Origin of the sequence: Candidatus Binatus sp. (genome assembly GCF_036567905.1) — a bacterium.
Taxonomy (GTDB): domain Bacteria; phylum Desulfobacterota; class Binatia; order Binatales; family Binataceae; genus Binatus.
Genome location: NZ_DATCTO010000008.1, coordinates 1 through 57,671, shown reverse-complemented (window position 1 = coordinate 57,671; position 57,671 = coordinate 1). Strand labels below are relative to the sequence as shown.

The following is a 57,671-nucleotide window of genomic DNA, read 5'->3' as shown; positions in this document are numbered from 1 at the left end:
GGCGCATTTCCTTTAGTTCGGTGTAGAGGCCGCCGGACAAGCGCGCGATCACGACGAAACAAATCCACGGGACGACGACCAGTCCCACAATTGTAATCGCAATCATGGTGCGGGCCTGTGATTCGGCGCCGGCCGCCACTGCGACCAAAGCCGCGTCATCAAGGCTCATCAGATCCGCCACCGTCCCTTCCAGATCGCGCAGCCGCGGCTCGAGGCTGTCGTCGCCCGGCGCCGCCGCGCGCAGCGCGTCGAACAGCGGGCGCGCGTCGTTGGCGATTTTCTCGATCCGTTCGGCCTGCTCGCGGGTTTCGATATGCGATCGTGCAATCTCGATTTCAGAAATGAATCCACGCTGCTGATCCATGACGATTTGCGATGCGTCGGATTGCGTGCGTCCCCAATCCATCTTGTAAAGCGCGTTTTCCATCCCCTGGGCCGCGCGCGCCGCCGCATATTCGTTGTCGTAGATTTGCCGCGGCGCCGTCCCGAAGACGTGAAACGCGCCTGCAATCAGCGCGGCCGCCAGCAACAGAATCGCCGGCGCCAGCGCGGCCATAAAACGGAGCTTGGTAACAATAGTCAGGTTGTTCATGCCGGTTTTTTTCCTGTCGTTGCCTCCCAAAAGGATGCCCGCGATGGACGCGAAAACGCAACGACCCGATATGACGCGCGGGCCGCAGTATGCGATAATCGCCGCGATGAATTTTGCCGATCGCCTTGCACAAGCGTCGCGTCTCAAGCAGAGCGTCGTGGTGCTTGGCATCGATCCCCAGCTCGATGCGCCGGACGCGCCCGCAATCCCGCGCGGTTACACTCTGGCGCGCTTCTGTTGCGAAATCGTCGAGGCGTGCGCGCGCTCTGCGGTCGCGGTCAAGCCACAACTGGCGTTTTACGAAGCGCGCGGGCTGGAGGGGATGCGCGCGTTTTGCGAGGTCGTCAAGCTGGCCCGGCGCCTCGGCTTGATTACGATCGCGGATGCAAAGCGCGGCGATATCGGCACGACCTCGGCCGCCTATGCCGAGGCTTTTCTGGGCGATGGCGATTTCAGTTGCGACGCCGTGACCGTCAACCCGTACCAGGGAATTGACGCGGTGATGCCGTTTGTCGCGAAGGCGAGAGACGGCCGCGGGGTATTCGTGCTGGTGAAGACTTCGAATCCCTCGTCGGGGGAATTCCAGGATCTGAGCGCATCGGGCCGCCCGCTATGGGAGTCGGTTGCGGCGCGCGTGAACGAATGGGGCGGCGACTGCGTGGGCGCCAGCGGTCTCAGCTCCGTCGGCGCGGTGGTCGGCGCGACTTATCCCGAGCATGCGCGGCGAGCGCGTGAATTGATGCCGGCCGCGACGATCCTGGCGCCGGGATACGGCGCGCAAGGCGGGTCGGCGCCGGACGCGGTCGCATCGGCGCGCGCGGACGGCGCCGGATTCATCGTCAATGCGAGCCGAAGCCTGATGTACGCGTATCGGAAAAAGGACGGCGCCAAGCCCGTCGAGGCGGCCGCCGAGTACGCCGAGGCGATGCGCCTGGAATTGAATGCCGCGCTCGCCGCACGCCGCGCGCAAGGATTGGCGCGCACCGCGTGACGAACGCACAATGATCGGGTTGGCCGCGCACGCGCCTATGCGCGCAGCAGTTCGGCTTCGTCCGCGGCCAGCGTGGCGTAAACTTCGCGATCGATCGCCCGGTAGCGAGCGAGCGCCTTGTCCGCCTGCTCTTCGTTGCCCTGCTCCCGGGCGATTTCGTGCATCTCCTTTTCGATCCAGGACAGATGCCACGGTTCGTCTTTCATGACGGACTTCAGCACTTCCATCGTCTCCGGATCGACGTTGGGCAGCGCGATATGCGCGTTGTAACGGCTTTGCGCGCGCTCTTCGACCACGACCGTCAATGCGAGCAGATCGATAATCGTTTTGGGCACGCCGGTGCGAAGTCCGAGCCGGCGCTGGTAGCCGTCGTCGATAAGGACCGGAGCGCCGCCCAGATCCGCGATTCGCTTGGTCCATAGATAAGCATGGCGCGTTTCGTCGGCGAGATGAGCCGTCATCTTGAGCAGCGACTCGCCGTCCTTCATGTGTCCCAGGAGATTGAAGAGTAACCGCGCCCCCCGCAATTCGGCGTCGCGATAGAAGCTAAAGATAAGAATCTGCTTCTCAGTCGCAGACATTGTGGTGAAATCCCTCGTTGCAAGTGCTGTAGCGCCCAATACTTCGTCCTCCGTCAACCGTCAAAAAACGACGGCCGGTGTGTAATAATATCAGATGAGACGGTTGTGCGTAACTTATGCGATTGCTTTCGCACGATCAATAAAACGCGGCCGCGGCGACGCCTCCGGCGGCCCGTCGCGCGAATCCGCCGCTTTGATGATCAGGTTGCGAATCTTCGGCGTTAAGAACAACTTACTTATATCACCGCGCGAAATCGCGGGCGGTCCATCGAAGGGAAGCCGCGCGATTGTCGCGGGTGGTGCGCGATGCCGTCACCAGACGCATATTGGCTCGCATTGAGACGCGCTCGCGGAGTCGGTCCGCGAACCTGCAAGCTGCTGATCGAAAAGTTCGGCTCGCCCGAAAAAATATTCCAGCTCAATTCCGGCGAGATCGCAGCCGCCGGCGTGCCGCGCAACACCGCGCGCAGTATCGCCGAGTTTCGCGACTTCGAACCGCTCGAGAAAGAGCTGTGCGAGCTGCCCAACATCGGCGCGCGCCTGGTCAAATGGACTGACGCCGACTATCCGCCAAATTTGCGCCAAATCGCCGACCCGCCGCCGTTCCTGTTCGTGCGCGGCCCAGCCCAGCTCAGCGATCCCGCCTGCATCGCAATCGTCGGCGCTCGCGCGGCCAGCGATATCGGCCGGCGGATGGCGCAGAGGCTCGGCCTCGAGCTCGCGGCCAAGGGCTTCACTATAGTCAGCGGCCTGGCGCGTGGAATCGACGGCGAGGCGCACCAGGGAGCGCTCGACGCGCACGGCAAAACGCTCGCCGTGCTGGGATGCGGCGTTGACGTCATCTATCCCGCCGAGCATCGCAAGCTGGCCGACGCGATCCTCGCCGGCGGCGGCGCTCTCATCAGTGAACTCCCGATTGGAACGCCGCCGCTGGCGGAGAACTTCCCAACTCGCAACCGCATCCTGTCGGGCCTATGCCTTGGCGTCGTAATCGTCGAGGCGGCTGAAAAGAGCGGCTCGCTGATCACGGCACGGATGGCGCTCGAACAAGATCGCCAGGTGTTCGCCGTTCCCGGCAGCCCGCTTTCCGGCAAAACGCGAGGCAGCAATCGCCTGCTGAAGGATGGCGCGAAGCTGGTCGAATGCGTCGAGGACGTGATCGAGGAGTTGGCGCCTCAGATGGCCAGCAGACCGGTGGCGACCCGGAGCCTGCCCAACGAGCCGGCAGAACGGGCTCCGACGCCTGTAGCGTCCGACACGAGAGCTGAAGTCGCTCACATTGCCGAGTCGGCCAAAGGCGCCAAGACTCTCCAAATAGTAGCTGATGAAGCTACAGCAATCTTAGGTAATCTAAAAGAATCCGAAAGGCTCCACGTTGATTCGATCATCGAGTCCTCCGGGCTAAATGCCCAAACCGTGCTTAGGTTATTGCTGGAACTGGAACTCGAGGGTCGCGTTACCCAGCATCCGGGCAAGCTTTTCTCGCTTGCATAAGTCTGGCAGGCTGTAGCTCTTGCCTCACTGGGAATGGGTGGGGAATGGGAGCTGGAGGCGCCTAAATCGGTGGCTAAAAATCTTGTAATCGTCGAATCGCCCGCAAAGGCGAAAACCATCAAGCGTTACCTCGGTAGCGATTACCAGGTCATGCCCTCGGTCGGGCATGTGGTGGACCTGCCCAAAAGCAAGCTGGGCGTCGATGTCGAGCACGATTTCGCTCCCGACTACGTGGTAATCAAGGGCAAAGAGAAGGTAATCGGCGAGATCAAGAGCGCCGCCAAGGGCAAGGAGAATATCTACCTCGCCAGCGACCCCGACCGCGAAGGCGAGGCGATTGCGTGGCACATCGCCGAACACCTCGGCAAGACCAAGTCCAACGTCCGCCGCGTACTGCTCCATGAAATCACCGCCGCCGCCGTCAAGCAGGCGGTCGCCAATCCTTCGGACCTCGATCATCACCTGTTCGACGCGTACCAAGCGCGCCGTGTGCTCGATCGGCTGGTTGGGTACAAGATAAGTCCGCTGCTGTGGGACAAGGTCAAGCGCGGGATCAGCGCCGGGCGCGTGCAATCGGTTGCGTTGCGGATAATCGTCGATCGCGAACGCGAGCGCGAGGCATTCCGCGCCGAAGAGTACTGGACGCTCGACGCCCGCCTTTCCGGCAAGAATCCGCCGCCGTTCAAGGCGCGGCTCTTCAGCTACAAGGACGACCGCATCGACAACAAATCCCGCAAGCTGGCCGAGGCCGAGGCGCGCGCGATCATGGCGGCCGTCGAGGCGGCGCCGTTCAAAGTCAAAAGCGTCGAGCGCAAGGAAGTCCGCCGCAGTCCGACGCCCCCGTTCATCACCTCGCGGCTTCAGCAGGAGGCCTCGCGCAAGCTCTTCTTTCAGCCGCGGCGCACGATGCAGATCGCGCAGAAGCTGTACGAGGGCGTCGAGCTTGGCGAGCAGGGCGCGGTCGGGCTTATCACTTATATGCGCACCGACTCGCCGCGCGTTTCCGAGCAGGCGCTCGACTCCGTCCGCAACCATATCGGCTCGCGCTATGGCAAGGAGTACGTTCCCGACAAGCCAAACTTTTATCGATCCGGCAAGCAGGCGCAGGGCGCGCACGAAGCTATTCGCCCGACCGCCGTCGAGCGCGACCCCGAGTCGATCGCCCGCTACCTCGACCGGGATGCGCTCGCGCTCTACACGCTGATTTACAATCGCTTCGTCTCAAGCCAGATGACCCCGGCGGTGTACGACCGCACGACCGTGGACATCGAATCGGCCCACGCGATCTTCCGCGCGACCGGGCAAGTGATGAAGTTCGACGGCTTCATGCGCGTGTATATCGAAGGCCAGGACGATGCCTCGGGCGATGACGAAGAAGGCGCCTTGCCGCTGCTCAGCGAAGGCGAGACGCTCAAATTGCTCGGGCTGGAACCCGAGCAGCATTTCACCCAGCCGCCGCCGCGCTTCACCCAGGCCACGCTCATCAAGGAGCTCGAAGAGCAGGGCATAGGGCGTCCCTCGACCTACGCCGCAATCATGACGAGCATCCTGAAGGTCGAGTACGTCGAAGAAGACGAGAGCAAGCGGATGCGTCCGACCTCGCTTGGACGGGTCGTCAACGACATGCTGGTCAAGGCGTTTCCCGACATTTTGGAATCCGGCTTCACCGCGCAGTTCGAAGAGGATCTCGACAAGGTCGAAGCAGGCGCCGAGAACTGGGTCAAGACGCTCGGGCGCTTTTACGGCCCGTTCGCGAAGGACCTTGCCGAGGCCAAGGATAAAATGCCCGAGGTCAAGCGCAAGGGTTTGCCCACCGGGCTTAAATGCGAGCTCGACGGCGGCGACATGGTGATCAAATGGGGGCGCAACGGCGAGTTCGTCGCCTGCTCGAACTACCCCAAATGCACCAACACCGGAGAGATCGCGCGCGACGACCAGGGTACTATCACGCTCAAAGCTCCGTCGGCGCCGGTGCCTACCGATGAAGTCTGCGAGAAGTGCGGCAAGCCGATGGTCAAGCGGCGCTCACGCTTTGGCGAATTCCTGGGATGCTCGGGGTATCCGGAGTGCGACGGAATCAAGCGCCTGCAGTCGGCGCCGTCGAAGACCGGGGTCGCGTGTCCGGAATGCAAGGAAGGCGAAATCCTCGAGCGTCGCAGCCGCCGCGGAAAAATTTTCTTCGGATGCGGCCGCTATCCGAAATGTAAATTCGCAGCCTGGGACAAAGTCGTCCCGCATCCATGCCCGTCTTGCGGCGCAACCTACATGGTCGAGAAGAACTTGAAGCGCACCGGCATCACCTGGCAATGCGCCAACAAGGAATGCGGCTACAAAGCTCCCGCGCCCGCCGCCGAGCAGGCCGCGCCTGCGCCAGCCTCGACGCTTCCCGCGTAGCGCCTCCATTTCGCTTTTTCACTGTTTCACTGCGTCGGATTCGCGCGGATGTGTCGATCCGCGCTGGTTCACACCACCGTCGAAAAGCCGGCACCGCCCTGGCCGTGGCGACGGCAGCGCAGTATTAAAGCCGTTGGCAGGGGCCGCGCGCGACAACGGAGCGCGGCCTTAACATTGGGTGCAGGGGTCACCCCTGCGGATGAACTATTCAGCCTGCCCCCCAGCGGATTTGATGTGCTATGCGTACGCTATGGTCAACCGCCAGGATGTCCCGTACTCGCTCGGCTCGCCCAAAATCGGGCGAGGTCTGTTTCCGGCAGAAATAATTTTTGACGGAACAAAGCTAGCCCTGGAGGGCAGCCGTCCCAAAACCACAACTAATGGTATAAATTGCTCTCCCCGGCCCTATTCGACCAGTCAAAAAAACACCACGATCGCGGCTCACCGCATCCAGACTCCTGTTCAGGCGGCAATTCCCGATGAGTGAAAGCCAGGTAACCGTTGTCGGAGCGGGACTCGCGGGCAGCGAGGCCGCCTACCAGCTCGCGCGCAGGGGTATTGCCGTGCGGCTGGTCGAGATGCGGCCGGTCAAAATGACCGAAGCGCATCGGACGGCGGATTTCGCGGAGCTGGTGTGCTCGAACTCGCTGCGCAACGATTCGATGGAGACCGCCGTGGGCGTGCTCAAAGAAGAGATGCGCCGGCTTGGCTCGCTGGTGATTGCGGCCGCCGATCGCGCGCGGGTGCCGGCGGGTTCCGCACTCGCCGTCGATCGCAATGACTTCTCGCGCGCCATCACCGTGGCGCTCCAGGATCATCCGATGGTGGAGATTTCACGCGTCGAGGCGTCGGAGATACCCGCCGGGCTGACCATTCTCGCCACCGGTCCTCTGACCAGTCCGGCGCTGGGCGAGTCGCTCAACCGCCTGATCGGTGCGCGCAACTTGTATTTCTACGACGCGATCGCGCCAATCGTCGCCGCCGATTCGATCGACATGGCCGTGGCGTTCAAAGCCTCGCGCTACGGCAAGGGCGGCGATGATTACATCAACTGCCCGATGACCGATGTTCAGTACCACGCCTTCGTCGCGGCGGTTGTGGCGGCTGAAAAAATCGAACTGCACCCATTCGAGAAGCCGGTTTATTTCGAAGGATGCATGCCGATTGAGGAAATGGCGCGCCGCGGCCCGATGACGCTCGCATTCGGTCCGATGCGTCCGGTCGGGCTCTCAGAGCCGCACAGCGGGCGCCGGCCGTTTGCGGTCGTGCAGCTGCGGCAGGACGACGCCGCCGGCCGGCTGTACAATATGGTCGGATTCCAGACCAAGATGACGTATCCGGAGCAGCTCCGCGTGCTGCGAATGATCCCCGCACTGGGCAAGGCGCAGTTCGTGCGCCTCGGCTCGATCCATCGCAACACGTTTATCGACTCGCCACGCCTGATCCGTCCCACACTTCAGCTCAAGGCGCGCGACGATTTGTTTTTGGCCGGCCAGATGGTCGGGGTCGAAGGCTACGTCGAGTCCGCCGCCGCGGGATTGCTGGCGGGAATCAACGCCGCCAACCTGGTTATGAGTCGCGAACTGATCGTTGCGCCGCCCGAGACCGCGCTCGGATCGATTATCGCCTATATCACCGATCCCGCGCGGCGCGACTTCCAGCCTATGAACGCGAACTACGGCCTGATGCCTGATTTGAAGATCCGTGCGCGAGGCCGTCAGAAGAAAATCGAGATGGGTACGCGTGCGCTGGCGGCGATCGACGGGTGGATCGAGCGCAATCAAATCGAACCGCCTGCGGCTATGGCTCCGCGCGCACTTCGGCTATAGGAATTTGTGGAGGTCCTTGTCGATGACCAAAGCCGAACTGATTGACACGATCGCCCGGTCCACCGATCAGCCCAAAAAACTGGTCGCCACTACCCTGGACCTCGCATTCGAACAAATTGCGCGTTCGATTCGCAAGGACAAGCGCTTCTGGGTGCCCGGCTTCGGCACTTTTTCCGTGCGCCGGCGCCGCGCACGCGCCGGCTTCAATCCACGCACGAACGCGCCAATGACCATTCCGGCGGCTCGCACGGTGGGCTTTCGTCCGGCGCCGCAGCTAAGGAAAGGTCTCTGACGGCCGCTCCCAAAGCCGGTGAGCGCGATCAACTACGCGATCATCCGCACGCTCAAACGACACCCCGCCCGATCGTTTCGGCCCGTGCGCTGAGTCTCACCCTGCTCCTCGTCGCTCTCGCCGCGGGCGGTGCCCTGCGCTTTTACAATCTCGGCGCGCTCGAGATGTCGGCGGACGAGGGCGCATCATGGGCCGCCGCCTCCGCGCCGACCGCCGCCGAAGTGATCGCACGCCAGCCGGCGCTCAATCCCGGCGAGCTGCCGATACATGACTTGATGCTGCATGGATGGATCGCGCTTTTCGGATCGAGCCTGGTCGCGATGCGCGCGATGTCGGCGGCCTTCGGCGTCGTGTCGATACTGTTGGTTTATCTTGTCAGTTGCGAACTGTTCGCGCCCGGGTCTGAAAGAGAATCGGCGTTGACCAGCGACGACGTCAGGATAATTGCCGGGCTTGCCGCACTGGTCTTTGCCGTGAACCTCGTCACGATCAAGTACTCGCGCGAGGCGCGGATGTATCCGCTGATGCTCGCGGCGGTTCTCGCGCAAGTAGCGATGTTCCTCCGCGCGCTTCGCGTCGGCGGTCTCGCGAATTACGCGGCACTCTTGGTTCTGACGGCAATTGCGATCGCCTCGAACTTCGCCGCATTGCTGGTGCCCGCGAGCGAAGGCTTGTGGCTGCTGAATGTAGTAGCGCGCGCGCGATGGCGCCCGGATAATGCGAAGGCGCGGCGCGGGTGGGCGATCGCGATTGCGCTCGCGGCGGCAGGATTGATTCTCGTACCGAGGCTTTTTTCTTCTCTGCGCGCGGCCTCGGCCGGGAGCGTCGGCGGATGGCGCAGGCCGCCGGCATTATACGCGCCCTTCGCGCTATTCAATAAAGCAACCGGCAGCTTCGCGTTCCCGATCCTCGCGGCGCTTGCGATTTGGGGTGCGGTCCGCGGATGGCGCCGCGGCGCGCACGACGCCGTCGGCTTCGCGCTCCTCTGGATGTGGGCGCCGCCGGTGGTGATGGTTGCCGCGTCATACACGATCGCGCCGGTGTTCGTCGAGCGTTACGCGCTGTCGTGCTTCGTTCCGTTTTTCATTTTCGTCGCGCTGGGGATATTCGAGCTGCCCGGCGATCTCGTCCGCATCGGCGCGCTCGCGCTCGCAGTCGCATTCTCCGCCGGCCATATCGTTTCGTACGATCGCAAGCCGCACGACGCGCAGTATCGCGAAGCAATTGCGGCCGCCTCCTCCGCGCTCAAACCCGGCGAGGTCATGACCGTCGTTCCGGCGTATGCGATCGAAGTCGTCCGATATTATCTCCCCGCCGATCAACTCGATCGCGCGGTTCGTTACGGCGCGTCAGCATCGGCGCCTGCCGTGTTGATTCTTGGGCGTCAGAACCTCGCGCCGGATGCCGCCCGGTCATATAGAAAGGAATATCCGGAGGTCGTCGCGCGGCTGCGCGGCGTAACGGTTCTGCGAAGGTGAACTTGCGATGAGCCTTCAGAATCCCGGCGATTTGAAAAATGAAAAGCCGGCGGAAGGCCGGCCCGCGCGGGAATATGCGGCAGCGGACGGCGTCGTGCGGCTCAGCAACGAGACGATCTGCTTCGGCGCGCGCGCCTAGCCCGATACCATGATGGCCGCCAATCCCGCTCGCGTCTCGCTGTTGCGCTACTCCCCGGCACTGATCCTGCTCGCGATTGTGATCGCAGACGCACTCCAGCACACCGGTGCCGATCTCTGGGGACACGTTCTCTGGGGCCGCGAGCTTCTCGCTCATGGCTCGCTGCCGCGCGTCAATCCTTATTCGTATTCGGCGCCGGGCTACCCGTGGCTGCGTCATGAATGGTTGAGCGAAGTCCTGATGGCCGCGATGTTCGACAAGTTCGGCCCGTTCGGCCTCAAGCTGCTCAAGTTCACCTGCGCGGCCGGCACTATCTGCTTTATTGCTCTCGCTGAGTCCGAAACCGCGGCGCCGGCGTTCGTGCAGGCGGCAATCCTGCTGGTGGTGGCGATGATCCTGGCGCCGATGGTGCAGTTTCGGCCGCAGCTGTTAGATTTCGTCGCGCTGTCGGCGATTGTCGCGCTGCTTGCCCGTCACAACTGGCGCGGTTCGGCGCCGCTATGGATTGCGATCCCGATCGTCGCGATTTGGAGCAATTTTCACGCCGGATTTTTTATAGGCCTCGTCGCAATCGGCGTGTATGGAGCAACCACCCTCCTGTCCGACATCCTTGCGGGCCTCGGTCCGCGCCGCGGGCTTGGCATTGTCGCGATTACCGCCGCCGCTGCCGCATCCACTTTGTGCACGTTTCTGATCCCGCCCGCGCGCGACACCTGGTACTCGCTAATAAGCGAGCTCCGGAACCCGATGACGCGCAGTCAGGTTGCGGATTGGAGACCGCTGATAGCTGCTCTGACGACTGCGGATAGCGGGAGCATCGCGAAGAAATATTTCGTCCTGGTGTTTTTCTTTTTTGCCGCCGCCGCCGTATCGGTAGTTCTTAAGCCGAAAGCTGCGGACGCGCCGCTGGTCGCAGTCGCCGCCGTAATGCTCGCGGCAGCCTTCGCGGCCGTCCGCAACATCCCGATTGCGGCGATTGCGATCGCGCCGGTGTTTGCGAACCACCTGGGCTTGCTCGTGCGGCCGCGCGAGGTCACCGCCGCCGCACCGGCTTCGAGCGGTCGAGCGATGCCGCGTGCGGGCCGATTGGTCATTGAAATCTTGGTCGCGGTCGCCGCCATCGGGCTCGCGCGGTATAGCGGAATTCTGTCGCCCGGAATAGACGCAACCGACAATCCCGCCGATGCCATCAACTTCATGAACAGCCACCGGCTCACCGGAAACGTGCTGACTACCTTTGAATGGGGCCAGTACGTCATTTGGCATGGCGCGCCAGGCACTAAAGTCTTCATCGACAGCCGCTACGACGAGGGCTATCCCGCCGCGGTGATCCGCGACTACCTTGAGCTCGCCAACAACATGGCCGGCGGATCGCATACGCTGGCGGCGTATCCGCATGATTTCGTGTTGGTCCAGAGAGGTTCGCCGGCCGCGAAGCTGATGGCTTCCCGGCACGACTGGCGGCTCATTTACTCAGATCCGGTCGCCGTGCTGTACGCCCGCGCGAACTCACCTGCTGCCCGGCTCGATGGCGTTCCGTTCGCGGGCACAGCCGGGCCGGCGATGTTTCCGTAGTCCGCGGGGCGCGGCTCGGCAGCGATACGATCTGCTTCGGCGCGCGTGTATAACGGGATACCATGGTGGCCGCCAATCCCGCTCGCGTCTCGCTGCTGCGCTACTCCCCGGCACTGATCCTGTTCGCGATCGTGATTGCGGACGCACGCCAGCTCAGCGATCCCGATCTGTGGGGACACGTTCTGTGGGGCCGCGAGCTCCTTGCTCATGGCTCGCTGCCGCGCGGCAATCCCTATTCGTATTCGGCGCCGGGCTACTCGTGGCTGCGTCATGAATGGTTGAGCGAAGTCCTGATGGCCGCGATGTTCGACAAGTTCGGCCCGTTCGGCCTGAAGCTGCTCAAGTTCGTGTGCGCGGTTGGCACTATCTGCTTTATTGTTCTCGCTGAGTCCGAAACCGCGGCGCCAGCGTTCGTGCAGGCGGCAATCCTGCTGGTCGTGGCGCTGATCCTGGCGCCGGTGATGCAGTTTCGGCCGCAGCTATTCGACTTCTTCGCGCTGTCAGCGATTATCGCGCTGCTTGCCCGTCACAACTGGCGCGGTTCCGCGAGGCTCTGGATTGCGATTCCGATCGTCGCGATTTGGAGCAATTTTCACGGCGGATTTTTTATAGGCTTCGTTGCGATCGGCGTGTATGGAGCAACTATCCTCCTGTCCGACATCCTTGCGGGCCACGGTCCGCGTCGCGGGCTTGGCATTGTTGCGATTACCGCCGCCGCTGCCGCATCTACTTTGTGCACGTTTCTAATCCCGCCCGCGCGCGACACCTGGTACACGCTGATCCACTCGATCCTGAACCCGATGACGCATTACGCGATTATGGATTGGAAACCGCTGATGGTTGATCTGACGACCGCGCACAGCGGGAGCGTCGAGAAGAGGTATTTCGTCCTGGTGTTTTTCTTTTTTGCCGCCGCTGCCGTATCAGTAGTTCTTAAGCCGAAAGCTGCGGACGCGCCGCTGGTCGCGGTCGCCGCCGTAATGCTCGCGGCAGCCTTCGCGGCCGTCCGCAACATTCCGATCGCGGCGATTGCGATCGCGCCTGTGTTTGCGAACCACCTGGGCTTGCTCGTGCGGCCGCGCGAGGTCACCGCCGCCGCTCACGCTCCCGGCGCTCGAGCGATGCCGCGTGCAGGTCGACTGGTCATTGAAATCCTCGCCGCGGTCGCCGCCATCGGGCTCGCGCGGTACAGCGGAATTCTGTCGCCCGGCATCGACGCATCCGACAATCCGGTTGATGCCGTCAACTTCATGAACAGCCACCGGCTCACCGGGAACGTGCTGGCGCAGTACGCATGGGGTCAGTACGTCATTTGGCATGGCGCGCCAGGCATGAAAGTCTTCATCGACAGCCGCTACGACCTGGCCTATCCTCCCGCAGTGTTCCAGGACTATCTGGAGTTCGCCAACAACCTGACCGGTGGATCGCATACGCTGGCGGCGTATCCGAATGATTTCGTTTTGGTCCAGAGAGGTTTGCCGGCCGTAAAGCTGATGGCTTCCCAGCGCGATTGGCGGCTCATTTACTCAGATCCGGTCGCCGTGTTGTACGCGCGCAAGGGTTCCGACGCCGCGAATATTCCAGCAGTTTCCGAGTCGGGACCGATCCATCACCGGCAATTTCCTTGAAGCCTGACGCCGGAGCCATCGTGACGCCTGAATCCTCCCCTCCTTCCGAATTGTCGCAGCCCGCACGGCCCGCCGTCGCGTCGCTGTTTCGCTACTCTCCGGCGCTGATCCTGGTCGCGATTGCCATCGCCGACTTGAACCGCCTCGCCGACCCGGATCTGTGGGGTCACGTCCGCTTCGGGCAAGCCGTGCTCAACGCGGGACACATCGTGTGGCGCGATCCGTATTCATATTCCGCACCGGGCCATCTGTGGCTCAATCACGAATGGTCGAGCGAGTTGATAATGGGGACGCTCTACAATCATCTGGGAGTCTTCGGCCTCAAGCTGATGAAACTTGGGTGTGCGGCCCTGATCGTTGTCTTCCTCGCCGCTTCGGAAAGCGAGACCGGCGCGCCGCCGCTGATCCAGTTCGCAATCCTGCTGGTTTCTGCCCTGGCGATCGCGTCGTATGTGCAATTCCGGCCGCAGATCTTCAGTTTCGTCCTGCTGAGCGCGCTCATCTATATGCTCACGCGCGAGGTTTATGGCCGCCGCGCCGCGCCGCTATGGCTGGCGGTTCCGATGCTCGCAGTGTCGGCCAATCTGCACGGCGGATTCATCCTCGGAATCGCGACGCTCGCAATCTATAGCGCCGTGTCCGGCGTGCAGGATGTCGTCAATCACCGCGGCCTCGCACGCGCACTTCGGCTCGGTGCGATTACGGCGTTATCGACGCTCGCGACGCTGGCGAATCCATACGGAGTCGGCGCATGGCATGCGGTACTTCATGCGCTGTTCAATCCGTACACGCGGATCGTAATGGTCGATTGGCAGCCGCTTTTGAAGGCAATCGTCGCGAGTTGGCATTCCCAGGCGGTCGGCCCGATCTACCTGGTGCTCGGGATTGTCCCGATGGCGGCGTTGGCCGTTTCGTTCATCTTGAGCCCATCGAAGGACGATCTCCCGCTGATCGCGATAGCAGCCGTGATGTCCGCGGCGGCGTTCGTTTCGGTGCGCAACTTACCAGTTGCGGTTATCGCGATTGCCGCGCCACTCGCGCGTCATCTGCCGCGAGCGCTCGAGCGCCGATGGCCTGCGATTCGCGACGATCCTCGAGCAGCGCGGCCCTCGTCGCGGCTTAACCAGGCGATACTTGCGATGCTCGCGCTGGCAATCCTGTGGACCAGCGGTCTCTTCTCGAATCGGCTCACGTCCTTCGATCCTTATCCCGTCAGTGCCTGCGCGTTCATGAAGGATCGCGATCTCAAGGGCAACGTGCTTGGGCTGTTTTCATGGGGCGAGTACCTGATTTGGCACTTGGGGCCGGACTCGAAAGTATTCATGGACGGGCGCTACGACACGGTCTATCCGCAAGCTGTGCTGAAAAAGTTTTTCGTGTTCACCTACAACCAGGCGGGCGCCGATGCGGCCTTGACCAAATTTCCGACCGACTTCGTGCTGATTCCGCCGGACATCGGGGCGCGCAAGCTGATGGACTCGCGCGAGGACTGGCGGCTCATCTATAGCGACGACACGGCCCGGCTGTACGCGCGCGCGAACTCACCTGCCGCCCGGCTCGTGGGCGTTCCGTTCGCGGGCGCAGCCCGGCCGGCGATGTTTCCGTAGTTCCGTCCATCGGCGCCTGGAAGTCCCGCACTGGAAATGCGCCGCCAGTGTGGTAGTAAGGTAATTATCACGGCGCTCGCGCGGTGCAGGACGTTTTTGGTTTCTCGTTTTTCGTTTTTCGTGTTTCGTTTTTCGTTGCCCGCGCGTGCAGCCAATACTATCGCCACACTCAAGGAGCACTCAGAATGAAAGCCGCCGTTTTCCACGGGCCCAATTTGCCGCTCAGCATCGAGGACGTCGAACTCGACAAGCCGCAGGACCGCGAAGTCCTGATCAAAACCGTCGCCAGCGGCGTATGCCATAGCGATCTGCATTTCGTTGACGGCTTATACCCGTACCCTGCGCCCGCGGTGCTCGGCCACGAGGCCGCCGGAATCATCGAAGAAGTCGGCAAACAGGTAACCTACGTGAAGCCCGGCGATCACGTGATCTGCTGCCTGTCGGTGTTCTGCGGCAACTGCGAGCAATGCATGTCAGGCCATCCGAATCGATGCTCGAACAAGGCCGCCACGCAGCGCAACCCCCAGGACAAACCGCGCATCTCGCAGAAGGGCAAGCCGGTCTTTCAGTTCCTGGACATCTCGTCTTACTGCGAGAAGATGCTGCTGCATGAGAATGCAGTGGTGAAGATTCGCGAGGACCTGCCGCTGGATCGCGCGGCGTTGATCGGATGCGGCGTCACCACCGGCGTCGGCGCGGTGCTCAATACCGCGAAGATCGAAGCCGGCTCGACGGTCGCGGTCTTCGGCGCGGGCGGCGTTGGACTCGCCGCGATCCAGGGTGCGCGGATCGCGGGCGCGCGCAAAATAATCGCGGTCGATATGTTCGAGGGCAAGCTCGCGATGGCCAGGCGGATGGGCGCGACCGACACCGTTGACGCGTCCAGCAGCGATCCCGTCGATGAAATCCGAAAAATGACCGGCGGCGGCGTTGACTACTCTTTTGAAGCGATCGGACTCAAGAAGGCCGCCGAGCAATCGTTCAACTCGCTCAAGGCCGGCGGCACTGCGACCGTGATCGGCATGATTCCCGTCGGCCAGAAGGTCGAGATCGACGGCTACATGTTTCTGACCGAGCGCAAGCTGCAAGGCTCCAACATGGGCTCGAACCGATTCCGCATCGACATGCCCCGCTACATCGACTTCTACATGCAGGGGCGCCTCAATCTCGACGACATGATCAGCCGCCGCGGCAAGCTCGAGGACGTCAACGAGGCGTTCCGCGCCATGAAGGCCGGCGAGGTCGCGCGCACTGTGTTGATGTTCAACTAGCGCGGATTCACTGAAAAGAGGAGCAATCCAGATGAAAGCTGCTGTCTTCCACGGTCCCGGTCAGCCACTCACGATCGAGCAGGTCGATATCGACGAACCCAAAGCGCGCGAAGTCGTCGTGCGCACGGTCGCCAGCGGCGTATGCCATAGCGATCTTCATTTCGTGGACGGGCTGTACTTTTGGGCGACGCCTGCGATCCTCGGCCACGAGGCCGCCGGCGTCGTCGAGAAAGTCGGCTCGCAGGTCTCGTACCTCAAGCCCGGTGACCACGTGATCGCGTGCCTGTCAGTGTTCTGCGGCTACTGCGAGGAATGCATGTCCGGCCGTCCCAACCTCTGCTCTAACAAGGAGGCCACCCAGCGCGCCGCCAGCGACCCGCCGCGCCTCTCGCAGAACGGCAAGCCGGTCAGTCAGTTCGCCGACCTGTCGGGATACGCCGAAAAGATGCTGGTGCACGAAAATGCGCTGGTGAAGATTTCCAACGATGTGCCGTTCGATCGCGCCGCGCTGATCGGATGCGGCGTGATGACCGGTGTCGGCGCCGCGCTTCACACCGCGAAAGTTGCGCCGGGATCGACCGTCGCCGTGTTCGGCGCGGGCGGAGTCGGCCTCGCGATCATCCAGGGCGCGCGAATCGCGGGCGCGCGAATGATCATCGCGGTGGACAAGTTCCCCACCAAGCTCGAGCTGGCCAAAAAGCTCGGCGCGACTCACGCCATCGATGCGTCAAAGGGCGATGCGGTCAGCCAGATTCGCTCGCTCACCGGCGGCGGTGTCGATTACTCGTTCGAAGCGATCGGGCTCAAGGCGGCCGCCGAGCAGGCTTACGAATCGATCGGCGTCGGCGGCATCGCCACGATTGTCGGGATGGTTCCGCTCGGGCAGAAAGTCGAAGTGGACGGCTTCTCGTTCCTGTTCGAGAAGCGCATCCAGGGATGCTTCATGGGTTCGAACCGCTTCCGCATCGACATGCCGCGCATCATCGAGTTCTATCAGCAAGGGCGGCTCGACCTCGACGACATGATCACGCGCCGCGGCAAACTCGAGGACGTCAACGAGGCGTTCCGCGCGATGAAGGCCGGAGAAGTCGCGCGCACGGTGCTGATGTTCGACTGAACGCGCGCCGTTCAATCGCGCCATGCGCACAGCGCCGGCCGGATTTCCGATCGGCGCTGTGCAATATCACTTCAGCAAATCCGCGATCCCGTCCTCGATCGACACGCGCGGACGCCATCCAAGCACCCGCTCGGCTTGGGTGCGATCCGCCAGCGTATCGCGCATCTCGCCGGCGCGCGCTTCGCGGCGGACTGTCGCTCCGCCGATCATCGCCGCAATCCGATTCACGCTGACGTTCTCGCCGCGCCCGATGTTTATCGCCCGCCCGTCGGCTATTTCGCAGTCCATCGCGAGCAGGTTCGCCGACACCACGTCGCTGACGTGCGTAAAATCCCGCGTCTGTTCGCCGTCGCCGTGAATTTCCAGCGCGCGCCCCTCGCGACGCGCCTTCAGGAACGCCGCGATTGCCAGCACGTAGGATCCCTCGTCTGGCATTCGCGGACCGTACACGCCGAAGTAGCGCAGCGTAATCGTCTGCATCCCGAACAACCGATGAAACATCCGCGCGTACTGCTCGCCGACATGCTTCTGCAGCGCGTACGGATTGAGCGGATTCGGCGTCATCGTCTCGACCAGCGGCATCTTCGCCTGCTCGCCGTACACCGACGACGATCCCGAGTACACGACGCGCCGAACTTTCCGATCGCGCGCCGCGATCAGCACGTTCAGCGTCCCAACCACGTTGGTCATGTGCGTTTCGACCGGCTTCGCGATCGAAAGCGGAATGCGCGGCAGCGCGGCGACGTGGAATACCGTATCGACACCGTCGAAAGCATCGCCGATCGATGACGCGTCGCGGATATCGGCTTCGATGAGCGTGGCCGCGCGGTTCACATACTCGGGCCGGCCGGTGGCGAAGTTGTCGATCACCCGCACTCGCATCCCGGCGGCGACCAGCGCGTCCACCAGATGCGATCCGATAAAGCCCGCGCCGCCCGTCACCAGCACGAGACGTTTCGGCGCCTGCGATTGCGAGTTTGTGCTCATCGAGAGAAGCCGCTTGCCGCCCATTCGCCGCGCGGACGCACGCGCATCGGGCAAAATTGCGTGGTTTGCATCGCTAGGATAACTTAGTTCGTTACCGCCCGCATCTTATGCGGGCATCCAACAATGACCACCGATGCGCACCGGATCAAGCTCCTGAACGAGTTGCTCGCCGAACGAATCCTCGTTCTGGACGGCGCATTCGGCACCTTTGTGCTCGGCGAGAATCTGAGCGCCGCGGATTACGGCGGCGCTCGCTACGAAGGCTGCAACGAAAACGTCGTCCGCACCCGCCCGGAGCTGATTCGCCGGATGCACGACGGGTTTCTCGAAGTGGGCGCCGACATAATCGAGACCGCGAGCTTCCAGGCCAGCTCCATCGTGCTCGCCGAATACGGTCTCGAACACGACGCGCACGAGCTCAACCGCCTCGCTGCGACTCTCGCCCGCGAGCAAGCCGCCCGCTTCAGCACCGCCGACAAGCCGCGCTTCGTGGCGGGTTCGATGGGCCCGACGACCAAGAGCATCTCGGTCACCGGCGGCGTCACGTTCGATCAGATGCGCGACGGATACCAGGTGCAGGCCGAAGGCTTGATCGAGGGCGGCGCCGACATCCTGCTGCTCGAAACCGTCAACGACACGCTCAACTGCAAGGCCGGCTTGGTCGGCATCGAGGCTGCGATCGAAAAACTTGGGCTGGCGCCCGCGGTCGCAGTCTCGGGAACGATCGAGACGATGGGCACTCTGCTCAGCGGGCAGGACATCGAAGCATTCTACACCTCGCTCGCGCATCGCGACCTGCTCTGGATGGGCCTCAACTGCGCCACCGGTCCCGACTTCATGACCGATCACCTGCGCACCCTGTCGGGCATTTCGAAATTCTTTGTCGCGTGCGTGCCCAACGCGGGCTTGCCCGACGAAGAAGGGCATTACAACGAGACGCCTGCGATGCTCGCCGGGAAAGTCGCGCGCTTTGCCGAAAATGGATGGGTCAATCTGGTCGGTGGATGCTGCGGCACGACGCCGGAACATATTCGGCTGCTGGTTCAAGCGGTGGCAGGCAAGCGTCCGCGACAGCGCTCTACCGTCAGGCGCTCGGTGGTTTCTGGAATCGAGACGCTGGTCATCGACAACGACACGCGGCCGGTGATCGTCGGCGAGCGGACCAACGTGCTCGGCAGCCGCAAGTTCAAGCGGCTCGTCGCCGACGGCAAGTTCGAGGAAGCTTCCGAAGTGGGACGCGTGCAGGTGCGCCGCGGCGCGCACATCCTCGATGTATGCCTGCAGGATCCCGATCGCGACGAGATGGCGGATGTCACGCGCTTTCTCGAAATCGAAGTCAAAAAAGTCAAAGTGCCCCTGATGATCGATTCGACCGATCATCGCGTGATCGAAGAGTCGCTCAAGCGCACGCCGGGCAAGTCGCTGATCAATTCGATCAATCTCGAGGACGGCGAGGACCGCTTCAACAAGGTCGTGCCGCTGGCGCGCCGCTTCGGCGCCGCGCTGGTCGTCGGATGCATCGACGACGACAAGCAGCAGGCGCAAGCCGTTACGCGCGATCGCAAGCTGCAGGTGGCGGAGCGATCGTTCAAGCTGCTCACCGAAAAATACGGCGTCGAGCCCGAAGATATCATCTTCGATCCGCTGGTTTTCCCGGTCGGCACCGGCGACAAGAACTACATCGGCTCCGGCGTCGAGACGATCGAAGGCATTGCGCTGATTAAACAGCGGCTTCCGAATTGCAAGACGATCCTCGGCATCTCGAACGTCTCGTTCGGACTTCCGGAGGCGGGCCGCGAAGTATTGAACGCCGTGATGCTCTATCACTGCGTGCAGGCGGGTCTCGACCTCGCGATCGTCAACTCCGAAAAACTTCATCGCTATCCGTCGATTCCCGAACAGGAGCGGAAACTCGCCGAGGATTTGATCTGGTGGCGCGGCGACGATCCGATCGCGGCATTTGCCGCCTATTTCCGCGCGCGCAAAAGCACCGTGGCGGCCGAGGATCGCAAGTCGATGCCGCTCGACGATCGCCTGGCCCGCTACATTCTCGAGGGTTCCAAGGACGGCCTGGCCGAGGACCTCGAGGAGGCGCTGGCCGCCCGCGGACCGCTCGAAATCATCAACGGCCCGTTGATGAAGGGCATGGACGAGGTTGGGCGGCTGTTCAACACCAACCAGATGATTGTCGCCGAAGTCCTGCAATCGGCCGAGGCAATGAAGGCCGCCGTCGCGCACCTCGAACCGCACATGCAGAAGTCCGAAAGCGCGGCCAAGGGCAAGATTATTCTCGCGACGGTCAAGGGCGACGTCCACGATATCGGCAAGAACCTGGTCGAGATCATTCTCAGCAACAACGGCTACCGGGTCGTCAACCTCGGCATCAAGGTGCCCCCCGAGGAACTGATCAAGGCCTTCCGCGAGCACGCACCCGACGCGATCGGTCTGTCGGGCTTGCTCGTGAAGTCGGCGCAGATGATGGTCGCGACGGCGCAGGACTTGAAGACTGCGGGAATCGATTGTCCGATCCTGGTCGGCGGCGCGGCGTTGTCGAACCGGTTCACGCGGATGAAAATCGCGCCCGAGTACGGAGGCCTGGTCGCTTACGCCAACGACGCGATGAACGGACTCGACCTCGCCAATCAGATCATGGACTTCGAACGGCGCGAATCGCTCAAGCGCGTGCTTGCCGAGCAGTCCATGAAGATGCTCGAGACCGCGCCGAAGGTCGCCGACGCGAGCGCGGACGCAGCGCCACGCACTTCATCGGTGCGTCGGGACGTCGAGATCCCGAAACCGCCCGACCTCAAGACTCATACGATCCGCAATTACGATCTCGGCGAGATTTTCGAGTACATCAATCCCAAGAGTCTTTACGCCAAGCATCTCGGCTTTCAGAACTTTGTCGAGGCGTTCGAGGCCGGCGACTCCAAGGCGCGGGAACTTCACGATCGGGTCGAGGAAGTCGCGGAGCAGATTCTTGCGCGCGGGGACATTTCGGCCAGCGCCGTTTACCGGTTTTTCCCCGCGCAATCCGACGGCGAGCGCACGGTCATGATCTATTCGCCCGACGGCAAGACGGTGCTCGAGTCGTTCACTTTTGGCCGCCAGAGCGACGCGCCGCATTTGTGTCTGGCCGACTACGTCGCCGCGCGCGACTCCGGCCGCACCGATTATTTGTGCATGTTTGTCACTACGATCGGCGCCGGGGTGCGTGCGCTCGCGGAGGATTGGAAGAACAAGGGCGACTATCTGCGCTCGCATATCCTGCAGGTGCTCGCGCTCGAGGGCGCCGAGGCGTTTGCCGAGCTGCTGCACGCCAAGATTCGCCAGATGTGGGGAATCGGCGATCCGCCGGGACTCTCGCTGAAGGATCTCGTGCAGGCGCACTATCGCGGCAAGCGCTTCTCGTTCGGTTATCCGGCTTGTCCCCGTCTCGAGGATCAGGCGCCGCTGTTCCGCCTGCTCGAGGTCGAGAAGAATGCGATCGGCGTGCAATTGACCGAGGGTTTCATGATGGACCCCGAAAGCGCCGTCAGCGCAGTCGTCTTCCATCATCCTGAGGCCAGATATTTCAGCCTCTCACCCGCCGATATCGAGCGACTCGAGCGCGAATTCGAAGCCGCCGCCGTCAAGCGCGCCGCCGGCTAGCCATCCATTTGAGCGATTCCGGAATTACTTCGGGTGCGCGCGATGGTGCGTCGCGCCGTTGCGCCCATTGCCGCCGTCAACCGCGTGCAGTTCCACGGCCTCCGCCTTTTCGTGCGGATAATATGCCTCGCATCGGATCATCACCTGGCGCTCGCGGGGTCCATCGAGCTCGACCATGAACACGCGCTGCCAGGTGCCAAGCGCCAGCCGGCCGTCGATCACCGGAATCGTCTCGCTGGTCGAAAGCAGCAGATGCATCAAATGCGAATGCGCGTTGGGGCGTTCGTCGGGAGCTATCGGCGGCTTGCGGCGGCTCATGTCGTTATGGTTGTAACCGCGCTCCGAGGGAATTAGCTCGCGCAGCATCTTCTTGAAGTCCTCGATCAGCAGCTCTTCCGCTTCATTGATCTTGATCGCCGCCGTCGTGTGCCGCGAGAACACAGTCACCGTACCGCTCTCGACCGCGTTCATCGCCAGATGCTCGCTCAGGTAATCCGTGAGGTCGATGAATTGAATCGGCTCGACGGTGGCGATATCCAGAATCGAATCGGAAAGCACCACCGAATGGCGCGAGCGTGACGCGCTCGTCCGAAATATCGTCCGCGCGGGATAAGCTTTTTCTGGCATCTCAGTTCCTTCGATGAGGTACGATCGATGATCGAATGGATGATCGAATGAACGATCGACCATGTATCGTAAGCACCACGCTGCGAGCAGGGCAATTCACATGAAGCGATTTGACCGACTGACCGCGCGGCGGTCAGTCGGTCAGGTTACTTGCGTAACAGGATTTGCTAATGCGCTTTGCCGCGCAGTTCGCGTTCGGCAAGTTCAAGATCCGCTTCGACCATCAATTCGGCGAGCTTCTCGAACTTCACTTTGGGTTCCCAACCGAGTTGGCGCTTCGCCTTTGAAGCGTCTCCGATCAACAGATCGACTTCCGCGGGACGGAAGAATCGCTGATCGATCTCGACGTGATCCTGCCATTTCAATTTCAGGCGATCGAACACGACTTCGAGAAACTCCTGCACCGAATGGGTCTCGCCGGTGGCGATTACGTAATCGTCGGGCTGCTCCTGCTGCAGCATCAGCCACATAGCCTCGACGTAGTCGCCGGCGAATCCCCAGTCGCGGTGCGCCTCCAGGTTTCCGAGTGCGAGCTTCTCCTGGAGGCCCAGTTTGATTCGCGTCGCGCTACGCGTGATCTTGCGCGTGACGAAATTTTCGCCGCGCCTGGGTGACTCGTGGTTGAACAGGATTCCGTTGCAGGCGAACAGCCCGTAGGCTTCGCGATAATTTATCGTCTGCCAGTGCGCGTAGAGCTTGGCGCACGCGTAAGGACTGCGCGGATGAAACGGCGTGGTCTCGCGCTGCGGACTTTCCGCCACCTTGCCGAACATCTCCGACGATCCCGCCTGGTACAGCCGCGCAGCCCGCCCGCGGCGCTTGTTGTGATCGCGCAGCGCCTCGAGCAGCCGCAGCGCCCCCAGCCCGACCACATCGGCCGTGTATTCGGGCTGATCGAATGAGATGCGCACGTGCGATTGCGCGGCGAGATTGTAAACCTCGTCGGGACGCACCTGCTCGATGATTCGCCTAAGCCCGGTGCCGTCGCCGAGGTCGCCATAGTGCAACTGCAAACCCTCGGAATTGGGTCCGAAGCCCTTGCGCAGATGATCGATCCGTCCCGTGGCGAAACTCGAAGTGCGCCGCACCATCCCATGCACTTCGCAACCCTTTTTCAAAAGAAACTCGGCGAGGTAGGAACCATCCTGTCCGGTCACGCCGGTAATCAATGCTACTTTCCCCATCTTGAGGCCGCGCCGCGCGGCGCCCAGCAATATACCACTTCCGCCAGTGCGCAAAAACCAGCCCGCGGCCGGAAACAAAAAAGGCGCGGCGTTTTTCGCCGCGCCTGAGCAGGCGCTTCGATCGATTTGCGCCGGTCCCGGATTCAGTCGCCGCGCACCAGCCGATGCGAATCGCTGTCAAAGTGCTGGGTGGAAAATTCAAACAGCTCGGCATCCTCGATCGCTTCCATCTGATGGACCAATCCGATCGGCACGTCCATGCATTCGCCCGCGCTCAATTCAAACTCCTCGATCGTGGCGCTTTCCGGCGACTCCTTGATTCGCACGATCAATCTGCCGCTGCGCAGGTAGAACGATTCGGTCTTGAGTTTGTGGTAGTGCAGCGAGCACTTCTTGCCCTTGCGAATTTCGAGAATTTTCCCGCAGTAGAGATCGCCGTTTGCAATCCATACCTCGCGTCCCCATCCCTTGGGCACAATCCGGATCGGCTTTCGCGCTCGATTCATTTTTTCTCCCGCTGGTTCTCCATCGCGACGCTGGCCAGAACCGCGCCGAACTGGCTGGTAACTTTGATCCGATCGAACCGCAGCTCTGCCAGACGGCGCGCCCGCATCCCCATCTGCTTGAGGCGCTGCGGCGCATCAACCGCCTCGCGGATCGCGCCGATGAGAGCCGCGACGTCGCCCGGCCGCACGACAAAGCCGACCGCGTTTTCGCGCGCGATTTGTGCGACCTCCGCGCGCTCCTCCATCATTGCGATGAACGGCCGGCCCGCCGCCAGGATTCCGTAAATCTTGCTCGGCACCAGGCATCCCGCCGCACCCGGCGCGAGCGGAATGAGATGGAGATCGGCGGCAGTCAGCGACTCGGCCAGATTCTCCAGCGGCTGATAGGGCAGGAAGATCACGTTGGGCAATCCCATCGCGCGCGCCCGCTCCTCGAGCCACTGTTTGCGCGCGCCTTCGCCGATCATTGCGAACAGAATGCGCTCGTCATCGCGCAGCCGGTCGGCGGCCTCGAGCACGGTCTCTAGTTGCTGCGAAAGTCCGATGTTGCCCGAATACATCACGACAAACTTTCCCCCGAAGCTGCGGCGCAGCGGATTGCTCTCGAGCGGACGGATGCGTCCGCAATCCACCCAATCCGGAACCACCACCACCTTGTCGGCCGGGACGCCCTTGTTGACGATTCGATCTGCCATATCATGGCCGAGCGTCACGATCAGGTCGGCGCGCCGGTAGGCGTAGTCGTTGGCGCGGCGCAACAACCCGAGCAGGAACGGGTTGCGCACACCGCCGGTAACTTCCGCGATATCGGGATAAAGATCCCGCACATTGTAAATCAGCCTGCATCCCCAGCGCCGTTTCAGCACCGCCGCCAGCGCGCCGAGCAGCGGAGGATCGGTCTCGGCGACTATTACATCGGGGCGCGGCAGCCGCAATGCCACTATTGCCGCCAATAGGTAGTAGGTACCCAGATTGACTAATCGGCCGGCCAGGTTCGACTTTGAAAATCCCGTCCCCCAGGTGCGAGCGATCGAAACCTTGCCGCGTTGTTCATGCGACCACAAACGAAAGCCCGCAAAACCGCTGCGACGCGACGGCCCCGCCACGATTGCAACCTCGTGGTCGCGCGAAAGATCGTCGCAAAGTTCGGCCAGGAATTGACCGGTAGCCTCGCGGTCAGGCCAGAACGAACGGTTTAAGAATAGTACTCGCGTTTGACTAACCGGAATTGAACGGTTCCGGAAATCGCGCGCCGGCTCTGCTGGCGCCGGCGAAAAAACACTTTGCCTTTCGCGCCTGTCATAGGACTACGATGCGGAGCCGCGGCGCACTGCGCTCGATGGATTCTCCAGCGTCCCGGATGACCCGGACGCGATCCGACGATCGGCCGCGCGCACCTGCTGGTCGATCCAGAGATAGGTGCGCCTGAGACCTTCTTCCAGGGTTATCTCGGGCTCCCAATGAAGGACTTCGCGCAGCCGCGTGTTGTCAGAATTGCGGCCGCGCACGCCTTGCGGGCCTGCTACGTGCTTCTTGGTTATGCTAACCCCCGCCGCCGCGGCGACGATATCGGCGAGTTGGTTAATAGTCACGAGTCGATCCTGGCCAAGGTTGAGCGGCTCCCGGTAATCCGAGCGCATCAACCGGTAGATGCCTTCCAGGCAATCGTCGATGTAACAGAACGAGCGCGTCTGCTCGCCGTCGCCCCAGATCTCGATCTCGGATTGGCCGTTAAGCCTGGCGAGCGACACCTTGCGGCACAACGCGGCTGGCGCCTTCTCGCGGCCGCCGTCCCAGGTGCCCAGCGGGCCAAAGATGTTATGGAAGCGCACGATGCGCGTCTCAAGCCCGTAATCTTCCCGGTAATGAATGCATAGGTGCTCGGTTACCAGCTTCTCCCAACCGTAGGCGTCCTGCGGCTGCGCCGGGTAGGCGTCTTCTTCCTTGAGCGGTGTGACATTGGGATCGGTCTGCCTATACTCCGGGTAAACGCAGGCCGACGAAGTGTAAAGGTAGCGTTTCGCGCCGTTCTCGCGCGCCGCGTCAATCGTGTGAATGTTAATCAACGAATTGTTGCGCAGAATCTCGGCATGATGCGCCGAAATGAAACCCATTCCTCCCATATCGGCGGCCAGAGCATACACCTCGTCGATTCCATCGGTCGCCTTCAGGCAGTTTTCCCACCGGCGCAGATCTAACAACGCAAAGTCGTCGGCCGCGCTCGGCTCATATTCGGGGTATTTCAGATCCGCGCCGCGCACCCATTCGCCCTTTTTCTTGAGATAACTCACCAGATGGTGGCCGATGAAACCACCGGCGCCCGTGACCAGGACTCTCTTCATGAACGGCTCCTATGCTGGGTGTGCAAGATTAATCCAGCCTCATGACTTGCAGTTATAGGTATGATGATACGCATCTTCCGGCCCGCGACGATAGCTAGTTTCCGCCGCCGCGGCGAACGGTGAACTGTCCCATTACCAGCAGGTCCATTTTCGTTCTGAGAAAACAATCGAGCGCCTGTTCAGGGCGGCACACCACCGGTTCGTTTTCGTTAAACGAGGTGTTGAGCAGCACCGGTACTCCAGTCTGACGGCCGAACTCGCGGATCAGCTTGTGGTATAGCGGGTTCTGCCGCGCATTCACCGTCTGCAGCCTTCCCGTTCCGTCCACGTGGGTCGTGGCCGGAATTACCGCGCGCTTCTCGGGCCGCACTGAGTATGCCATCAGCATGAATGGTGACGGATAGGACTGCGTGAAGTAGTCAGCGGCGGCTTCCTCCAGAATCGAAGGCGCAAAGGGCCGAAACATTTCGCGGCGCTTGATTTTCGAATTCAGGATGTCGCGCATCCCGGCCCGGCGCGGGTCGGCCAGGATACTGCGATTGCCCAGCGCCCGCGGCCCCCACTCCATCCGCCCCTGGAACCATCCCACGACCTGCCCGTCCGCGATCGTCGCGGCGGTCATGCGGCAGAGTTCGTCTTCATCTTCGATCTTGCTAATCACGCAACCCTGACTGGCTATTTCAGATTCGCGCGAACTGAGTAATCCCGCGATCTCATCGGCGCGGAATTGGGGCCCCCAATTGGCATGCTCCATCACAAACTCGCGCGGCCGCGATGCGCTCGAATGCCATTGGTCAAAAGCCGCGCCTATCGCCAGGCCCGCATCACCCGCCGCCGACTGTATATAGATGTCCTCGAAGCCCGTCTGCTTCAGGATTTTGCCGTTGACGACGCAGTTGTAGGCGACGCCGCCCGCAAGGCAGAGCTTTTTCAGTCCGGTCGCGCGCTGCAGAACTCGCAGCCGATCGATTATCACTTCCTCGAGCCGCCGCTGCATCGACGCCGCGATCGCGATATGGCGTTTGTCCACCGGCTCGGCCGGATCGCGCACCGGGCCCAGCCGGGTCACCAGGAAGTCCGAGTACAGTCTTCCGATCGTGGGCTCGCCTGCGCGCCACGTCATCTCACCGCCCGACCTCTGATGGGTGAAATATTCCGGCGCGAGCATGAAATCCATGCGTCCGCCGTCGGGCGCGATCACGATCTTGCGGAACTCCTCGAGCATCTCCGGCTCCCCGTACGACGCCAGCCCCATCACCTTGTATTCGTCGCCGTATTTCGGAAACCCCAGGTACTGCGTCAGCGCGGTGTAGAAGATTCCCAGCGAATGCGGAAATGTCACCACGCCCATCGGCGAAATCGTGCCGCCGCGCCCCACGCCCCACATCGCGCTGGCGAAGTCGCCCAACCCGTCGATCGACAGCAGCGCCGCTTGGTCGAACGGAGAGACCAGGAACGAACTCGCCAGATGCGCGCGATGATGCTCGACGCGGCGCACCGGAATCGAACTCCCGCCGACGCCCAGCGCGCGCGCCGCTTCCGCGCCGATCGACGCAAAGCGCGATTGCGCGCTCAACCTGTCCCGCGCAACGGACGGCATCTTCAGCGCGTGCCACGCCTTGCGCATGATTCGCGCCCACGGATCGCGCGCGACGGCGAGGATGTCGATGTCGCGCGGCGATGCGCCCGCGGCAGAGACCACGTACTTCAAGGCCTCGACCGGAAAGCCGGCGGCGTGCTTGATGCGATTGAAGCGCTCCTCTTCCGCGGCTGCGACCAGCATCCCGTCAACGATTGCGGCGGCGCTCGCGTCGCCGTGATATGCGTTGATTCCTACGATTAACATTGATGACCCGAACTGATTGTTACCTTACATTTCCAAATTGCTGCGCCTACGTCGCCGTGCGGAAACCGATGAAATAAGCCGGCGCGTGGGCGTGGGCGGCGCGGGGCCACGCGATCCAGAGATCGCGATTCCATGCCCATGAGCGCGCACGGACCAGTTCGGTCGTCCTCCCGCGCGTCCAATCCGGCGGCGGCTGCGCGCCGGGCGCGCCCATCCAGACCAGGTATGAATCGGCGGCGGACGCGACATTGGGATCGTCGGGAGCCACCTGGCGCAGCCGGACGTTTCGGTACACGGGCGCGAGTTCCTTGAGCACCTCGCCGGCGCCCACGATTTGTCCTCCGGCCGGAACCGCGCGCGCGATGGCCGTCTGCACCGCAGCGTTGGCGCGCAGGAAGTCCTCGTGGAGCGCGGCTATCACCCCGAAGCATGCCACGAAGGTGGCGAGCGCCGCGCACCGGCGCGCGTTGGTCCAGGCGAATCCCCGCAGCCCGAGCCGCTGATCGAGCCATCGCGCCGCCGGCACGCACGCGATTACCGATGCCGGCAGGATAAAGCGCTGCCCGGGTACCGCACCCGCGAGCATCGCCGCCGCCGGCGTGAGTCCGCTGGTAAGGCCGTCGCGATAACCATAGAGCGACGCCGCCAGCACTATGGCAGCCACCACGGCGGGCGTTTGCCAACCTCGCGACCATCGCGGCGAAAGCGCCGCAAGTCCGGCCACCGGGAAAATCGCGATCGATGCGACGTAGAACGGAAAGAATGATGCGAAGTGCTCGCCGGTAAACCAGAAGGCCTCGCCGTTGATCGCGTAGCCTCCGCGCAGCGCCGACGCCGTGGTGGCATAGTTATATGCTCCGAGCGCAATGATCGCCGGCGCGGCGCCCGCCGCGAGCGCCATCGCGTCGGACCATCGCCGGGCGCGCGGCCGCGACAGCCACCACGCTCCCGCCGACGCGATCGCAAATAGCGCCATCCCCTCATGCAGCAGGACCGCGGCGCCAAGCGCGAGCGCTCCCCAAACGCGGCGCGGGCGCTCGCGCCACAGCAGAGCGACTCCGACTGCGCCCATCGCCGCGCTCGGAACGGCGGCCATCAGCGTGGCGGAGTAGTAGAGCATCCCGGGCAGCAGGAAATACAGGATGCACCAGTCGGTCGCGAGCCCCGCGTCGCGGAGCATCGCTCGCACCGCAAACGCGCCCACGATGAAAAATGCCGCGCTCACCAGGAAGCCGAGCCGCCAGTCGCTCGCGACCGCCGGCGCCAGCAGCATCGCGTGAAACGGCGAGTACTTGACGATGCGGTGGCCGGCGACCACGAGTTCCATCGACGGGTTCCAGGTGAGCAGTCCGGCGCGGTCGGGATAAACCGTGCCGTGCGCAATGCTATAGGCGAGCGAGAGGATCTCGCACTCGTCGGCGATTGCGAACGAGGCGGGATACTCGAGCAGAAAGATGGCGCAGAACGCAGCCACCAGCGCAATGAATAACCACTCGCGCCGCGCGAACGTTGTCATCGTCCCGGCGGCGGCAGGCCATCCGCGCAACCTCGCGGAGAGCTATCTCGACTTGCCACCGATGCGCGGCGGCGCGCATCGCGATGGCCGGGCCGAGCCAGCAGGTCTTTGTAGAGCGCCAGCATTTCCAGCGCGCATCGGTCCCACGAAAAGCTTGCCGCCATCCAACGCCGCCCGCGCTCGCCCATCTCGGCGACGGGCATCGAGCTTACCGTGGAGATTGCGTCCGCCAGGCTCGCGGGATCGTTGCCGACCCACAGCCCGCAGCCTGCCCGCTCGACTTCTTTCCACGGAGTACCGGTACTCGCGATCACGGCGGCGCCGTGCGCAAGCGCTTCGGCTACGACTATTGCGAAATTCTCTGTGAACGACGGCGCCACGACGACGTCGGTCCCCTCGAACATCCGCTGTTTTTTCTCGCCGCGAAGGTCGCCGAGAAGTGCGACCTCGTGGGACAGATCGAGGCGATCGATCTCGCGGCGAAGTTTCGCCTCGTAGTCGCTCGAGCCCGAACCCGCGATCGCGAGCGAGAAAACCGGCCCGCCCCGCTCTTTCAGGATGCGACAGGCGGCGAGCAGATTCTCAATTCCTTTCTTGGGATCGAGGCGGCCGACAAATCCGAGCCGCAGCCCAGCGCCGCGTGGCTCGCGCTGAAGCGATTGCGGAATCTCGACTCCGTTAGGAATTAGTCCGATGGTGGCGCGCGGAAACCGTGCGCGAGTTTCCTCGACCTCGCTCTCCGAGGTCAGGTGAAGCACCAAGGCGCGCGGCGCAACCAGGCTGCACACCTTCTCCCACAACGACTTGAACTGGATTCGCCGCGACCCGCTCCAGCGCTGCAGCGCGCCGTGCGGAGTCCACACCACCGGCCGTTCCAGCATCCGCGCCACGAGTAAGGCTGGAATTGTCGGAAACGAGTACGCCGCGTGCAGATGAACCACGTCGGCCCAGCGCACCTGTTCGACGAGCGCGTCGACAAGCTCGAGCGATACCGACTGACGCGCGACTCGCGCGCAGTAGCGAACTTCGAATCCCTGGCCGTGCGTGTACGGCGCCTTCGCCGCCGAGTCCAGCTTCTTTCCCGATCCGTTCGCGTCCGTAGTCAGCACCCGAACCGCCGCTCCCGCGCGCGCCAGATGGCGGGCGAACTGATAGGCAGACTCGACCAGTCCGCCGTAAGCCCACGCTGGTGCGAAGAACGGACTTACGTGCAGGACGCGGATCGGGCCGGCGTCTTCGTCTGAAGAAATCACCCCTACGATCCTGATTTGATGCCGAGTAGCGCGACATGCGATGCGGTCCGATATGGATTCACGCCCGCTGCCGTCGTGTTCAATAGATGGACGGACGCGCAGGCGCGCCGGACCTGCGCGTAATCGTTGAATACAGAATAGGAGTATGAAAGACCGTCCCCTTCCGAGAGGCGATAGCCCTTACCCCGCGACTTGATGAAATCGAGCAACGGCCATAGTCCGAGGAAGTTCGCGATCTGTTTGACAGCGCGCGCCGGTGCCGAGCCCTGGCCGAAGTTGTTTGCGTCCGAGATGAAGACCGCTCGCCTGGATACCCGCAGCATCTCGCCGACTGCAAGCGAGGGCTTCGGAATGTGATGCAATGCGCCGAAGGCGCACACCAGGTCGAAGTCACCGTCGGGATATTTGAGCGCCTGCGCGTCGCCATCCACTATCTCATGCGGCGCCAGGCCCTTCGCTTGCGCCGCGGCCCGTAGTTCAGGTGACGGCTCTATCCCGCAGATTCGAATCCCGGGCATCTCTTTCTTGAGCATTATCAGCTCACGCCCGGTTCCAGAGCCAATGTCCAGCACTGAGCGGCACTCCAAGTAACGGATCATCGACACCATGAACCACAGCGCGAACGTATGCTCACCATCCGAGTGCACGTGCCGGTCGTCATATTGCGACGCGGTGCGCCGGTAATATTCGCGTTGAATTGTGACTGGATCAGCCGTCATCTATTCGCTTCCCCTCGCAACTGCGCCTTGCGCGACGGCAAGCGCGAACAGGCTACCTGCACAGGTCGTTGTTATCTCCGCGCCCCGAATAATTGAAGATCCCTGCTTCAAAAATAGGGGCCGCCTCTCCCCGCTCTATATAGAGATAATACGGCAGGCGAATGACACTGGCGTGGTCCGGAACGAAGCGCTCCCAGCCGCTACGGTGTTGGCCGCCCCAGCTTTGCTGGAAGTAAGGCTCGTATATCGAACAGAGGTCCTTGCGCGATGGCGCTTGCGCGAGGCGATCGTAGGTTTGGGCCAAGCGGTCACACACTTGTCCCACGGCATGATCGACGTAAACGCACTGAATAGCTAGCACGGCGCCAATCACACAGATGGCTGCGAGGCGGGCAGACTCTCGCGCGGGAGTCCAATTTCCAGCCAGCCATGCAAGGACCAGCCATGCAGCCGGGTAGGTCAGGCGTTCCGCGCCGAACACGCCGGCGATCGCATAGCCTCCTGCGACGTATCCGATCAGGCACAAGAGGGCTGCGAGCAGGGGCGCGGCATCATCACGAGTACCCCTGAACCACATCACCGCGCACACGCAAAAGAGAGTAAAGATGCCGCCATCGCTGATCAAGTTGCACATAGCCGCTAGGTGCATCAACTTCGAGTGCGGACTGAGCCACGGCGCAAACGCGTGAAACAGCGAGAACGCATCGATGAAGTTGCTGGCGAGGTGGCGGGCCGTCCAGGGCACCAAAAACGTCTGAGTGCCCAAGTCATGAGACGTCGCCCGGCCCAGCACATACCATGCGAGGATCGGCACCGAGGCCAGCGCCGGCAGCAGGAGTCGGCGCGCCTTGACCGGGCTTGGATGTGCAAGAACTATCGCGATACAAACAGCGCCGCATGCCAGGTAGACGATCAAATGCGCCACAAAAATCGCCAGAAGACCCACGAGCACGACCAGCGGGTTAATTCGACCGGGCGAGTCCGCGCGCCGCAGCAGATATCCCGCCAGAAAGAAGAACCCCGTCAAGGCGAGATAATAATCAATCTCGCCGGTGAAGAACCAAGTGTCGAAGATGAACAGCAGCGGCACATACAGAAGCGGGTGCCGCTCGGAGGCCCCACACGCTTTCAGAAGGTAGGTGCTGCCAATCGCGAATGCGCAGACCGCGCTTGACAACACCAGCTTTGCCGAGGTCTCTGCACCGAAGCCGTAGTCGAGAAGAGCGGTGGCTATTGTGACTGCGGCGTGCGTTGGAGGATACGATCTGAAGTGATACAGCGGATGGGCGGCACCGCGCAGGATGCCCGAAAGTATCCACCCCTGGTATACCCAGTCGGGATAGTCCGACATCGGGATGAACCGGTTTGACCAGATGAACCAAAGCGCGTTGGCGAGCGTTAGCGCCAGCGTCGCGCGGAACACGATCGCCGGCCCGCGATCAGGCGGCGGCTGCACAAGGCGCAGCTCGTCATATTGCGACGCGGTGCGCCGGTAATATTCGCGTTGAATTGTGACTGGATCAGATACGGCGGACTCCTTTTTCGAAGCCAAGCTGCCCCAGCGCCATCGCGTCAACCTCTGCGAGTTGGATGAGCAGGTGAATCAGCGCGATGAAGATGATGGCCCATGGGATCCCTCCGAAAACCATCGACGCGGCGGAGCCGATATCAAGCAACTTCGACAAAACGTAAACGCCGCCAACCAGAGCGCCGAGCCCCATTGCGGGATGAACGTACATCTCGATCAGCAGCCGGTAGATTAACCCGAATATGAACATCCCCGCGATCACTCCGGCGAGTCCAAAGTTCCCGTACAACTCGACTAGCTGCGGAAGATTGATCGAAGTGTCAGTATTCCCGGCGGAGATGAAGGCGTAGCGATGGCCAAAAGTTTGTCCGGTCAACTCTTCCGGTTTATCGGGCCAGACCGCGCGCGGAATCAGCTTGAACAGGATCGGATAGTAAGACTCGCCCCCCCAAAAAGGCACCATTGCGGGCGAGTCCGCGATCACTTCGCCGAACGTTGTGAATTGCGCCAGGCGCAGGCTTCCGAATTCGATCAGCACTTGCGGCTCCACCGCCCCTCCGATCGTGATGCGGTAAAGAATATCTCCATACAGGCGGGCTTTCTCGATCTCGCCCGCATCCGAATGTCTTCCGCCCCACGTCTCCGCGCGATACGGTACCTCCGCGGGCCGGATGATGAACACCGCCACAACAGTGCCCAGCAGTACCGTCTTCCATGGGATCGATCGGCGCACGGAAGCGAAAATCATTGCGACGGCGACGCCGACCATCAGCGGTCCCCCGGCCGAGCCGCTGCCCAGGCCGATTGCGATTCTGGCCGGAATCAGAAACCCCCAGACGAACACCGATGTGATCCGATCCAGTCTTCCCGCCAACTGAAGCGCGACCAGCGTGCAGATTCCAACCATCGATAAGTCAGCCGCGAATACGCCGATCTGGGCCAGACTCTCGGGCAGAAACCTGGCGGCCGAGGAGGCCATGAACAATCCCCCGACTCCCAGCATCAGCGCGACCATCCGCACTACTCGCTCGTCGCGCCATTGCAAGTTGAATCGCGGTAGTATCGGTGCGAATAGCCATCTCGCCGGTCCATAGTATCCGGCAAACATGCAATACAGACCCAGTAGTGAGTATCCGAGCGCCAGTGTGATGAAATGGTCGGCAACAGGCGGGTGGAACAGTCCGGTAACATATCGGTGCAACAGGAAAACCGGCAGCGCGTAGTAATAGGTGAACATCAGCGTCAGGAATGGCATGAACGGAATCATTCGATCCGCGCCTGACATCCATAGCCAGACCGGAAGCGCAAGCGAGGCCAGTATCGCGGACGCGAATACTCGCTCGAGGATCGTCGGCGAAGCAGGAGCGTAGAGGTTCAGAGCGATCAACGCGATTGCGAACGCCGCCAGCAGCTTCAGCGCCTTGCCCAGGCTGGCGGAGCCCGGCCTCGGCGCGCTGATTCGCGCATACCACTCGCCATCCGGCGGATGCGGCGGCGCGGATTCGAACCGTTCAGCCATTCGATTCGACTTCATCCTGCTTTCGCGCCAGCGTTGCGAGTCCTATTCCTTCCGAAAGCGCGAAAGACGCCAAGCCGTCGAAGACAGGAATCATCGACTTCAAAAGAGGAAACGCTTGCCGCCTCGAAAATGCTTCGGCCACGCCGGACCGCACACTTGGATACCAAAAGAGATTTTCCGGCTGGAAATAGCGATGGCGAAGCGGATAGCTGGAGCAGAATACCACTTCATAGCCTGAAAGCCGCAACAGCCGGTTCATGCCAGACTGGCTGAAACCCCAGAGATGCTCGCCGATCTTGAGGGAATTGTAGAAATTCATTCGCGCGAATCGTTTTCGGAGTCGATTCTTGATTCGAAGAAACGCCGCGTTGTTGTTCGGACATTCGAGGTAAAGATACCCCCTGGGCGTCATTACCTTTAAGATCGAACGGACAAAACTGGCAGGATCGATGAGGTGTTCGATCAACTGCGAAGCCTTGACGAAGTCGACCGGCTCCGTTCCCTCGATAGCCTCGGCGATATCGCCGCATCGGAGCTGCACACTGAGACCTCTGGACTGAGCCCGTTGAGTAACTTCCCGAACGTTGCTCGGATCCAAATCAAAGCCAACAGCCTCCATACCCAGTTGAGCCGCGGCCAGCAGACTCGCTCCGTTGCCGAATCCCACTTCCATGTATCGCAACGGCTTTCGTCCTGGAGCAAGAGGCAGATGACTTAGCAACACTTCGAGCAATTCAACGGATCGCCCGATGAGAAGCGGCATTTGCTCTTCGGCGGTTCGAGTATTGTGGTAGTCGGAATAGAATTCCTTCAAAAGCCTGCTTGTAGGATGAGGCAGGATTGTCTCGACGCAGCATGCCTTACAACGCACAACATAATATGAGTCTTCTTCAAAGCGATGAGCTAGTTGAAGGGCCCGCGGACTCAGGCAGATTGGACAATCGCTCTCTACTGACAATTGCGACATAGGTTATTTCAAGGCTTCAGCCATTCGATTCGATTTCATTAGTTTGCGCGGCGCCAACCGTCGCCGGCGTCCGCAACCCTTTTACCGATCGCGCAGCCTGGATAATTTCCGCCAGCCGATCGCCGTAGGTATGCCGCCCCTGCGTGATTTTGCGATGGCCCGCGGCGGCAATCCTGACTCGATCTTCATCGCGCCCGAGATAAATCCGGACCTTGTCGATGAGTTCATCGGGCGAGTTGAAAAACGCCGCTTCCTTGTCTTCGGAAAATAATTCATCGTGGGTGGCGGATCTCTCCGTGAGCATGAAGCCGCCGCACGCGGGAATTTCAAAGGTGCGCATCACGTGATCGTCCCGATTCGCACGCCTCACCAGGTTGACCGATATTTTTGCGCCGCCGACCGCGAGACGGAAATCGCGCCCGGTTGCGTTTCCGCGCCAATATGGGCGCAGCTTCGGATAGCGATTCCAGTAGCCGCCGTGCAGATGCAGCCGAAGCTTAGGGATCGCGCGGACGATCGTCTCGAAGTATGGAGCGCGGTCATCGTCCCCGCCGCCGATGAATGTCACGTCAGAATCGAAGCGCATCCGCTCGTCATCGCTCGCGGGCGCCTCGGGAAAATGGACCTGCGGCTTGTATCCGAAGCGGACGTAGGCGACGTTGGCACATCCCGCGCGCCGCGCGTCGTCCATTATCGCGCGCTTGGTGCATACGTAGAGATCGTAGAGCGCGATCGATTCAACCAGGTCGCGGGTGCTGTTGGCCGGATTGAAGGGATCGTCGGTGGCCCAGTTGACCATCGATGCTCCCGTCGCGGCGCGAACCGCGGCCAGCGTGGCGGGAGCGAAATAGGCGCCCTTGCCGATCAGCACGAGATCGGGGTGCAAGCGCCGCGCCTCGGCGATGAGTGCGGCGTTGAGCGCGCGATAACCGGATGGGCGGCCGGCAAGACGCCGCACGATTCGCCCCGCGATCGAGCGTTGCGGGCGGCGGTACCTGGCTTCATCGAAAAACGAGAACTCGCATTCGCCGCGCTCCGCCATCGCCGCGAGCACCTCCAGAAAGTGCGCGCTGGTGGGCAGAAAGTCGCTGGTCTCAGTGTAAAGGATTCGCACGCAGTCTCCGATTTCCAAAAGAGCAAATAAACGGAATCTTCAATTCACCAGTACGAACCGTTTTCATGAAGGCGGTAATTTCGCGGCCGCTCGTCTTCGGACGGGCGCGTCCACGCGTCATTCACGAACGCGCCGATTTCCGGATTGGATACCCATCGCCCGCCCATAATCCCGAATAGCAACTGCGTCGCTCCGCCCAGATGAATCCCGAAGGCGCCCAACGACTTCGCATGGATCGCCAGCGGTATCGACCATGCGCCCGCACCTATAATCGCCACATCGAACGGACGGGCGCCGAGCTGCGCTTTCAACGCTTCCAGCCCGGTGAACCAGTCGGGATATTCCGGCTGGTCGATAATCCCCGCAGGCTGCGGGCATCGCACGATGCGGAGATCGAACGCGGGCAGCACTTCGGGCTTGGCCGCCCAAATCTTTTCCCGCCGCTGATATTGAGCCTGGATCGACTTCTCGAACGGGCTTACTACCACGACCCGTTTACCTGCCAACTGCGCGCTCCACGGCCGCTCATGGTAATATGGCTCAAGCGCAGAAAGCTCGCACAGCGTTGCGCCGGGAGCATAGCGCCGGCGGGCGGCGGCCTCGCCGAAATTGAACCACACGGCAAGCAGGTCAATACCTTCGAGCGTTTCCAGGTAGCAGCGGCAAAAACGCGACAGCGTCGGGGAATCGGGCGGATAGATGCCGGCGGTGACATGCGCCCACCATGCATAGTGGCCGAAATTGTGGCAGAGGCCGCCGCCGTCGCGCCGGCGCAGGTAAACTCGTGAGACCTTGATCTCGGTCGCGCCAATTTTGCCCGCCGCGCCGCCGTGATGGATCATCGCAGCCAATCGGTCATTGCCCTGCTCAGCACTGAGTATAGTCTCGCCCAGAAATTTCATGCGCTCGAGCAGAAACCGATGCCGCGCGACCGGCCGAATCAGGGCTTTGGCGCGCGGGATGATTTGTTCACGCATCATGCGGTTCATCAGTTGCTCTTTCACCGCCCGGCGCCTGCGCGTGCGGCGAGCGCGGCCTGATACATCGCCGCCATCCGCTCGCCGTAGCTGTTCCATCCGCCCAGCGCGCGCACCCGGGCAAGAGCGGCGGCGCCCATCGCGTCGCGGACCTCGGGATGCTCATACAGAAAGACGATCTTGTCGGCAATCGCGGCCCCGTCGCGGATCGGAACGATGAACCCTTCGACTCCGTCGCTGAACAGATCCTCGGCTCCGGTGTTGGTCGTCGCGATCACCGGAACGCCGCAGGCCATCGCTTGCGCCATGACCAACCCGAAGCCGTCCTCGATTGACGGGAGGACCAGCACAGACGCCTGCGAATAATGCTCGGCGAGTTCGGCACGGGGGAGCACGCCCAGATGGCGCAGGGGCATATCACACTTGGCGAGGACGCGCGCCGCGTCCTTATCGACGTCTCCAATCAGCACCAGGTCGAGCGCCCCAATCGCAGCGCGCTTTACCGCCTCGAGCAGGTAAGCGATTCCCTTGCGAATCGAAATCGAACCGACAAACAGCACGCGGAAGACGGCGTCGCGCTTGGGCATCGGATGGAACATCGAGAGATCGACGCCGTAGGGATTAAGCCGCAGCTTTTCGCGCGGCACGCCTTTCTCGACGAACGATCGGAGCGAGAAGCCGGACGGCACGCTGATCAGGTCGCAGAATTCGTACTCGGCAAGCTCGCGCTCGACGATGCGCGCGTCGGTCCCGCGATACGGAATATCGAAGCGGGCATATTCCTCGCGCAGAATCTCATTTTGAAACGTGATATGCGATGACCCCCGATCGCATACCGTAAGCGCGCCGTGCCGCGCGCGCGCCGCGCGATGGCTCTGCAATCCGAAGCTGGATAGGCAATGGAACACCTCGCAGGGCGCGAGCCGCGCGGCCATCCAGCGATCGAACGTCTCGATCGCGGCGAGGTTCAGGCGCTCGCGCAGTCCCGGCAATCCGAATCGTCCCGCGAGCGTGGCTGGTCCCATCAGCCATGGAAAGGTACTCACTTTCGCGGCGGGCAGTCCATCCACCTTGAAGCGCGGATAGGCGGTGTAGAGGCGGGTCAGATGGCCGAGGCGTTCCATCTGGCGCGCCAGATCGAAGGCGTGAAACCGGCCGGCGCTGGCTACGCAGATCTTCACGATGCCGGCGGCGCCTGCCGCTGGGCGCGATCGCACGCCGGGGCCTGGCTGCCTTTCGTCACGCCGCTCAATTCGAAAATGCGCTCGAGCGCCGGCTCAAAGACGCGCTCGTAGTTATATTGTTCCTCGAATGCGCGCCGCGCCGCGCGACTCATCGCGACGTATCGCTCGCGGTCCGCGAAGATCGAGGTAATCGCGCGCGCGATCGATCCTGGATCTTCGACGTCGGCATACGTCACCCAATCCGCATCGCCCAGGAAGTCGCGGTAGCTCTCGCGATCCGGCACTACCACCGGCAATCCCATCGCCGCGTATTCGAACAGCTTGTTGCTCGCCGATCCCATGTATTCCAGGCTCTTTGTCACTGGCTTGTAAAGCGACAGCCCCACCGACGCGCGAGATGCATGCGCGGGGACCTCATCATGAGCTATCCATCCGTCCAGGCTGATTCGTTCCGCCACCCCAAGCTCGCGCGCGAGCGCGTTGAAGCTCGCCGCGAATTCGGGGCGAAAACTGCCAATCACTAGCAGTCCAATCCCGCCGTCCGTCATCGCGATCGCGCGCAACGCTTCCAGATGGCCGTTATCGGCGCCTACAGAACCGACGTAAACCACTTCCCGCGCGCGATATCTCATCGCGATCGTCTCGTTCCAATCCGCGGGCCCGGTAAAGTAATTACGATCGGGACAATTCGGCACGATTATCGGCGCGCGCGACTCTCCTGCAGTCATCAGCCAGTGGCGGGCGCGATACTTTTCCGGAAACACTACTGCATCCGCCGACTTGGTACCTGTTAATGCCGCCTTTACGACCCACGTTTGCAGCGAGGTCCACGAAAGACTCGCCGTCTCCGGCAACTCGTGGAGATGAAATATCAGCGGCGTCGATCTCCCGCCCGCTCGCCCGACCATGCTCGCGACAAACGCGTGCGGATCGTACGAATAGACAATCGCCGGCTGCATCTGCTTGATCAGCGCGCGGGTGCGAGCGGTGAATTTCGCATATTCGATCAGCTTTGCACGGGCGCTCGCCGCCTCTTTTTCGCGCGGCGATGCGTACCCGCCCAGTCGCTCGATAGTCACATCGGCCGGCCATTCTTGAACCGGCTTATCCATGTTCCGGCAAAGGATATGTATTCTGAAATAGCCACTTAGTATGCGGACTGCATACACCGTCGGCGGATAATAATCCGGATTCGCGTATATCGTGATAAGCAACCGGGGCTTCACTTGCGGCTCATTGCGGGCGATCCGGCAAGCCGTGTTCCGGCGGACCCGACAGGCTGCGCCGCAGCCCCGGCGAAAGCATCGGCGACGCGATGCGCATCCTCAACACCAATTGGTTGCTCAGACATGCAGCCCGGCGCTTGGCGATCTTTGAGCGCCGGTTCGGCGCAAGATCGCATGCGGTTGCCCCCTGCCCGCACGGTGGCGGTCGCGTCAGTCGATCCGTCGTTGACGACTATCACTTCGATCTCGCCGTCAAATTCCTGCGCCAGCGCGCTTTCGATCGCGCGCGCGACCGTACGCTCGCCGTTGAAGACGGGAATTATCACCGAGACGGCTGACTGGTTTGTTGCAATCTCAATTCCGCGCAGCGCGGGGCTCGCTAATTCCGGGCGCGATAGTTGCGGGGTCGGCGCAGATGCCGGGTCGGACGAGCGAGGCGAGATTGGCCCATCCCACGCCCGCTATGGTCGCGAGGAATGGGATCGCAGGCACGCGATAGCGCGGATCGAATACGTCTAAATATGGCGAGGCCGCGAGCAACAGAAGAAGCGCGATTCCGAGCAAAATCCATAGTTGGTCATCGCTCCGGTAAATCCACATCGCTCGCGCGACCCCGATCCAGATAAAGCAGAGCAATGCCGCCTCGAGCGCCATCGAGCCGATCTTAACCACCTGGAATGCCGGCCCACCGCCATTCACCATCTTCGCAAGCCCGACGGCCGGCTCGTGAGGCTCGAAAGCGAGACGGAGAAATCCGATAGCAGTCACTTCGGCAGTCGCGATTGGGTGGCTCGCGATCACGTCAATGCTTCGCGATAGCATGAGATGCGCCACCTGTGGAGACGTCTCAACCGCCCAAGATATCTCGTCGTGCGGCGAGAGCTGATGCGCCTTGGCAATCAGGTCCGCATGGTCACCAAATGCCGCGCTTTCGACGGCATGCGCCGCGGCGCGCTGTGCCTCGATGAGTGGAACGCCGGTGACCAGCGAGACGACCGCAGGAACCGTGTACGAGTAGAGGTTCATTGGTCCCTCAATCGTCAGTGCGAACACACCGGCAACGCGATAGTTGCGCGCTGCCCATGCTCCGATGATCACCAGCGCCAGGCAGAGGACACCTGCAGCTCGAATCCATCGGCGCGAGAGCAGAAATGATACCGGGGCAAGGATCAGCAACGGCTCCGCAACCGGCCGCACGAGGGCTGCAGCGCCGTACAAAAGTCCAGCAGCGAGGGCATGGTTGCATAGCGACCCAAAGACCGCGCCCGCGAGAACGAGTTGAAAAAGCGGCTCGGTCAGCAGCTCCTTGGTCACGGTGATCGTCGGCGGATCGAACGCCACAATCGCGGCGGCTATGATCGCGGCTACCGCGCCATATTGTCTTTTGGTAAAGGCCGCCACAACGCCGCACACGGCCGCACCGAAAACCGCCTGAACAAAAATCGCGAGGCGATAGTGATTGAGAAAAGGCACGAGAAACAGTGGGTATCCAGGCGTTCTCAGAACCTCCGGAGCACCGCAACCATTTGCCATAGCGGCGAAGCCGCACCCGTCCCGGATGCCGTGGGCAAGCGCAAGGTACCCGATCGAATCTGTAGCAACCGCCCAGTCCGACCCGGAGCGCAGCAGCCACGCTGCGCGAACAACCAGCGCCGCAAGTACTATTGAAGCGAGTACCCGATCGGCTCGAGCGCAACGCGGCCATATGGAAAGAAGCCGTCGTGAGTTCATGCACGTACCTTATGCTGCCAACTGTCTGCGACCGGTCACGGCGGCGAGCGCGGCGAGCAAGCCGTCTCGATCCGCATCGAAACCAAGCTGCGCGACTTTTTCCAGAGAGCGCGCGCCCATCGCGGCGCGATGCTCGGGGTTGTCGATCAACTTTCGCAGCCTGTCCGCGAGTGCCGCGACGTCGCGCGCCGGAAACACGAATCCATTGACGCCGTCCTCGACCAAATCCGGCCCCGCGCCGACGCGATCGCTCACCACGACCGGCTTGCCCGCGTTCATCACCTCGTTGATCACCAGCCCCCACGGCTCGCGCTCGGAGGGGAGCACGAATACGTCGCAAAGGTCGTACAAGGCGGGAAGCTCGGATTGGTTCCTGAAGCCGATGAAGCGGATCGAGTCCCACTTCAGAGAGCGCGCGCGGCGTTCGAGCTGGGCCCGCTCCTCGCCGTCGCCGGCGAAGACCAGGCAGGCCGCGGGCTCGGCGGCTGGGCCGGGCGACATGCGCGCGTAGGCCTCGAGCAGGTCGCCGGCGCGCTTGTGCGGCTGCATCTTGGAAGCGAACAGAATCACCGCGCGCCCCGGATGCAATCCAAGCTCGGCGCGCAGCCGTTCGCGGCGCGGCCGCGCTTGCTCCGCCGCGGCGCGAAAAAATTCGTTGTCCACCGCGTAAGGCATCGGGAAAATTCGGCCCGCTTCGACGCCGTAATGAAGATAGTAATCGCGATTGAGGCGCCCGATCGCGAGCATGCCGTCGATGGTCCGCAGCAGCGCCGGCATCGCGATGCGCTTGAGGCCCAGCTTCAGCGCGTGATCGGTCTCGTCAAGCAGATTCGAGTCGCCGCGCAGCATTACCGGGATGCCCAGCGACTTCGCCGCCGCGATTCCTGCCAGACATCCGCGATGCGCGTAGCCGTGCACCCACAACGCGTCGAATCGCCCGCGTCGAAGCCTCGCGCGCAGACCGAACGTCCACGGCCGCCAGAACGAAAGCTCGTTTCCCGAACCCAGGCGCGGCAGAAAATCATGGCGGTAGCCGTCGAGCAGCGGCACGTCCCATTTCACGCTCACGCCAAAGCCCGAATCGCGATAGGCGTGGATCGAGAGATCGCTCAGGAAAAAAACCGTCAGATCGATCCCCGGATGCGCCGCCAGATGACGGAACAGCGGCGCCTGGTACTGGATCGGATGACTGACCAGGCACGCAACGCGGTAGCTGCCATCCATCTCAGGCCACGTGCGGTCTGACCGGCGCGGTTCCCGATTCTTTGGAATTCGCCCGATGCGCGAGCACGCGCGCCGCCGCCGCGATCACTTCATCGACGCCGATCGCCTTGATGCATTTGTTGTCGTACGGGCAGGCATCGAGAAAGCAGGTGTGGCACTCGACCTCCTTCAACAGCACTTCGTGGTGCGACCCATGCGGCCACCACATACCTGGAAATTCGCGGCGCGTGAAGAGCGAGACGCATGGCGTGCCGACGGCCGCGGCAAGATGCTGCACGCCGGAGTCGTTGCAAATCAGCATCGCACAGCGCGCAAGCAGCTCGCACGATTCGCGAACCGTGGTCTTGCCCGCCAGGCTCGCTGCGCCGCGGCCGATCGAATTTGCGATCCGCTCGCACAGCGGCGCGTCGGATCTGCCACCGAGAACGACGATCCGGCAGCCACGCGCAGCCAGATTGTTCCCAACCTCGATGAACCGATCGGCAGGCCATCGATTCGGTTCCGCCTTCGCCCCGGGCGCGAAGGCAATCATCAGTTCGGCGGCCGACACTCCTGCTTGATCGAGCAGTGCGGTCACCCTGAGCCGATTCGAGTCGCTGAGCTCGAGCGGAAAATCGCCGTCGCATCCCGCGAACCCTCCCGCTCGGACAATCTCGAGCAACCGCTCCACTTCGTCGGGGAAGTCGATAAACCTGGACTGCGCCGGCGCAAAAAACCTGGGTTCGTATCGCCAGCCGAAGCCCCATCGCGCACCGGCCGATCGCGCCACCGTCAGATTGCGAAATAGCGTGGCCAGCGGCGCCGCGACCGCCGGCAACTCGATCCATACGTCGAACTGGCGCGCGCGCAACCGGCGCATCAACTCGAGCCGACCCCGCACGGTCGCAATATCTTCGGCGTGATACACGACGATCTCATCGATCCAGCTCACGCCCTCGAGCAGCTGGCGCGCGCCGACCGAGCCCGCCTTGCCCGGTGAGGTCACCAGCGTGAGATGCGCCGCCGGATAGGCGCGCCGAATCGCATGCATCGCGGGGATCGCACACGCGGTGTCGCCGATATTTCCGATCCGATAGATGCACACGCGCTTCGCATCGAGCGGTCGCCGCCTCGGCCACAGGCATTTTGCCGCGCCGCTCAGAATCGCGTTGGCAGATGCGCGCAGCGCCTGGGCCGCGCGGGCTTGCTGTCTGGCCAGCGGCATTTGAGTTGGATGCGTCCGCCCGGTTGTCAACTAAAGTAGGGGGAAATCCCGCAGAGCGGCGAATGGATGGAGAAGCGCGGTGCGGCGTCAAGCCTTGGGGCGAAGATTGCGGACAAAGCGGGGATGCAATGTCTCGCTATCGTCGGGGTGTGGCGAGGGGTCGTCAAGCGTCGTTGCGGGCTCGTCCGGCGCTTGATTCATGCCTTCGAACTGCGCTTTGGCGCGGCGAATGAAATCCGACCCGAGAATCCATGTGCAAACGAGCGCGAAGGTGATCGAGGCTGCCAGGACGGCGTTGTTGCGCGCTTTGGGCGCGAAATAATTGTCGGGCACGACCGGAGGTTCGACGACCTTGAAGGCGAAGTCGGATTGCACCTGCGCGAGTTTCTCGCGCTGAATCTGCCGCGCCATCAGCTCGTAGAGTTGAGTCTGCAAAAGCGCGTCGGAAGTTTTCCGGACCTCATCCTGCAGGGAAGCGGCCGCGCTGGCGCCGGCTTGCACTTCCTCGTTGCGAAGCTTGTCGCGCAGGCTGTCGAGGTAAAATCCGAGCACGCGTTGAGCTTCGGCAGGCGACGGATCCAGGAAATACAGGGTCAGATTGCCGCTCTTGAAGTCGTATTCGGTGCTGAATCGATCCGCAATCTTTGTATGAATCAACCACTTCGTCACGGTCGGCGCATTCTTGCTTCGAACGCCGATGATGTTGTGCTCGAGATGATATTTGCTGACGAGGTCGGTCGTGAACGCATAGCTGTTCATGATCGCCGTATAGCGCTGCGCCAGAGTGACCGTGTCGGCGCCGCCGCCGCCAAGCAGCGACGCGATTCCTCCTCCCAATCCATCAACCATGTCACCTGCCGTTCCTGTCCCCATCGAAAGGCCCTCTTCGGGCGGCACTGGTGTGACGGTGGCCTGCGCGCGATACCACTTCACCGTCAGGAATTTTGTGTACAACCCGTAGCCGAGGCCGATTCCTATGGTGAGGGCTGCAATCAGGATCCATCGCGCACGCAGCAGATCGATGTAATGGAGAAGCTGCAGCGTTGCGTATTGCGCCTCTGTGAGATGAGCGGGCGCGCCAGCGCCGGCAGCGCAAGCGCTTGCGCCCGCCGACGAAGTCGAATGCCCGTCGCTGCCTGAAGGATCCATAAAAGTTGCCGGAGTCCGGCGGTTCCCGTTTAGCGCCAGACCAGGCCGCCCCAAGAGGGCGTGAACGCGAAACTGATCTGGAGAAGAGCGCGGAAAGAGTTGGCGTTGGTGTAGTTGATATCGCTCACGTATTCGATTCCCGCGCGCGCCTTCATCTCGCCGAGCGAATCTGCGAGCGGCCCGATTTCGAGCGGCAGATGGAGAAAGTCAAACGCGACGCCGTAACCGGTCTCCGTGTTGCGTACCAGCGGTAGGAACGACGGCGCTACGATGGCCTGACCACGAGTATAGAAAGTGTCCACGCCGATGCGCGACTGAAAATTGACCCATCGATCGATCTCGAAATTGACCTGCCATGCGCCCGGCCCGAGCGAACTGCCCATCAGCGCGTTCTCGTAGGACCAGTACAGCGAGTCGTTGTGGATCGAATACTCTTTGTCGGTCAGCGCGTATTCGAATCGCGCAGTGGTGCGCCCGTCGAGGGTGACCTGTGGAACATAGATTCCGGCAGTGTACGACGGTCCCTTGAACGGGAACTTTAAGGCGATGCTCTTGCCGAACGGCAGGAAATAATCTTCGGCCAGTACCTCGCCATAGACTTGGCTATTGCGCAGCCGCGGGACGTACGCCTTGGCGAACATACCGAAGCGCGTGTTGGTATTGGCAACCTGTGAATTCCCCGTCGAAAGACCGGTCAGGTCGCCAAGAAATCCCATCGAACTGTAATTGTCGTTGCCGCTGCCGCCGAACATGATCGTGTGATCGATGCCCCATTCCAGGAACGGCAGCGTCCTGAAGGTAATCACCTGGCCGGAGAGCCACGGCCGCGAGAACGTCCGTCCCGCGTTGAGCTGGCCCAGGAACGCTTGATACCGATACAGCCCCAGATAACGCAGAATGCCGGGCAGATGACCCGGATGAATATTCTGGATGCGCAAGGCCGGGAACGGCTGCGCGTTATTGGACTGCGAAAGTTGGTTGTAGTGCGAGACCCCCCATGACATCTCCTCCTGCCCGAAGGAGATCGCCGTGTTGCCCAGACTGACGACGACCGCGCCCGTCAACAGTTGCGCGCGACTTGCCTGGCTCGGACTGTCGGTCAGCGGACCCGCCAGCGCGCCTTCGCCGTAGCCGGTGACGAAGCCGCCAATCCCGGCCCATCCCGACCACCGAAGTACTTCATTGCTCCCCTGGTCGGTGGGGAGGTTGTCGTTGTTCGGCAGCAGCGGGGTTCCTTCCTGGTAGTCGAGTCCACTGGCCCCGGTCTTGACCGATTGCCGCTTGCCCTCCGACAAAACGTACTGGCCCTCGACGCGATCGACCGGGTGGAACATCGTGGGCAGGTTGTCTTCGTGGTCCTGCTCGACCCATTGCACTTCTTCGGGCAACTGCAGCCGCAGCGCATTGATGCAACTGCGTGCGAGTTCGCTCTGATTCTGCATTTCGGACAGCTTCGACTCGGCCTCGACCGCGATGCGCGCCGCCTCGACGCGGGTGATGGGCTGGATTTCCGAAATATAGCTGTCGGCGAGTCCCAGGTCGTTCAGCGTACCCAGCTCGTCATAGATCGAGCGCCAGCACACGTTTCAGGGTCTTCGCCTCCTCAGAGGGCGCGCAAACCCCCAAATTTGAATAAAGTATCCTATCGCCTTCGTGAGCGGGGGGCGCACCTCGTCAGCAGCGTGGCATTTATACCATTCAACTGCCTACCTGACCACAAATGAGCGACGGGTTCGGCAGATTAGAGGTTTTTAGGCGGGCGTGCTAACCCGGGCCAACATCTTTAAAGCCTAGTCACTGATTGTGTGCTCATGTAAACTTTATGTGTTTATGCGGACGTTTGGTCACTTGCGGCACATTACTCAGAAACTACCTGTAGCGCTTCACGCTAATAAGTATGATAGGGTCCGGTCCCCAGTTAGAAACTTGGACCATTGGCTTCAGGAGCCGTCTGGCTGATATGGGCAGAGTCAGCCGAAATATTCGACCGCAGAAAGCAAGACTCCCTTCATCGGAGGAGCTTCGCCGGTTCGGCACGAATGGGCTTTTAGCCTTGATTCATGACGCGGTCGGTCACATCATCACTCCAATCCACAGCCTTCCGAAGGCGATACCTATTATCGAACAAATCGCGAACACGTTGATTACAGAACAGACGCTTCTAAAGGAAATCTTGGCCGTTCAGAAAGCCGCGGCGCAGGAGCCGCTCCCGATCTTCCGTCCGGTCGCGCCTCCTGCTAGGAAGACGCCAATGGCCCGTACTACCGCATTAACGCCTTGTCCGAACTGCGGAGCGGGAATCCTTCCCGTGCTGAGAAAACTCAAGCAGCGGCGAAAGGCTGCTCGTCCGCCTTAACGTGCGGCCGGTCTTCAAATCACTGCGGCCCATATCGCCTGCTTGGAAAATGGGGCACTGGTTCAGTTTCGATGAAGGGGATGAACTATTCAGCCTGCCCCCGCCGGATTTCGCGTGCTATGCGTACGCTATGGTCAACCGCCAGGATATCCCGTACTCGCCCGGCTCACCCGAAATCGGGCGACACCGGCCTGCGGCAGAAATAATTTCTGACGGAACAAAGCTACGCCTGGAACGGAGCCGTCCCGAAACCACCACCAATGGTATGAATTGCCCTTTTCGGCCGTAATCGATCAATCAGATTCGCGCCCGTCGCAGTCTGAGCTTCGCGGCGGAGACGCGTGCTGTTGACCTTCGCTGCCCGCGTGACCGCCCGCAACCAGTTGCGCGATCTCGGGCGCCAGCTCAGTTTGTCGGGTAGGCAAACTGAACCAGTACCGAAAATGGGCAACAGTCACCGAGCGCCGCCCTGGCAAAGCCTTACCGGAAATTCATTCCGAGCTGAGGAAAACGCGCATCAAGCCGCGCGACGCTGCTGCGCTCGCCCCTTGGGCCGTCCGCTTTCATCGCCAATTGGACCAAGAAGTCAGACCCAGCATTTGCCACGCCGCCAGCGCCAGCATTCCCATGATCGCGAGCGTTACCACGCACGCCCTCATTTCCGCCATCAGCCAATGATTCCTGTTCACCGTGTTTCCCCCGGCTTTGCTTAGTTTAATGTTTGCGCTTCAGCCGCTGACGACCTGGGTGCGCGCGAGTTCGGCCGCTTTCTGATATGCGTCATCCTTGAGACCGCCCGCCAGGTAAAGCAGGTCGCTCACGTGCATGCCCTGGCTCATCACGTAGTAGCCGGGATTGCGCACCTCGCCGAAGACCTGCACGGTCGGCAGATACTTCATTTGCGATTCGCTGAACACGGTCAGCTCGTCTTCCTGGTTGAGCGTGCTGAGATTCTGCGGCCCGCTGATATTGGCCGACAGCGCTTCACCGAGATCGACCGGCACCAGCCGCACCGTCTTTGCCTTGCCCTCTTTGCGGCGAATCAGCGCGTATTTGAAAAAGGTATGCGGCGCGACCCCTTCGGCGAGTTCCACCAAGTCGGCGACCCGCATTCCCTGATGCCATTCGAACTTGCCCGGGCGATTGACGCTGCCGCGTACAATCACGACGTCCTGCTGGGCAGGCAGCACCGGGTAAATCTTGATCAGATCGCCGTCGCGGATGTCGAAGCGCTGCGAGCGCAGCTCGTTCAAATCAACGTCGAGCGCGATTCGCTTCTGATGATCGGCGACCCGTTCGACCTGCACCCGCTGCGAGTAGCCGAACGCGCTGATTCCGCCGCCGAGCTTGATGACCGAGTCGAGCGGCTCGCCGGAGCGCCCGAGCTCGTAGATGGCGGGCCGCTTCACGTCGCCGATCATTCCAACCACCGGCCCGATGACCGGCACAAAGATCACATCGCCGGGCTGCAGCTGCTCGTCGCCCTGCTCATTGCCGGCGAGCAGCAAGCTGTACAGATCGATCGTGCGCACGAGCTGATTGCCGCGCCGAAGTTCGACCTTGCGCAGGCTGCCTATTTTGGTGATTCCTCCGGCCGCGCCGAGCGCGTTCGATACGTGCGACAACGCGCTCACGGTATAGGCGCCGGGCTGCTCGACCTCGCCAACGACGAACACCTGGATGGTCTTGAGCTTGCCCATCGTGACGTCGACTTTGACTCCGGTGATTTGTCCGGCGTGACCCTCGATCAGCTGCTTGGTCTGCGCGAAGGTCAAGCCCGCCACCTGCAGCGGACCGATCTCGGGAATACTCACCGAGCCTTCCCGGCCGACGGTCAGATTCAGCGTGTTGTTGATTCGCCCCCACATCAGCATCTTGAGCTGGTCGCCGGGACCGATCACGTAGTCGTCGCTGACTTGAACGTTGGCGACCGGAGCGAAGGTCGAAACGCGCGAGGCAAACAGCGAGTAGCCGAATTGCTGCAGATTGCGCGTGCTCGGCGCGGCGGGCGCGGCAGCGGAATCGAGCGAGCGGAATTGCGATTCAACCGATGATACCGGCTGACTCGGATTTGCCCCCGACGCCGCCGTCCCCATCTGCCGCCCGGGCGACGCTGTCTCGTCCGATCCGTCCTGCCCCGCAAGCCCCGTGCAACTTCTCAGCTGTGCCATCTGCTGGTCGGTGAAGCTCAGGCCGAGCGATTTTGCGATTCCGGCAACGTCACCGGCGCCCAGCTGTTTCGCCGCAAAATGGAGACATAGCTCCTGCATGTCGTCAGAACTGAGACCGCCCGACGCCATTTCGCTTTTCAAGCTGCCGAGCTCGTCGGGCGAAATTCCAAGCTGCTGGATGACCGCAGCCATCGATTGCTTATTGATCGTATTGGCGAAGCCCTGCGCGCCACGCATCGCCGACGCACCGCCGGAAAGATTAGACGGGCCCGCTTGGGCGGGCTGGTCGGAACCGCCGTCGTTATCTGAATTCGTACACGACGGCAGGCCGGAGTTGGCCGCGTTCGGGTCACCCGGCTCGACGCATCCGCGGCTCACCGCGTTGCTCACTGCGCCCTGCGGGGAATCGCTGTTGGCGCCGTCGTCCTGCGCGCTTGCCGCGCTGCTGGAGCCGCCCAGGCCCCCGGCGCCGCCGAGCGCTGCGCCGCCGGAATCGCCGATTTGTGCGTGCGCGAGGGAAGAGAATAAGGAACCCAGCGCGAGTAGAACGATCAGACTTCGTAGCGTTGTGAGAACTGCATGTTTATTAGTACTACGCATGGTATGACTCCCCGCGGCTCGCGCGACCACCTCGGATGCCAGCTAAAGTCTGAGCCTCGCCATGATAGCTAAATTTCCGCTTAAAGAAAGGGCCAAAGCTGGTCATGGGCAGACAAGCAGCGTTTTGATTTGCGTACCATTTGGGCACGCGTCCGCCATCCCATGCTGTCAGGCTTGGGCATCATTCGCCAAAATTGAGCGACCGCCGTCCAGATTCCCAACCGCAGCCCGCGACCCTACGCGACTCTGCAGTAATCGAATTTGGTTAGTTTATTACCGTCGAGAACTCCGAAGACGCGTTATAACACGCTAATGAAACGAACGTCAAGCGCTTTCATCCTCACAAGCACGATAACGAGCGTGTCTGATGCGCGTACGCGATAGCCCTGCCCTTGCGCACAATCTGCGGCTACGGGCTGTCCAGTGCTTCGTTTTCTGCAGCGTCTTGCTTCAGTGGGCCGCCGCCCGGCCCCAACACTGCGACGAATCGCTTGGGACCGTCATAGATGACGCGTTCGCCGTGCGGAAGCTGCCAGAACGCCCGCGTGTCGGCAGGAGCGCTGCCCTTGGAGCTGTTTTGCTCGCTCGGCGGACCGACCGCTTGGACCAGCTTATCGAGCACCTTGCCACTCGAATCAGGCGTGAACCACGCCATTACGAGCTGCATGCCCGAATAGCTCGTGAACTCGTACTTCACCTGCTCGTAGCGGATTGAACCGACCTCGATATTGTCTATTCGGTAGGTATCGGCGCCGTAGGGCGCCGTCTCCATCGCCCCGGATGGAAACTTGTTCTGCACGCGATACAGCGAATCGCCGAATCGCACATCCAGAAACGACGTCAGGTTGGGCTGTCCCGCGAGCCCCAGCATTTTGGGCATCGCCAATCCCGGCGAACTCGTGGAACATGCCGCGCACGCGAGCGTCATGCTCACCAGCATTGCGCGGATAATTGTGAGTGCCCCCGCCGACCGCATCTATCAGCTATCTTTGGCGACCGCCGAGGCTGAGAGCACGACGCGCAGCCCCCCGGATTCGACGGCACTGAGCAGAATCGCGACTCGTTCCGCGCCGGAAAGATAACGCTGGAAAATCGCCTCGAATCCACGGAACGGACCGTCAACCACAACCACCCGCTCTCCGCTGCCGAATGGTTTGTCGGCTATTTCGATCACGTCGTCCACGCCGCGGCGGCGAATCTCCGACACTATCGCCGCGGGCACCGCCAGCGGATCGATTCCCGCCGACACAATCGCGCGCACCCCGGCCATATATTTTACCTCGAAGTACTGGCGCTGAAGATCGAACCTCGCGAACACGTAGCATGGAAACAGCGGAGCTATCGACACCGCCATCCGTCCCCATCGCGGCGCCTTCGCTTTGAGCATCGGCAGAAACACCTCCGGCACTGCGTTGGCGAGTTGATCGCGGACCCAGCGCTCCTTGCCGGTCTTCGTGCGAACCAGGTACCAGTCTGTCTGTGGATTGTCGTCCATCGCGATATGCGCGGCCGGCGTGGCAGATGAAGCCGAAAAAACCCGGTCGCAGGCCACTCGACGCAGCGATGTCCTCATCCTGCCGGAAAAAAGAAAGCGGCTGTAGCATATGCCACAGCCGCCCGATCAGTCCAATCGACTTCTAGATTTCGTAGGTGAAGGTGAACTCCAGCTCGTTGAAACGCTGCTCGCGGCTCAGCAGGTACGGATCGGTGAAGCGCCCGCTGCGTCCGATGAACCACTCAGCATTCAACCCGAGCAGAATGTTTCGTGAATACCGGTAAACGTTGGTGGTCGACAGCTCGCCGACGTTGTCGTCGATATCCCACAGGATCACGTTGCCGGCCGTCAACTGCCCGTTCATCAGCCAGTTCGTTGCCGACAGGAACGCGATGTTGCTGATCTCACGGTCCTTGCCGGCCGAGGTTAGGATGGTCGTCGCATCCATCGGGCGATCCGGCTGCCACGTCAGCGTGTACTGAGCCGTCAGGAACGTGTGCTGCTTCGATAGCCAGGGGATGTACGTCGGACGGTCGCCCGCGATAATCCAGCGGGTAAGCTGGGTCCAGGCCGATCCCGTCGGGCTGACGAAAGTCGGAACGCCCACCGCGTGATCCGGCTGGTACAAAATGTCATAGCGGTACACGATGTCGGTCAGGTCTTTATCGTAATAGGTTCCCGTCATGCCGAAAAAACTGTTGCGCCTATAGTTGACCTCGGAAAGGACCTCAAACATACCGCCCACGGGCACACCCGCATGAGGCCGGTGGGTAAAAATCCCGGGGGCTATGAAGTCGCCCGGGAAGGCACCGCCAAGGCCAACCGCGCCCGGCTCGCCCACCGCGGCCGGCCCGCAGTTCGTGCAATTCGAAGGGCGTGCATCGCGGTATTCGTACAAGTAGATGAAGCTGGCCTGGAGTCCGTTGCCAATCGGCAGCAGGGTCGAATAACGTGCTCCGAACTCGCTGTTTTCCAGGGAGTTTGATGGCCTCCTGCCCAGAGTCTTCAGCACAACGTCGTAATATTGATACGTTTGGCGCCCGCCAATCTTGGGGCCGAAGGGCAGCGCGATCATCGACTGTGCGGAGTTCCATCCAATGGTGTTGGGCACCTGATTGACGTTTACCATCTGCCCGTTCTGGTTGATGTTAAACGGAAACGGGCTGTCAAGCCCCGAGCCACAAACATGGCAGCCACCGAACAGTGCGGCCGGAACAGCCCACGGGTTGCGCGGGTCTGTTTGGGTGTTAATCCCAGCGCCCTGGAAGTCGCCGGGGATGACGAAGGCCTCAATCTCGTTGTTGGCGGTCTTCAAGAAATCCGGCAGGATGTAGTTCAGCTTGATCATCCGCACGTTTGTGCGCACGTCTTCGAGCGACTCTGCGCCGTAAACTCCGTGCCATGACGCATTGACCGGGTTGGTGACTTCGGTTCCTGACAGCGCGTCGGCTTCCGTCCAGATGACCTGCTGCTTGCCGATACGTGCTGAGAAGTTGTCGGTAAAGTTCAACTGCGCATAATACTCGCGCAGATCGTCCTTGAAGTACTGCTGTTGCAGCGCGCTGCCTCCTTGCGCTGAGTACGGGATCACGTCCGTGTTCGGCCTCTGCCGGCCATCGTTCTTTAACGAACCGTATGAGTCGTACCAGGGCCGGTAGTACGCGAAGAAGTCCGCATCTTTGATTAGCAGCGTGTCGAAGCGGCCGAGGAACTTGTAGTTCTTGATCATGTGGTAATCGGGCCGCACGTCTGCAAGGTTGCGCTGCTCGACCAGATCCCAATGATTGAAATCGAAACTGCCGCCCGTCATCCCGAACGATTGCCCGGGCATCGCGTACCTCTGGGTGCCCGAATTAACATACCTCGTCGGCGTCGAGTCGATGCTCGAGCTGCCTTCGCCCCAGCGACCCGCATCGCGAGTTTCGAAAAACCCAAAGACTGAAAAATCACCCTGTGTGATCGTCGCCATTGCGACCGATGTCCATAGCGTCCCGACCGTTGCCACGGCGGCCACCAATAGACTCCGCCACCGCGTTCCGCCGAATCCCTGATTCCCGTTCTGCATAGTCACCCCCAAGCTGGAGCCCTCGTGGTTACGACTCCTCGCCCGATTGTCCACCAGGCAAGCGTCAGACACTCATTCCCCGTTCGCGCGCAAGAATCTACGAACGCGGCTTAGGTATCATTCCCCCCCATGCCTTGTCAAGAAGGGTGCATGCGCCGGTAATGCGTTGGCAACCGTCCGTTAAGCGCCGCGTGATATTGGCGATTCCCGATTCGGTCGTTTCAATTTGATACGGGGCGGAGCGCACAGCGAAACCGCTTTATTTTTATTTTCCTCTCCTGCCAGGGAGAGGACGAAGTGAGAGTCCGATTACCGCGCGCCCTGTTTCCTCTTCTCAATACTGGCCTCCCGTGCCCACGGGTGTCTTTTCTTAACGGTGGGTGCAGGGGTCACCCCTGCCCCGTGCCCACGGGCGCGCGCGATTCAGGGTTCTGCTGCCGGGGAAATATCAGCCGAGCAGAGTCTTGAGCCCGCTTCGTGGGCCCTTATACCGGGCGGCAGTTGCGATCCCCCCGGGCAAATGAATAAAGTTCCGTCTTGATTGGACGCAATTCGCACGCTTGATTCTGGATTGACCGTCAACTGCGATCATGAACAAAGAGTTACGTCGCACTTGAATTTGTCGTCTGATCAGTGTAGGTACGACGACCGAATGCGCGTCCGGGGCGATTTCCGGAACTTGGCGGGGCCTGCGTTGGCTCCGCGGGGAGAGGAGAACGAACTGACGGCCGCGCGGGTTTTCTAGGCTGATTGGGTCAGCAGACGGGACACCGATTCGACTCGGCGGGGGTTAGAAACAATGACGCATGGAAGGATGCAGGCGATGACTCAAGGCAGGGATGGGATCTCATTGGCGCACCCACGGGCGCTGAAGCTTATGGGGGTCGCTCGGCGGCTTTCGCTCGTGGCCGTGGTGTTCGCCGTCGCTGCGCTCGTCGCGGGGACAGCGGGCACCAGCTACGCGAAATCTAAGAAAAAGACTAACATCTCCATGGCCAACGTTCTGGAAGACACGGTCGTTGTGTCCAGTTATGGCGCTGTTTTCGACGGCAGCCTCGAGACATTCGCCGCCGGTTCGAGGCACAATGCCAGGCCTGAATTTTGGATCAGAGGCCCGGCCACGCTTTTGGGCGCCAGCACCGGTGCGGCTGGCGACTCAGTGAGCTCGGTGGACGATCACATCGCGGTGGCGATACCGATCGACTTTTTCGATATTACCGGCTGCGGTCCTTTTGGCGAGCCCGCGACCGCTCCCGCCTATGGCACCGGTTTGGTCGAGCTCTTCGGGCCACAGTCGACCGGCAACTCAGCGCCGGAAAATATAATTTGCTCACCGAATTTCGCGTTCGGTGCTCCCAACACTACCGGCGTCTTCTATCCCCAGGGCGTGGCGTTTGAAAGCCCCTACGATGGGGTCAATCCCGGGCACGATGTCGTGGCGGTTGCGAATCAGTTCCCCGTTGTAGGCGGCTCTCCTGACTGCCCTTGGAATCCCAACCCTACACTTACCTGCAATCAGGCCGCCTGCGCGCCTGCGCCCTCGAACATTGAACCTACCAAGCATCACCCCGGAGTGTGCGGGGCGGGGCCGATCGCGCCCGGCACGGGCTTGGGCACGATTACCATGTATGATAGATCGACGTTGGCTGCTTACCCCGCCTACAGCAGCGAGGTTGCACCCTTGGGCAACTGGACGGTGGACGCGATCAACCCGTTCAGCCTACACCCCTACACGCAGAACGCCACCATCGGCGGATGCTTCAGTCTCTTGGCGGGCCCGGCAGGCCTCACGTTTGACGAATCTGGCTACCTGTTCGTCGTGAACAACGCCGGCGCCGACGCCTTCGACCTCTCGTGTGCCCCTCGGTACGTAACCGTGTATGCTCCTGGCTCGTCCGGCGACGCATATCCGACTTCCCTAATGGGTTTGTTCGGTGCGACTGCGGGCACATTGCAACAACCGATAGCTGCTGCGGTCGACCAGGATGACGACGTGTACGTGACAGACTACGGCGATAACAGCATCAAAATCTTCTATCCGTTCACGAATTTCAATACCGCTACCTTCTTCTTCGAAGGCCAGCTGGAAGGCGTGATTCAAGGCAGACACACGAAACTCAATGTTCCGGAGGGCATCGCGATCGACGCGGCCGACAACGCGCTGTACGTCGTAAACGCCGGCAACAATTCGCTGCTGATGTTTACCGATTTTCCTACGACCGGCGGCGATATTCCCCCGACGCTGATCGTTTCAGGACCGCACGCAAAAATGAACTTGCCGGTCGGCGTTGCCCTGTCGGCGTTCACGCCCACGCCGGTACCTACCGGCTCGTCCACAGTTAGCGCCACCCGGGACTAACTCTTACCGAAACCACGAAACAGCGAACACCGAATCCGGAATGCCGGATTCGGTGTTCGTCTTTGTGCACTATGCCGGCGTCGGCCATGGCATCCTGACTTGGGCGAGGTAAATTCCCCCTTACCCTTCTAACAGGCCGTCAGGCCGCATCTTTGTTTTAACATTGGGTGCAGGGGTCACCCCTACCCGCGGCCTCTTCCATCGTGCAGTCGCGAAAGGATGCGCTGCGCAGATTTTCGCGTCTTCTCACTGCGGGTGCAGGGGCCGCAGCCCCTGCCGCCCACCGCGCAGGTGATTCTTCCTTCATGCCGCCGCCAACGGCGGGCGGCCTTAATACTGGGTGCAGGGGTCACCCCTGCCGGAACCCACGGTGGGTTCCGCATTCAATCTCCCGCTAGCGCAGATCCTCCGCCAGCGACGCCGCCAGCAGTCCGCCGATCGCGCCGCGTGCCGCCAGGCTCGGGTGATCCGCCTCCACCGCTGCCTCGCCCTTGCCGGCGAGTTCAAGCAACCGGGCCGCGTCCACGCCCTCCATGTTGAACCTGACAAATTGGACCGCGCTGATTTTTTCGCCTGACATCTGACGATCGTCGAATCTCGCCGCGATCCTTTGCGCTCCCGCCTTCAGCCACAAGTGGCGTTCCAGTCCGACCAGCCGGATCAAAGCGGCGTCGCGTTCCTGCGCCTCGGCGTATTCGATCAACAGCGTCGCGGCAATTTCGCCCGCGGCCGGAAGCAATTCGTTGTAAGTGTCGATTTCGTGCGCAATCGCTTCGCGCTCCGTCATTTTCTCGGCCCTGATCATTTCTTCGATCTGGTACCACGCAGTCTGCGCGTTTTCGAACAGCAGCGTCAGATGCGATCCGACATGGAGCCGGCGCCGTTCCTTCTCATGAATAAACAGGGGGCGCAGCCGCTCGCGCACCCGTTGGTAATCGGCCAGCGGAAGTATTTCGTCGAAAGCGATCGTCTTCAATCGTCATTCTCCTTGCGCCGAGAGCTTTGCGTAACCTGTTCGAGTCTTTTCTTAGCACCGCGTGCAGGGGCCGCAGCCCCTGGCCGTGGCGACGGCAGCGCAGCATTAAGTCGTTGCACGGTCCGCGCCCGCCATCGGGCAGGGCTGAGCCCTGCCGCGGGCTCTTCTATAGTGTAGTCGCGAAAAGATGCGCTGCGCAGATTTTCG

The 57,671-nt window shown here is 61.8% G+C and carries 45 protein-coding genes (1 of these 45 running past the window's edge); 14 read left to right on the top strand and 31 right to left on the bottom strand.

Going from position 1 to position 57,671, the window contains the following annotated elements:
* A protein-coding gene (locus VIO10_RS00805) for a hypothetical protein (protein ID WP_331958004.1) crosses the window boundary here: on the bottom strand, positions 1-592 show its 5' portion. Its footprint begins 116 nt before the window's first position; only the first 592 of its 708 coding nucleotides appear in the window; the start codon lies at positions 590-592; the stop codon falls past the left edge of the window.
* 43 nt (positions 593-635) lie between these two features.
* Between VIO10_RS00805 and pyrF the strand changes: the two genes are divergently transcribed.
* The gene (gene pyrF, locus VIO10_RS00800) at positions 636-1,583 is read left to right on the top strand and encodes an orotidine-5'-phosphate decarboxylase (RefSeq protein ID WP_331958002.1); all 948 of its coding nucleotides are present in this window, start codon (positions 636-638) and stop codon (positions 1,581-1,583) included.
* Between the two features lie 35 nt (positions 1,584-1,618).
* On the opposite strand, the gene VIO10_RS00795 is transcribed toward pyrF, so the two are convergent.
* Entirely contained in the window at positions 1,619-2,164 is a 546-nt protein-coding gene (locus VIO10_RS00795) for a ferritin-like domain-containing protein (protein ID WP_331958000.1), read from the bottom strand.
* 306 nt (positions 2,165-2,470) lie between these two features.
* On the opposite strand from VIO10_RS00795, the gene dprA reads away from it, so the two are divergent.
* The 11 genes from dprA to VIO10_RS00740 all read left to right on the top strand — a co-directional run bounded on the left by dprA (position 2,471) and on the right by VIO10_RS00740 (position 16,988).
* Positions 2,471-3,658 (top strand): DNA-processing protein DprA, encoded by a 1,188-nt coding sequence (gene dprA / locus VIO10_RS00790; RefSeq protein WP_331957998.1) that lies wholly within the window; start codon positions 2,471-2,473, stop codon positions 3,656-3,658.
* A 69-nt stretch (positions 3,659-3,727) separates the two neighbouring features.
* Positions 3,728-6,052, top strand: a complete 2,325-nt coding sequence (topA, locus tag VIO10_RS00785; protein ID WP_331957997.1) for a type I DNA topoisomerase — start codon at positions 3,728-3,730, stop codon at positions 6,050-6,052.
* Positions 6,053-6,531: 479 nt separating this feature from the next.
* Positions 6,532-7,881, top strand: a complete 1,350-nt coding sequence (gene trmFO / locus VIO10_RS00780; RefSeq protein WP_331957995.1) for a methylenetetrahydrofolate--tRNA-(uracil(54)-C(5))-methyltransferase (FADH(2)-oxidizing) TrmFO — start codon at positions 6,532-6,534, stop codon at positions 7,879-7,881.
* 22 nt (positions 7,882-7,903) lie between these two features.
* Positions 7,904-8,173: an HU family DNA-binding protein gene (locus VIO10_RS00775; RefSeq protein ID WP_331957993.1), complete on the top strand. Its 270-nt coding sequence runs from the start codon at positions 7,904-7,906 to the stop codon at positions 8,171-8,173.
* A gap of 164 nt (positions 8,174-8,337) precedes the next feature.
* Complete coding sequence (locus VIO10_RS00770; protein WP_331957991.1) at positions 8,338-9,651, top strand: hypothetical protein; 1,314 nt, start codon at positions 8,338-8,340, stop codon at positions 9,649-9,651.
* Positions 9,652-9,658: 7 nt separating this feature from the next.
* Positions 9,659-9,790, top strand: coding sequence for a hypothetical protein (locus tag VIO10_RS00765; RefSeq protein ID WP_331957989.1), 132 nt, complete (start codon positions 9,659-9,661; stop codon positions 9,788-9,790).
* A 12-nt stretch (positions 9,791-9,802) separates the two neighbouring features.
* Positions 9,803-11,365 carry a hypothetical protein gene (locus VIO10_RS00760; RefSeq protein ID WP_331957987.1) on the top strand — a complete coding sequence of 521 codons (1,563 nt, stop codon included), beginning with the start codon at positions 9,803-9,805 and terminating at the stop codon, positions 11,363-11,365.
* A gap of 65 nt (positions 11,366-11,430) precedes the next feature.
* The gene (locus VIO10_RS00755) at positions 11,431-12,993 is read left to right on the top strand and encodes a hypothetical protein (RefSeq protein WP_331957985.1); all 1,563 of its coding nucleotides are present in this window, start codon (positions 11,431-11,433) and stop codon (positions 12,991-12,993) included.
* A 20-nt stretch (positions 12,994-13,013) separates the two neighbouring features.
* Positions 13,014-14,600: a hypothetical protein gene (locus VIO10_RS00750; protein ID WP_331957983.1), complete on the top strand. Its 1,587-nt coding sequence runs from the start codon at positions 13,014-13,016 to the stop codon at positions 14,598-14,600.
* A gap of 185 nt (positions 14,601-14,785) precedes the next feature.
* Positions 14,786-15,871, top strand: coding sequence for a Zn-dependent alcohol dehydrogenase (locus VIO10_RS00745; protein ID WP_331957981.1), 1,086 nt, complete (start codon positions 14,786-14,788; stop codon positions 15,869-15,871).
* A 31-nt stretch (positions 15,872-15,902) separates the two neighbouring features.
* The gene (locus tag VIO10_RS00740; protein ID WP_331957979.1) at positions 15,903-16,988 is read left to right on the top strand and encodes a Zn-dependent alcohol dehydrogenase; all 1,086 of its coding nucleotides are present in this window, start codon (positions 15,903-15,905) and stop codon (positions 16,986-16,988) included.
* A gap of 66 nt (positions 16,989-17,054) precedes the next feature.
* Here the strand turns inward: VIO10_RS00740 and VIO10_RS00735 are convergent, their stop codons facing one another.
* Positions 17,055-17,975, bottom strand: a complete 921-nt coding sequence (locus tag VIO10_RS00735) for an NAD-dependent epimerase/dehydratase family protein (protein WP_331957977.1) — start codon at positions 17,973-17,975, stop codon at positions 17,055-17,057.
* Positions 17,976-18,098: 123 nt separating this feature from the next.
* On the opposite strand from VIO10_RS00735, the gene metH reads away from it, so the two are divergent.
* Entirely contained in the window at positions 18,099-21,626 is a 3,528-nt protein-coding gene (gene metH, locus VIO10_RS00730; protein ID WP_331957975.1) for a methionine synthase, read from the top strand.
* Between the two features lie 24 nt (positions 21,627-21,650).
* On the opposite strand, the gene VIO10_RS00725 is transcribed toward metH, so the two are convergent.
* From VIO10_RS00725 to VIO10_RS00595, 27 genes are all read right to left on the bottom strand, one after another.
* Positions 21,651-22,253, bottom strand: a complete 603-nt coding sequence (locus tag VIO10_RS00725) for a secondary thiamine-phosphate synthase enzyme YjbQ (protein WP_331957973.1) — start codon at positions 22,251-22,253, stop codon at positions 21,651-21,653.
* Between the two features lie 167 nt (positions 22,254-22,420).
* Positions 22,421-23,437, bottom strand: coding sequence for a GDP-mannose 4,6-dehydratase (gene gmd / locus VIO10_RS00720; RefSeq protein WP_331957971.1), 1,017 nt, complete (start codon positions 23,435-23,437; stop codon positions 22,421-22,423).
* Between the two features lie 143 nt (positions 23,438-23,580).
* Positions 23,581-23,943, bottom strand: a complete 363-nt coding sequence (locus VIO10_RS00715; protein ID WP_331957969.1) for a cupin domain-containing protein — start codon at positions 23,941-23,943, stop codon at positions 23,581-23,583.
* Entirely contained in the window at positions 23,940-25,097 is a 1,158-nt protein-coding gene (locus VIO10_RS00710) for a glycosyltransferase family 4 protein (protein ID WP_331958050.1), read from the bottom strand. Before VIO10_RS00710 ends, VIO10_RS00715 begins: the two co-directional genes overlap by 4 nt.
* 153 nt (positions 25,098-25,250) lie before the next feature.
* Positions 25,251-26,285, bottom strand: a complete 1,035-nt coding sequence (locus VIO10_RS00705) for an NAD-dependent epimerase/dehydratase family protein (protein WP_331957967.1) — start codon at positions 26,283-26,285, stop codon at positions 25,251-25,253.
* Positions 26,286-26,379: 94 nt separating this feature from the next.
* The gene (locus VIO10_RS00700) at positions 26,380-28,131 is read right to left on the bottom strand and encodes a carbamoyltransferase family protein (protein WP_331957966.1); all 1,752 of its coding nucleotides are present in this window, start codon (positions 28,129-28,131) and stop codon (positions 26,380-26,382) included.
* 46 nt (positions 28,132-28,177) lie between these two features.
* On the bottom strand, positions 28,178-29,647 hold the full coding sequence (locus VIO10_RS00695; protein ID WP_331957965.1) for a hypothetical protein: 1,470 nt from the start codon (positions 29,645-29,647) through the stop codon (positions 28,178-28,180).
* Positions 29,644-30,900: a glycosyltransferase gene (locus VIO10_RS00690; protein ID WP_331957964.1), complete on the bottom strand. Its 1,257-nt coding sequence runs from the start codon at positions 30,898-30,900 to the stop codon at positions 29,644-29,646. The genes VIO10_RS00695 and VIO10_RS00690 overlap by 4 nt, the downstream gene beginning before the upstream one ends.
* A gap of 2 nt (positions 30,901-30,902) precedes the next feature.
* Positions 30,903-31,619 (bottom strand): class I SAM-dependent methyltransferase, encoded by a 717-nt coding sequence (locus tag VIO10_RS00685; protein ID WP_331957963.1) that lies wholly within the window; start codon positions 31,617-31,619, stop codon positions 30,903-30,905.
* Between the two features lie 52 nt (positions 31,620-31,671).
* On the bottom strand, positions 31,672-33,171 hold the full coding sequence (locus VIO10_RS00680) for a hypothetical protein (protein WP_331957962.1): 1,500 nt from the start codon (positions 33,169-33,171) through the stop codon (positions 31,672-31,674).
* Positions 33,140-34,666 (bottom strand): hypothetical protein, encoded by a 1,527-nt coding sequence (locus VIO10_RS00675; protein WP_331957961.1) that lies wholly within the window; start codon positions 34,664-34,666, stop codon positions 33,140-33,142. The genes VIO10_RS00680 and VIO10_RS00675 overlap by 32 nt, the downstream gene beginning before the upstream one ends.
* A complete protein-coding gene (locus VIO10_RS00670) occupies positions 34,659-35,480 on the bottom strand; it encodes a class I SAM-dependent methyltransferase (RefSeq protein ID WP_331957960.1) in 822 nt (273 codons plus the stop codon). Before VIO10_RS00670 ends, VIO10_RS00675 begins: the two co-directional genes overlap by 8 nt.
* Before the next feature lie 169 nt (positions 35,481-35,649).
* Positions 35,650-36,747, bottom strand: a complete 1,098-nt coding sequence (locus VIO10_RS00665) for a CgeB family protein (protein WP_331957959.1) — start codon at positions 36,745-36,747, stop codon at positions 35,650-35,652.
* A 44-nt stretch (positions 36,748-36,791) separates the two neighbouring features.
* On the bottom strand, positions 36,792-37,751 hold the full coding sequence (locus VIO10_RS00660; RefSeq protein WP_331957958.1) for a hypothetical protein: 960 nt from the start codon (positions 37,749-37,751) through the stop codon (positions 36,792-36,794).
* A complete protein-coding gene (locus tag VIO10_RS00655) occupies positions 37,748-38,941 on the bottom strand; it encodes a glycosyltransferase family 4 protein (protein WP_331957957.1) in 1,194 nt (397 codons plus the stop codon). Before VIO10_RS00655 ends, VIO10_RS00660 begins: the two co-directional genes overlap by 4 nt.
* Positions 38,902-39,987 carry a glycosyltransferase family 4 protein gene (locus VIO10_RS00650; RefSeq protein WP_331957956.1) on the bottom strand — a complete coding sequence of 362 codons (1,086 nt, stop codon included), beginning with the start codon at positions 39,985-39,987 and terminating at the stop codon, positions 38,902-38,904. The genes VIO10_RS00655 and VIO10_RS00650 overlap by 40 nt, the downstream gene beginning before the upstream one ends.
* A 143-nt stretch (positions 39,988-40,130) precedes the next feature.
* On the bottom strand, positions 40,131-40,460 hold the full coding sequence (locus VIO10_RS16150) for a glycosyltransferase (RefSeq protein WP_349259207.1): 330 nt from the start codon (positions 40,458-40,460) through the stop codon (positions 40,131-40,133).
* A gap of 28 nt (positions 40,461-40,488) precedes the next feature.
* Complete coding sequence (locus tag VIO10_RS00640) at positions 40,489-41,607, bottom strand: hypothetical protein (RefSeq protein ID WP_331957954.1); 1,119 nt, start codon at positions 41,605-41,607, stop codon at positions 40,489-40,491.
* Between the two features lie 267 nt (positions 41,608-41,874).
* Positions 41,875-43,089, bottom strand: coding sequence for a glycosyltransferase family 4 protein (locus VIO10_RS00635; protein WP_331957953.1), 1,215 nt, complete (start codon positions 43,087-43,089; stop codon positions 41,875-41,877).
* Position 43,090: 1 nt separating this feature from the next.
* Complete coding sequence (locus tag VIO10_RS00630; protein WP_331957952.1) at positions 43,091-44,293, bottom strand: glycosyltransferase family 9 protein; 1,203 nt, start codon at positions 44,291-44,293, stop codon at positions 43,091-43,093.
* An 87-nt stretch (positions 44,294-44,380) separates the two neighbouring features.
* The gene (locus VIO10_RS00625; RefSeq protein WP_331957951.1) at positions 44,381-45,442 is read right to left on the bottom strand and encodes a Wzz/FepE/Etk N-terminal domain-containing protein; all 1,062 of its coding nucleotides are present in this window, start codon (positions 45,440-45,442) and stop codon (positions 44,381-44,383) included.
* Positions 45,443-45,471: 29 nt separating this feature from the next.
* The gene (locus VIO10_RS00620) at positions 45,472-47,025 is read right to left on the bottom strand and encodes a capsule assembly Wzi family protein (RefSeq protein ID WP_331957950.1); all 1,554 of its coding nucleotides are present in this window, start codon (positions 47,023-47,025) and stop codon (positions 45,472-45,474) included.
* Between the two features lie 1,336 nt (positions 47,026-48,361).
* Positions 48,362-48,487, bottom strand: coding sequence for a hypothetical protein (locus VIO10_RS00615; protein ID WP_331957949.1), 126 nt, complete (start codon positions 48,485-48,487; stop codon positions 48,362-48,364).
* A 39-nt stretch (positions 48,488-48,526) separates the two neighbouring features.
* The gene (locus VIO10_RS00610) at positions 48,527-50,569 is read right to left on the bottom strand and encodes an SLBB domain-containing protein (protein ID WP_331957947.1); all 2,043 of its coding nucleotides are present in this window, start codon (positions 50,567-50,569) and stop codon (positions 48,527-48,529) included.
* Between the two features lie 409 nt (positions 50,570-50,978).
* Entirely contained in the window at positions 50,979-51,545 is a 567-nt protein-coding gene (locus VIO10_RS00605; protein ID WP_331957945.1) for a hypothetical protein, read from the bottom strand.
* A gap of 3 nt (positions 51,546-51,548) precedes the next feature.
* Positions 51,549-52,064, bottom strand: a complete 516-nt coding sequence (gene nusG, locus VIO10_RS00600; protein WP_331957943.1) for a transcription termination/antitermination protein NusG — start codon at positions 52,062-52,064, stop codon at positions 51,549-51,551.
* A 142-nt stretch (positions 52,065-52,206) separates the two neighbouring features.
* A complete protein-coding gene (locus VIO10_RS00595; protein ID WP_331957941.1) occupies positions 52,207-54,078 on the bottom strand; it encodes a hypothetical protein in 1,872 nt (623 codons plus the stop codon).
* 955 nt (positions 54,079-55,033) lie between these two features.
* Here VIO10_RS00595 and VIO10_RS00590 point away from each other — a divergent pair.
* The gene (locus tag VIO10_RS00590; RefSeq protein ID WP_331957939.1) at positions 55,034-56,488 is read left to right on the top strand and encodes a hypothetical protein; all 1,455 of its coding nucleotides are present in this window, start codon (positions 55,034-55,036) and stop codon (positions 56,486-56,488) included.
* Positions 56,489-56,882: 394 nt separating this feature from the next.
* On the opposite strand, the gene VIO10_RS00585 is transcribed toward VIO10_RS00590, so the two are convergent.
* Positions 56,883-57,464, bottom strand: a complete 582-nt coding sequence (locus VIO10_RS00585) for a DUF3501 family protein (RefSeq protein WP_331957937.1) — start codon at positions 57,462-57,464, stop codon at positions 56,883-56,885.
* Positions 57,465-57,671 lie beyond the last annotated feature (207 nt).

Coding starts and splice junctions, on each gene's coding strand:
- pyrF (WP_331958002.1), top strand. CDS start 636: ATGGACGCGAAAACGCAACGACCCGATATGACGCGCGGGCCGCAGTAT.
- VIO10_RS00795 (WP_331958000.1), bottom strand. CDS start 2,164: ATGTCTGCGACTGAGAAGCAGATTCTTATCTTTAGCTTCTATCGCGAC.
- dprA (WP_331957998.1), top strand. CDS start 2,471: ATGCCGTCACCAGACGCATATTGGCTCGCATTGAGACGCGCTCGCGGA.
- trmFO (WP_331957995.1), top strand. CDS start 6,532: ATGAGTGAAAGCCAGGTAACCGTTGTCGGAGCGGGACTCGCGGGCAGC.
- VIO10_RS00775 (WP_331957993.1), top strand. CDS start 7,904: ATGACCAAAGCCGAACTGATTGACACGATCGCCCGGTCCACCGATCAG.
- VIO10_RS00770 (WP_331957991.1), top strand. CDS start 8,338: ATGTCGGCGGACGAGGGCGCATCATGGGCCGCCGCCTCCGCGCCGACC.
- VIO10_RS00765 (WP_331957989.1), top strand. CDS start 9,659: ATGAGCCTTCAGAATCCCGGCGATTTGAAAAATGAAAAGCCGGCGGAA.
- VIO10_RS00760 (WP_331957987.1), top strand. CDS start 9,803: ATGGCCGCCAATCCCGCTCGCGTCTCGCTGTTGCGCTACTCCCCGGCA.
- VIO10_RS00745 (WP_331957981.1), top strand. CDS start 14,786: ATGAAAGCCGCCGTTTTCCACGGGCCCAATTTGCCGCTCAGCATCGAG.
- VIO10_RS00740 (WP_331957979.1), top strand. CDS start 15,903: ATGAAAGCTGCTGTCTTCCACGGTCCCGGTCAGCCACTCACGATCGAG.
- VIO10_RS00735 (WP_331957977.1), bottom strand. CDS start 17,975: ATGAGCACAAACTCGCAATCGCAGGCGCCGAAACGTCTCGTGCTGGTG.
- metH (WP_331957975.1), top strand. CDS start 18,099: ATGACCACCGATGCGCACCGGATCAAGCTCCTGAACGAGTTGCTCGCC.
- VIO10_RS00725 (WP_331957973.1), bottom strand. CDS start 22,253: ATGCCAGAAAAAGCTTATCCCGCGCGGACGATATTTCGGACGAGCGCG.
- gmd (WP_331957971.1), bottom strand. CDS start 23,437: ATGGGGAAAGTAGCATTGATTACCGGCGTGACCGGACAGGATGGTTCC.
- VIO10_RS00715 (WP_331957969.1), bottom strand. CDS start 23,943: ATGAATCGAGCGCGAAAGCCGATCCGGATTGTGCCCAAGGGATGGGGA.
- VIO10_RS00705 (WP_331957967.1), bottom strand. CDS start 26,285: ATGAAGAGAGTCCTGGTCACGGGCGCCGGTGGTTTCATCGGCCACCAT.
- VIO10_RS00700 (WP_331957966.1), bottom strand. CDS start 28,131: ATGTTAATCGTAGGAATCAACGCATATCACGGCGACGCGAGCGCCGCC.
- VIO10_RS00695 (WP_331957965.1), bottom strand. CDS start 29,647: ATGACAACGTTCGCGCGGCGCGAGTGGTTATTCATTGCGCTGGTGGCT.
- VIO10_RS00685 (WP_331957963.1), bottom strand. CDS start 31,619: ATGACGGCTGATCCAGTCACAATTCAACGCGAATATTACCGGCGCACC.
- VIO10_RS00675 (WP_331957961.1), bottom strand. CDS start 34,666: ATGGCTGAACGGTTCGAATCCGCGCCGCCGCATCCGCCGGATGGCGAG.
- VIO10_RS00635 (WP_331957953.1), bottom strand. CDS start 43,089: ATGGATGGCAGCTACCGCGTTGCGTGCCTGGTCAGTCATCCGATCCAG.
- VIO10_RS00630 (WP_331957952.1), bottom strand. CDS start 44,293: ATGCCGCTGGCCAGACAGCAAGCCCGCGCGGCCCAGGCGCTGCGCGCA.
- VIO10_RS00625 (WP_331957951.1), bottom strand. CDS start 45,442: ATGGATCCTTCAGGCAGCGACGGGCATTCGACTTCGTCGGCGGGCGCA.
- VIO10_RS00610 (WP_331957947.1), bottom strand. CDS start 50,569: ATGCGTAGTACTAATAAACATGCAGTTCTCACAACGCTACGAAGTCTG.
- VIO10_RS00605 (WP_331957945.1), bottom strand. CDS start 51,545: ATGCGGTCGGCGGGGGCACTCACAATTATCCGCGCAATGCTGGTGAGC.
- nusG (WP_331957943.1), bottom strand. CDS start 52,064: ATGGACGACAATCCACAGACAGACTGGTACCTGGTTCGCACGAAGACC.